This is a genomic window from Sphingobium sp. RSMS (genome assembly GCF_005406185.4).
Taxonomy (GTDB): domain Bacteria; phylum Pseudomonadota; class Alphaproteobacteria; order Sphingomonadales; family Sphingomonadaceae; genus Sphingobium; species Sphingobium fuliginis.
Window position 1 is genome coordinate 3,082,501 of the sequence record NZ_CM191257.1, and the last position, 54,149, is coordinate 3,136,649.

Sequence of the window (54,149 nt, forward strand, 5' to 3'; positions counted from 1 at the left end):
CAAGCACTTGTGGGGGGCACAGGCCAGGGGGTAGCGACTGTTTAGCAAAAACACAGGGCTCTGCTAAGTCGGCTTCAAGACGACGTATAGGGCCTGACGCCTGCCCGGTGCCTGAAGGTTAAGAGGAGGAGTGCAAGCTCTGAATTGAAGCCCAGGTAAACGGCGGCCGTAACTATAACGGTCCTAAGGTAGCGAAATTCCTTGTCGGGTAAGTTCCGACCTGCACGAATGGCGTAACGACTTCCCCACTGTCTCCAGGATATGCTCAGCGAAATTGAATTCTCCGTGAAGATGCGGAGTACCCGCGGTTAGACGGAAAGACCCCGTGCACCTTTACTGCAGCTTCAGAGTGGCATTAGGAAAGAACTGTGTAGCATAGGTGGGAGGCTTTGAAGCCGGGACGCCAGTTCCGGTGGAGCCATAGGTGAAATACCACCCTGTTGTTTTCTGATGTCTAACCTCGCACCGTCATCCGGTGCAGGGACCCTCTGTGGCGGGTAGTTTGACTGGGGCGGTCGCCTCCTAAAGAGTAACGGAGGCGCGCGATGGTGGGCTCAGGACGGTTGGAAACCGTCTGTTAGAGTGCAATGGCATAAGCCCGCCTGACTGCGAGACTGACAAGTCGAGCAGAGACGAAAGTCGGTCATAGTGATCCGGTGGTCCCTCGTGGAAGGGCCATCGCTCAACGGATAAAAGGTACGCCGGGGATAACAGGCTGATGATTCCCAAGAGCTCATATCGACGGAATCGTTTGGCACCTCGATGTCGGCTCATCACATCCTGGGGCTGGAGCAGGTCCCAAGGGTTTGGCTGTTCGCCAATTAAAGTGGTACGTGAGCTGGGTTCAGAACGTCGCGAGACAGTTTGGTCCCTATCTGCCGTGGGCGTCGAAATTTGAGAGGAGTTGACCCTAGTACGAGAGGACCGGGTTGAACATGCCTCTGGTGTACCTGTCGTCCTGCCAAGGGCGCAGCAGGGTAGCTATGCATGGACGGGATAACCGCTGAAAGCATCTAAGCGGGAAGCCTCCCTCAAGATAAGATTTCTTCGAGCGGTCGTAGACCACGACCTTGATAGGCCGGATGTAGAAGTGTGGTAACATATGGAGCTAACCGGTCCTAATTGCTCTGATCGCGCCTGAGAGTCCCACCATCAATGACAACACTGGATACAAACCAGCGTCAGCCATCGAGCGTGGTGATCAACCTCATGCCAGATAAACAAACCAACTCATTTGATGACGCGTTTCTCAACCGAAACGCCCAAGTGCACGGCACCGATTAAAACCCGAAGCGCAAGCTCTATTGCTTGGTGACCATAGCGTCTGTGACCCACCCGATCCCTTCCCGAACTCGGACGTGAAACCAGTCTGCGCCGATGGTACTGTGGCTCAAGCCCCGGAAGAGTAGGGCGTCGCCAGGCATTATAGCTCGCGCTTCACATTAACCCATTCGCAATAAATGCGGCCTCCACAGCGATCTCTAGTGTCGCGGGATGGAGCAGCCCGGTAGCTCGTCAGGCTCATAACCTGAAGGTCGTAGGTTCAAATCCTACTCCCGCAACCAGAGGCCGCAATTCAAATGCCATTTCATCAGCCATGAACATGTCCCATCGATCTTTCGGATCGGTGTTGGACTTTCATTGCGTCGACATGCGTGACCTGTTCCCCAAATAGCGTTCCGCCGCAAAATAGCGCGGAAGGCGTGCGCGGAGGTTTGAATCCCGCCACGGTCCTTTGAGCGGCCGATTCCCGCTCCTAATCCTGCAACGCGATCATCGAAATCTGCCGGCCATAGTCGGCTTCTCCCCGATGGCAGGAACGGCGGTAGCTGTAAAAGCGGTCCGGCTGGCCATAGGTGTCCTCGTCCAGCAGTTCGATCTGGCCGATTCCCGCATCTGCCAGCCGCGCAGCTACATAGGCGGCGATGTCGAATTGGCAATGCCCCTCGCGCCCTGCTGAGAAGAAGCGATCATTTTCCGCATCCGCCGCCGCGAAGCGCTCTGCAAAATCCAGGGTCACTTCATAGGATGAGCGCCCGATGCAGGGCCCTATCGCGCAGGCGATCCGGTCGCGCGCGGCACCCAGCGCCTCCATCGCGTCGATCGTCCGATCCGTGACACCGCCCAAGGCGCCCTTCCACCCTGCATGCGCCGCGCCGACGACTCCGGCGGAAGCATCGGCAAACAGCACTGGCACGCAATCGGCAGTGAGAATCCCCAATATCAAACCAGGCCGATCGGTCACCATCGCATCGGCTGCCGGCCGTTCGTCGGCTTCGACAGGCGCCGTGACCGTGACCACATCGGGCGAATGAACCTGGTGGACCGTCACCAGCGCCGCACCCGGCAGCAGCGCGTCGCGGGCGAGATCCCGGTTGCGCAGAACCGCGTCCCGTTCATCCTCCGAACCCAGTCCGACGTTCAGGCCCGCATGAATTCCGGTCGAAACGCCACCGCGCCGCCCTGCGAAACCGTGCAGGACGTCGCCCAAACCCGCAGCCCGCAGCAACTCGACCACGCTTCACTCCTCAACATCGTCATGGGAACCGCTTTTGCACCATGTCCTGAATGCGCAACATACTTGCGCACGGCGGATTAGGCGATAGTCTCCGTTCCATCACAAAAGGGGAGCGGCCGCAACGGTCGCCTGGGCAAAAGACTTCAAAGATAAAGGGCTCCACCATGATTTTCGGGCGCATAAAGCCATTGGATGCCATATTGGCCACGGCCGAGAAGAAATCTCTCGTCCGTACCCTGGGGCCGGTTCAACTGACGCTGTTGGGTGTCGGCGCGATTATCGGCACCGGTATTTTCGTTCTGACCGCCGCCGCCGCGCAAAAGGCCGGGCCGGGCATGATGTGGAGCTTCGTCATCGCGGGCGCCGTCTGCGCCTTCGCGGCGCTCTGCTATTCCGAGATCGCCTCGATGGTACCCGTATCGGGTTCCGCCTATACCTATACCTATGCGGTCGTCGGGGAATTGCTCGCCTGGATGGTGGGCTGGGCGCTGATCCTGGAATATGCGGTCGCGGCCAGCGCCGTTTCGGTGGGCTGGTCCGGTTATTTCATGGGATTGCTCAAAAGCATAACGGGACTTGAACTGCCACAGGCGCTTTCGGCGGGGCCCGTCTGGACGATGAACGGCCTCATCCCGCATGCCGATTTCTCCCATGGCGTCATCAATATTCCCGCCATCGTCGTTGCGCTCGCCGTCACCGCTCTGCTGGTGATCGGCACCACGGAAAGCGCCCGCGTCAATGCCGTGCTCGTCGCCATCAAGGTGACAGCGCTCACTGCCTTCGTCCTCTTGACGCTGCCCGTGCTGGACACCGGCAATTTCTCGCCCTTCGCGCCCAATGGCTGGTTCGGCCCGGAAGGCACAAGCGGCATGGGCATCGTTGGCGCGGCCGCCTCGATCTTCTTCGCCTATGTCGGTTTCGACGCCGTCTCGACCGCGGCGGAGGAAACCAAGAACCCGCAGCGCAACGTGCCCATCGGCCTGATCGGCAGCCTTGCGCTGTGCACCATCTTCTATCTGCTGGTGGCTGGCGGCGCGATCGGCGCCATCGGCGCGCAGCCGGTGCTCGGCCCGGACGGCGCCGTCGTCGCGCCCGGATCGCAGGGTTTCGCCGCCGCCTGCGCCACCGCGGCCCATGCGAAGGACCTTGTCTGCTCCAACGAAGCGCTCGCCCATGTGCTGCGTGAGATCAACTGGACCGTGGTGGGCAATGCCCTGGGCCTTGCCGCCAATCTGGCGCTGCCCTCGGTCATCCTGATGATGATGTTCGGCCAGACCCGCATCTTCTTCGTGATGGCGCGCGACGGCCTGCTGCCGGAAAAGCTGGCCAGCATCCATCCCCGGTTCAAGACGCCCCATGTCGTCACCATGGTGACGGGCGTCTTCGTCGCCATCGGCGCCGCGCTGCTGCCCGTGGGTCAGCTTGCGGACATCTCCAATTCCGGCACGCTCTTCGCCTTCTTCATGGTGTCGATCGCCGTGCTGGTGTTGCGTGTGAAGGAACCGGGCCGCGCCCGTCCTTTCCGCACGCCGCTGGTGTGGGTGATCGCCCCGATGGCGGCCGTCGGCTGCATCTTCCTCTTCTTCAACCTGCCCTTCGATGCCCAGCTGGTCCTGCCGGTCTGGGGCGGCCTCGGCCTCGTGCTTTATTTCATCTATGGCTATCGCAAGAGCCATGTGGGACGCGGCCTGATCGAAACCCACGAACAGGATGCCGGCATTCCGCCTCAGCCCGTGCCGCCTTTGCCGGGCGCGCATACGCCCGGCGGCCGGGACGCCTGATCGACGAAGGGGGGGCGGCCACACCGCCCCCTTTTCAGTGCAGCGGTTCGAATTCCGGATCGCGCAGCGCGCCATGATGGGGGCGCGTGAACAAATTGCCCCGTTCGGCCCAGGCGACGATCAGGAAGGAGATCGAGCCGAACACTGCCAGCCCCAGCGTCAAAGGCAATGTCGTCCCGTCGAAGGCGCGGCCGATCAGGCTGCCCAGCGCGCTCGACACGGCCGTGGTCAGGAACGCCTGGAAGGAGGAGGCGACGCCCGCGCCCCTTGCGAAGGGTTCCATCGAGATCGCGCTGAAATTCGATGCGGTGAAGGCGATGGTCATCATCGTCGCCGCCTGCAGGATCATGAAGCTGACGATGGTTTCGTACCCCGTCAGGATCACCGCCAGATGCGTGACATTGATCGCCACCAGGCAGAGCAGCGCCGTCTGGCTCAACCGCCGCGCACCGAAGCGCGAGACGAGCCGGCTGTTGAGCAGGCTGCCGATCCCCATGCTGCCGGCGATGGCAGCGAAGGCGAAGGGGAAGATCCTCTGCGCCCCGAATATGTCGAAGAAAATTTGCTGTATCGAAAGGATGAAGCCGATCAGGCCACTCATCACGACGCCGCTCGCCAGCATATAGCCGATCGAGGTGCGGGTGCGCAGGATGGTGCCGACCGTGCGGAAAATCGTGCCCGCGCTCATGCGCAGGCGATTTTCGGGCAGCAGCGTTTCCGGCAGGCGCATGCTCATCCACAGCAGGACGGCCGTCGCCAGGATCGCGAGCGCCCAGAAGATCCAGCGCCAGGGCGCGATCCACAATATCGCCTGGCCGAATGTCGGCGCCATGACCGGGATCAGCATGAAAACGGCGAAGATCAGCGACATCACCCGGGCCATCGCATCGCCCCTGAACCGGTCGCGGACGATGCCGACGGTGATCACCCGGCTGGCCCCCGCGAAGAAGCCGGCGCTGGCCCGGCCGACGAGCATCATGGCGAAGCTGTGCGCGCCCGCGCAGGCGATGGAGGCGAGGATGAACAGCGCCATCGCGCTGCCCAGCACCCGCTTTCGCCCATATCGATCGGACAGCACGCCGAACAATAGCGATCCGACCCCCAATCCCATGAAATAGGCGCTGATGATCAACTGCCGGTCATTGGGGTGCGGGACCGAAAGATCCCGGCCGATGTCGGGCAAGGCGGGCAGCATGGGATCGATCGACAGCGCGTTCATCGCCATCAGGCAGGCGCACAGCATCACGAACTCATGGAACGCTATGTCCTTTTTCGGCTGTGCTGCGGCGACGTCGCGTTGATCGGTCATGCCGGTGGCTATAGGGACAATCGCGCGGACGCGCCACCCCTTTAGTGCCTTCGCGGGGCATTGCCTTTGCCGCCCATGGCATCATCGCGGCTCCGATCTATGGTATCTGCCGCGTTAACCATTTTTTATCCGCTGCCGGTGCAGCCTGTCGCTCGTCGAAAACCATCGCGTCGAAATCCATGAGGGGGATTCGGTTATGGCTAATGGACTGAAGAGTGCGCAGTTTCTGATGGAAAGCCGCTTCGCGGGGGCAGCCGACCGAACGGCGGAGGCCTGTTTCGATCTGGGTGTCGCCTATAGCTGTGGCACGGGCGGTCTGCCCGTCGATCTGATCGAAGCGCATAAATGGTTCAATCTCGCTGCGCTCAAGGGCAGCGAGGAAGGGCAGACGATGCGCGCGGAAGTGGCCGGGGAAATGTCGGCGCGCGAAATCGCCGAAGCGCAGCGGCAGGCGCGTGCGCTGATCGCCGCGACGCAATTGCGGGCTGCCTAGGCATTTCCAGCAGGGGCATCGCCCGATCGCCCGGAAATGGCGACAAGGCAAAAGCCTGGGGCGGCCGCGCCGATGCAAACGGATCGGTGCGATGATCCCACCGGGAAATAACGGGGCTACTCTCCAGCCTTTGCAGGAGTACGGGGCGCCTTTGATCGGACCTGACCGTCTGCCCACAGCGCCTTTGCATCAGTCCGGCCGTGCCTCGCCCTTTCGAAAGGGTGTCCTTTCGGTCAGCCACATCCTGTCGCGCTGCACGCCCTGCCGCTCTGCCGCCAGGAAGTCGGCAACGGCGCGGCGGAAGCTGGCATTGGGTATGAAATGCGCGGAAAAGGTCGGTTCCGGCGCATAGCCGCGCGCCAGCTTGTGGCCACCCTGTGCGCCAGCCTCCACCCGTTTCAGCCGGCGGGCGATGGCGATGTCGATCGCCTGATAATAGCATAGCTCGAAATGCAGATTGGGCACGTCCTCGGTACAGCCCCAATAGCGTCCATAGAGCGTATCCGCGCCGATCAGGTTGAGCGCGCCGGCGATCGGTTGCCCATGCCGCAGCGCCAGCACCAGCAGCACCCGGTCCGCCATGCTTTCCCCCAGCATGGAGAAGAAGGCGCGGGTCAGATAGGGGCGCCCCCATTTGCGCGCGCCGGTATCCTGGTAGAAGGTCCAGAATATGTCCCAATGCGCCTCGGTCAGCGCGGCGCCGGTCAGGTGGACGATCTCCAGCCCCTCGACCGCCCTTTCACGTTCCTTGCGGATATTCTTGCGCTTGGCGCTCGACAGGTCGGCCAGGAAGTCGCCGAAATCGCCATAGCCGCGATTGGTCCAGTGGAACTGGCTGTCTTCCCGGATCAGCCAGCCCGCCGCCTCGAACAGCGGCACCTGCTCCGGCGCGATGAAGGTCGCATGGGCGGAGGACAGCTCATTCTGCTGCACCACCGCCTCGATCCCGGCGATCAGCGCCGGGGCGAGGGTTTCGTCGCGCAGCAGCAGCCGGGGGCCCGGCACCGGCGAAAAGGGCGCGGCGATCTGGATCTTCGGATAATATTGCCCGCCGGCCCGCTCCCAGGCATCGGCCCAGCCATGGTCGAACACATATTCGCCCTGGCTATGGGTCTTGCCATAGAGCGGCGCAGCGCCGGCGATCCGCCCATCCGGCCCGTCGATGACCAGCGGCAGGGGCTGCCAGCCGCTATTTCCGCCGACGCTGCCGGACCGTTCCAGCGCCGTCAGGAAATCCCAGCTCATGAAGGGATTGGCATCCCCCGCGCAGGCATCCCACTCGTCGCGCGGCAATTCGGCCACGCCCTGGGCAAGGCGCGCCACGCACTCAGTCATGCGACCGCTCGAAGATGATCTGGTCCGCGTGCAGCGCCGCGCGGGCACGCTGCTCCTCGCCACGCACCGTCCATGTCAGCACGGGCAGGCCCCTCCGGCGGGCGTCAACGGATAAGGAGGAAGGCAGGTCGCGAATGTCACAGGCGATAAAATCGGGTTTCGCCGCCCAAAGTGCAAGGGCGCGCCCGATTCTATCGCGCCAGCCGCGCTTGCCCTGCTCCGTAATCACCAGCCCGCGCGCGACCATGGGACGGTGACGCCGGAACCAGCGCATCGCCACGGGATTGAAGGACATGACGGCCGCCGGCGTCTTGGGCCGCCGCGCGAGATCGTCGGCAACCGCTACGCAGATCGGTTCGACATGCCGCCCGTCCACCTTGATCTCGATGAGCAGCGGAACGTCCGTCCCGCACAGGTCGAGCAGAGCGCGAAGGCGGGGAACGCCGCCGCCGTCCGGCAGCATCAGCCGGTCTATCGCCCCGGCATCATGATCCTGCACAGCCCCATTCTCGCCCGTCATGCGGCGCAGCACGGCGTCGTGGAAGACAATCGCCACATTATCGCGGCTGAGGCGGACATCGCATTCGATGCCGAAACCGCCGGCGATGGCGGCCGCGAAAGCCGCCATGCCGTTCTCGCTGATCCGGCCCCCATGCAGCCCGCGATGGGCGAAGGGGCGGGCGATCAGGAAGGGGAAGGCGTCAGGCCGGGCGGACAAGGACGATCGCGTCGATCTCGACCACCGCGCCCAGCGGCAGCACCGGCACGCCCACCGCGCTGCGGGCATGCTTGCCCGCGTCCCCGAAGACCTCGACCATCAGTTCGGACGCGCCATTGGCGACCTTGGGCTGGTCGGTGAATTCGGGCGTGCTGCTGATGAAGGCGCCCAGCTTCACGATCCGTTCGACCCGGTCCAGGCTGCCGAGCGCCGCCTTCATCTGGGCGATCAGGTTGAGGCCGCAGGCCCGCGCCGCCTTGACGCCATAGTCGAGGTCGCGATCCTCGCCCAGCCGGCCCGTCATCAACTGGCCGTCGGACAGCGAGATCTGCCCGGAGATATGCAGCAGGCCATTCGCTTCCACCGCCGCAACATAGGCGGCGACCGGCGCGGCGGCAGCGGGCAGGGTGATGCCCAATTCGGTCAGGCGGGCTTCGATGCTCATGCGGATGCTCCTTGAGTGGTCTGTAAGGTTTCGGGCGCCGGACCCTCGGCCAATCGGGCCGTGATCCAGGTTTCGGCGGCCGCCCAGTCGTCGATCCGGGCGTGGGCCCGCGGCGCGGCGGCTATCGTGCTGGCGATCTCCGGCTCACCCACCATGTGCAGGCGCCAGACGCCCGGCGCATGATCCGCCACCGAGCCATGATGCTCGGCCAGGTCGTCGATGAACAGGGCGACGCTGGGCCGGCGCTCCGCGACGATGGCGGCCAGCGGCTGACCCTTGCCGCCCTGGTTCCAATAGACGGTGAAGGGGAGGCCATGGGTCGCGAGCTGCTCCTCCCTCTGCCGGTGATGCCGCTCCGTGATATTGGTGAGGACAACGATGTCCGCGATCCCGCTCAGGCGGCGCATCGCCTCCACCGCCCCGGCGATCGGCGTCTGGCGATGCATTTCCGTATCGAAGAAACCGATCAGCAATTCCCACACCAGCGCGCGCTCCAGCGGCTGGCCGCTGTCCTTGTGCCGCAGCGCCCCGCCAAAGCCGCGCTCACGCATGTCGAAATGGACATTGTGGTTCTCGTCCAGCCATTGCCGGAAGGGCACCACCATATGCAGCAGCACCTCGTCGCAGTCGGTGATGATCAGGGGGCGGGTCATGCGATCAGGGACTCCCTTGCGGCGATCAGCGCCTCCGGCCTGCTGTCGATGCTTTCGGCACAGGCGATCAGATCCGGCTCATGATCGGCCAGGAAGCCCAGCACCGCACTCAATATCGCCGGATCGCCCACGCCGTTCCTCAACGTATCGGCGTCCAGCCCGGTCAGCGCCAGCAGCCGGTCGGCGCGGCGATCGTCCGCCAGTGTCCAGGCCAGCGCCATCAGGGCCAGAACGGATGGCTCCCGGGTCTCGTCTGGGATATGTTGCTTGCCATGGTTAATGTCGGGACGCATGATTGATCTCAACGAAGGGCGGGCCTAGGGGGACGCACTTCCATTATGTTTGCGGATTTCTCCAAACGCGGGTGACTGGTGGCAAAGCGCGTGCTCGTTGTCGAGGACAACGAACTCAATCTCAAACTTTTTTGTGACCTGCTGCGCGCGCACGGGCATGAGGTGCTGCCGCTGCGCGACGGGCGTGACCTGCTGGCGCAGGCGCGCGAATTCCATCCGGACCTGGTGATCACCGACATTCACCTGCCGCATATCAGCGGGCTCGACCTCATCATCTCGCTGAAGCGGGACGCGCAATTGTCGTCGGTGCCGATCATGGCGGTCACCGCCTATGCGGGCCATGGCGATGAGGAACGGATTCGCGGGGCAGGCGCGCAGGCCTATGTGTCCAAGCCGATTTCCGTGCTGCGCTTCATAGAGCAGGTGAACGCTCTGCTCTAGGGCGCGGGTTTGCCCGTTGCGGCCATGAAATCCTCCCTCTCCGCCGCCTGAAGCCGGGATTGTCACCGCCCGGTCATACAGCTTTCATCGATCCGTCTCCCTTTTGCAGCCATGTCGTCACGCGGCTCTGCCATGCCGCCGTCGCCAAGGGCGCGGCGTTCAGCCGACAGCCCGGATTGTACACAGGGGTATTCATCCATGTCTCATCTGACCGACGAGGCGCGCGCGGCTTTCCGCGATGCGCAGCCCAAGATCACTGCCGGCGAAGACAGCCTGGAATCGATCGTTGCCGCCAATCCGGCGCGCCGCACCGTGCTGAAGAACGGCCTGCTCGGCCTTTCCATGCTGCCGATTCTGGGTGCGCTCACGGCCTGCGGCGACGATGACGATTCCGGCTCGCCGACACCCACGCCCACGCCGACGCCAGCCCCGGCGCCCAGCTACGCCATCAACTTCGCACCGGTCGCGATCAACGGCAACGACACGGTCACGGTTCCCGCCGGCTACACCGTCGATGTGCTGCTGAAAGCAGGCGACTCGGTCGAAACCGGCACCGCCTATGCCCCCGGCAGCTTCCCCGGCAGCGCGGCCCAGACCAATTTCTGGGCGGGCGGCAATCATGACGGCATGGAATTTTTCGAACTGTCGGGCGTCGACCCGAACAGCGGCGGCCTGCTGGCGATCAACCATGAACTGCCGGATTACAACATCCTCTTTTCCAGCGGCGCCTATAATGCCGCCACCGCCACGGCCGACCAGAAGGCCATCGCCCTGTCGGCGGTCGGCGTTTCCGTCGTGGAGGTCGCCAAGGGCACGGACGGCAAGTTCGCGGTCAAGGCGGGCTCGCGTTTCAACAAGCGCTATAGCGGCAACACGGACTATCGCGTCGGCGGCCCCGCCGCGGGCCTGCTCTCCCCGACCATCCGCGGCACGCTCAACAACTGCTCCTCGGGCCGCACGCCCTGGGGCACCTATCTGACCTGCGAGGAGACGACCAACAACTATCTCGACCCGACGCAGCCCAACAACAATTATGGCTGGGTGGTAGAGATCGACCCCTATCAGGAACTGGCCGCGCCGACCAAGCGCACCGCCATGGGCCGCTTCTCCCATGAGAATACCACCTATATGGACGATGCCAACAACCGCGTCGCCTTCTATATGGGCGACGATTCGACGCCGGGATGCATCTACAAATTCGTGCCCGACCGCGCCTACAGCACCGGCAACCGCGCGTCGAACATCGACATGCTCGACTATGGCACGCTTTATGTGGCGCGCTTCAACGCGGATGGTACGGGTGAATGGCGGGCGCTGGTGCAGGGGCAGAATGGCCTGGTCGCCAATGCCTCCGACCCGGGCAATGTCAGCCAGTCGACCACCCCGCCGACCCCCACGACGGTCAGCTTCAACAGTACGGCCGATGTGCTCATCAACGCCCAGTCGGCGGCGCGCGTCGCCGGCGGTACGCTGATGGACCGGCCGGAATGGATCACGGTCGCGCCGAACCGCCAAGCGATCTTCGTCACGCTCACCAACAATAGCAGCCGCCGCGTCACCGATAACCCCAATCCGCGCACGACCAACCTGCACGGTCATATCCTGAAGTTCCGCGAAAATGGCGATTCGCCGCTGGCGACCCGCTTCACCTGGGAAGTCTTCCTGCTGGCGGGCAATCCCAATCTGGCCGAAGCGAACCTGAAGGGGAACATCAGCGGCGATTATTTCTCCAGCCCCGATGGCCTCCGCATCGATCCGCAGGGCCGCCTGTGGGTCCAGACCGATCATAATCTCACCGGCAATGCGGGCACGCTGAACGGTGCGGCGGTCAACATGACCCAGGCCTTCGGCAACAATTCGATGTACCATGTCGACCAGACGAGCAAGGCATCCAAGCGCTTCCTGGTCGGTCCCGTGGGTTGCGAGATCACCGGCATCGCCTATACGCCGGACCTCAAGAGCTTCTTCATCAACATCCAGCATCCGACCGGCAACTGGCCGGTATCGGGGCAGCAGCCACGCTCCTCGACCATCGTGGTGCGCCGTACGGATGGCCAGCCGGTCGGTAATTGATCGATCCGGCTTGGCGGATTTTGGCCAAATCCAAGACATTCCCCTCCCGTAAACGGGAGGGGTTAGGGGTGGGCGCGAGCGCAGCGAGCTTCCAGCTTAGGCGTTGAAAATTCACGCAGATGCCGCGCCAGCCCACCCCCTAGCCCCCTCCCGCCTGTGGGAGGGGGGATGTCCTGATTCCACCCCTCCCGCTTACCGCCGCAGCAGAAACACCGCATGTTCCGCGAACAGATTGGCGTTCGCATGGGTGGTTTCCCGGTCGCCCTTCAGGAACCATTGGCCGTCTATGGTCCAGCCGCGATCCTTCACCAGGGCGCGGAAATCGTCGACCGTGACATGGTGGATGTTGAGCGTATCGTACCATGTGTCGGGCAGCAGGCGCGTCACCGGCATGCGCCCGCCCCAGAACAGCGACAGCCGCCCGCGCCAATGGGCGAAATTGGGGAAGGATACGAAGGCCTGACGGCCAATGCGCAGCAGTTCCTCCACCACGCGGTCCGGGCGTCGGGTGGTCTGGAGCGTCTGGCTCAAGATCGCATAGTCGAAGCTGGCTTCGGGATAAGTGACAAGGTCGGTGTCGGCGTCCCCCTGCACCACCGAAAGTCCCCGGCCAACGGCGGCGGCGACATTGTGCGGGTCGATTTCAAGGCCGCGCGCGTCGACCCGTTTGGTGTCGCGCAGCGCCGCCATCAGCGCGCCGTCGCCGCAGCCCACGTCCAGCACCCGCGCGCCGGGGGTCACGGTACGGGCGATCAGGGCGAGGTCGGGACGCAGGCTCATGCGCGGCCGCCCTTCAGGAAGCCGTCCACCACCCGGTTCAGTTCCGGGCATTCCAGCAGGAAGGCGTCATGGCCGAACGGGCTGGAGAGTTCGACGAAGCTCGCCTGCGCGCCGCCGGCATTGAGCGCGTGGACGATCAGGCGGGATTCCGCCGTGGGATAGAGCCAGTCCGTGTCGAAGCTGACGAGGCAGAAACGCGCCCTGGATGCCGTAAAGGCCTTGGCAAGGCTGCCGCCATGATCCTCCGCAATGTCATAATAGTCCATGGCGCGGGTGATGTAGAGATAGCTGTTGGCGTCGAACCGCTCGACGAAGCTCAGCCCCTGGTGGCGCAGATAGGATTCCACCTGGAAATCGGCGTCGAAGCCGAAGGTCTTGGACCCATTCGGGTTTTCCGGGCGCCCCTGAAGACGACGCCCGAATTTCTCCGTGAGGCCCGCTTCGGAAAGATAGGTGATGTGCGCGGCCATGCGCGCCACCGCCAGGCCCGCGCTGGGGATCGCGCCGTCCGCATAATAGTCGCCGCCGCGCCAGTTGGGGTCGGCCATGATCGCCTGCCGCCCGACTTCGTGGAAGGCGATGTTCTGGGCGCTGTGTCGCGCCGTGGAGGCGATGACGACGCAGCTTTCGACACGTTCCGGATAAAGGGTGGGCCAGATCAGCGCCTGCATGCCGCCCATGGAACCGCCGATCACGGCATGAAGCCGGTCCACGCCCAGATGATCGAGCAGCATCGCCTGGGCGCGGACCATGTCGGCGATGGTGATCACCGGAAAGCGCATCGCATGGGGATCGCCGGTCGCGGGGTCCAGGCTGGCAGGCCCGCTGGAGCCCATGCAACTGCCGATGACATTGGCGCAGACGATGAAATGACGGGCGGGGTCGACCGGCTTCCCCTCCCCCACCAGCCGCCACCACCAACCGGGCTTGCCGGTGACGGGATGGTCCGACGCGACATATTGGTCGCCGGTCAGCGCGTGGCAGATGAGGATGACGTTGGAACGGTCCGCGTTCATCCGCCCATAGGTTTCATAGGCGATGTCCACCGGCCCCAGCGCGGCTCCGCTGTCCAGCCGCAGCGGGCCGGGCAGCCGCGCCTGCCGGCGCAGGCCGAAACGGGTGTCATCGGGAAAGGACGCGCTGGCCATATCGGTTCGGGCTAGGACCGGGGCCGGGCTCTGTCAATCGGCCCTTCCTTCGCCTAGATGACTGGCATGACCGACCATTCTGCCATCCCCATCCTGACCTATGGCCCGCTCTATCCCTATCTGGACGACGGGCTGGCACGGCGCTTTGCGGTTCACGCCCTTGCGGCGGATGCCGATCCGGATGCGCTGCCGCCCGAAGCGCGGGAGGCGCGGGCGCTGGTATCCTTCGGATCGGTCGGCGCCTCCGCGGCGATCATGGACGCCCTGCCGAAGCTGGAGATGATCGGGCTGTTTTCGGTTGGCTATGACAAGGTCGATGTCGATCATGCACGGGCAAAGGGCATCCGCGTCACCAATACGCCGGACGTGCTGACCGATGACGTGGCCGACCTGGCGGTGGGGCTGCTCTATGCGACGGTGCGCAATATCGCGGCCAATGACCGGATGGTGCGGGCCGGGGACTGGGCGCGGGGCGTGAAGCCGCCGCTGTGCGGGCGCGTGACGGGCAAGCGGATCGGGATTTTGGGACTGGGCCGGATCGGGCGCGCCATCGCCCGGCGGCTGGAGCCGGTGGCGGGGGAGATTATCTACCACAGCCGGCGGGCGGTGGCGGATACGACCTGTCGCTATGTGGCCGATCCGCTGGATTTCGCGCGGCAGAGCGATGTCGTCATTGTCGCGACCTCCGGCGGGCCGGAGGCGCGCGGGCTGGTCGATGCGGCGATGCTGGATGCGCTGGGCCCCGAGGGCGTGATCATCAACATCAGCCGGGGCAGCGTGATCGATGAGGACGCGCTGGTGGCGGCGCTGGGGGAAAGACGGATCGCGGGCGCGGGTCTCGACGTGTTCGCGAACGAGCCGCATGTGCCGGAAGCGCTGTTGGCGATGGATCATGTGGTGCTGCAACCGCATCAGGGCAGCGCGACCGTCGAGACGCGCAAGGCGATGGCCGATCTGGTGCTGGCCAATCTGGATGCCTGGGCGGCGGGCGAGCCCCTGCTGACCCCCGTGGTGTGAGAAGCGGGCGCCCGCATCCAAGCGCTTTGCGTTTCGCTTCGATGACGCTAAAGCGCGGCGCATGACAAAGCCTGCCCCCAAAGACTGGATCCTCGGCATTTCGCCCTATGTTCCCGGCAAGTCGGCCGCCGATGACGGGCGACCGCTGGTGAAGCTGTCCGCCAATGAAAATCCGCTGGGCACCGGGGAAGCGGCGCGGGCCGCGCTGGTCGCGGCAACGGCGGATCTGGCGACCTATCCCGATCCCGGCGCAGCCAGGCTGCGCGAGGCGATCGCGGCGGCGCATGGGCTGGACCCGGCGCGGGTGATCTACGGCACGGGGTCGGACGAATTGCTGCACATCGCGGCGAGCGCCTATGCCGGGCCGGGGGATGAGGTGCTCTACGTCCGCTACGGCTTTTCGGTGTACGACATCGCGGCGCGGCGCGTGGGGGCGACGCCGGTCATCGCGCCGGACGCCGATTATGCGACCGATGTGGATGCGCTGCTCGCGGCGGTGACGGAGAAGACCAAGGTCGTCTTCCTCGCCAACCCCAACAACCCGACCGGCACCATGACGTCGCGGGAAGAGATTGCGCGGCTGCATGCCGGTCTGCGGCCCGACATATTGTTCGTGCTGGATCAGGCCTATGCCGAATATCTGGACGCGGACGAGGATGATGGCGGGCTGGAACTGGCGAAGAATGCCGCCAATATGTTCGTGACCCGGACATTTTCGAAGATTTACGGGCTTGCCGCCGAGCGGATCGGCTGGGGCTATGCCAGCGCAGAGGTGATCGACGTGCTGCATCGCATCCGCGCGCCGTTCAACGTGACGACGGCCGGGCAGGCCGCTGCGGTGGCGGCGATCGAGGACGCCGCCTGGGTCGAGGCGAGCCGGACACATAACCGGCAATGGCGCGAATGGCTGGCGGGCGAGATCGCCGCGCTGTCCAACCATGGGCTGCGCGCCGTGCCGAGCAAGGCGAATTTCCTGCTCATCCTGTTCGACGGCCGGCTGACGGCCGAGGCGGCGATGAAGGGCCTGTGGGACGAAGGCTTCGCCACCCGCTGGCTGCCGGGGCAGGGTCTGCCCAACGGTCTGCGCATCACCATCGGCACCGAGGATCAGATGCGCAAGGTCGCGGCCAAGCTGCGCGCCATGGCGGAAGCGGCCTGATGCTGCCATTCTCGCGCGTCACGATCATTGGGCTGGGCCTGATCGGCTCCTCGCTGGCGCGGGCGATCCGCGAAGCCATGCCGACCGTTCGGGTGACGGGCCATGATGCCGATGCCGGCGTGCGGGAGATCGCGCGGGCCATCGATCTGTGCGACGACGTGACCGATACGGCGGGCGCTTCGGTGACGGATGCCGATCTGGTCGTGCTGTGCGTGCCGGTGCGGGCCATGGGCGCGGCGGCGGCGGAGATTGCCGACGATCTGCCTGCGGAGGCGATCATCAGCGATGTCGGCTCCTGCAAGGCCGATGTGCTGGCGCAGTTGAACATTGCCTTGCCCGGGCGCACGGTCATTCCCGCCCATCCCGTCGCGGGCACGGAGAATAGCGGGCCGGAAGCGGGCTTCGCCTCCCTGTTCCGGGGCCGCTGGTGCATCGTGACGCCGCCCGCCGACGCCGATCCGGCGGCGGTCGAGCGCGTGTCGGAGCTGTGGCGGCGCGTCGGCGCGGATGTCGAGACGATGGACCCGGCGCATCACGATCTGGTGCTGGCGGTGACCAGCCATTTGCCGCACCTCATCGCCTATACCATCGTCGGCACGGCCAGCGATCTGGAGAATGTGACCCAGTCGGAAGTCATCAAATATTCCGCGGGCGGCTTCCGCGACTTCACCCGCATCGCCGCGTCCGATCCGACCATGTGGCGCGACGTGTTCCTGGCGAACAAGGATGCGGTGCTGGAGATGCTCCAGCGCTTTTCGGAGGATCTGTCGGCCTTGCAGCGGGCGATCCGCTGGAATGACGGGGATGCGCTGTTCAACCTGTTCACCCGCACGCGGGCGATCCGGCGGTCGATCATCGAACAGGGGCAGGACGATCCCAAGCCCGACTTCGGGCGTTCGCATTGATTCGGGCGTTCGCCTGCCTTCGCAGGAGCATATCGGCCTATAAAGGCTCGTTCAGCGCATTGATGGCCGCATGGACGCGAACTTCCGCTTCCCGTCGATCCAGGCCGGGCGGAACGATCTCGCCCACCTTGTAAGTGATCGTGCCGCTGCGCTTCATGAACTTGCCGCGGGGCGAGACGCGGCCGCTGTCGACCGCGACGGGCACGACCGGCAGGCCCAGCAGCACGTAGAGCCCCGCGAAACCGGCGCGCAAGGGCGGGCTTTCGCCATGGGGAACGCGGGTGCCTTCGGGGAAGAGGCAGATGGCGCGGCCCTCCGCCGTGGCGGCCTTGGCGGCGGCGCGCAGGGCGCGCAGCGCGCTCGCCCCGGCGCTGCGTTCGATGGGGATCAGGCCATAGCGGCGGGCGATGCGGCCCCAGAGCGGAATGTCGAACAGCTCACGCTTGGCGGCGATGGCGGGACGATCCAGCAGGCAGAGCAGGTCGATCGTCTCGAACATCGATTCATGCTTGAGGATGTAGAGATAGGGACCGTCCTCCAGCCTTCCCTCGACCCGGACCTTCTGCCCCAGCAGCCAGCGCGCGCAGCCGCGATGAAAGCGGCTCCACGCAGTGGCGACGCGGGGAATGGAGCGGGGCGCGACCAGATTGACCGCCATGGCCGCAAGGACGAACAGCAGCGATCCCGGATAGAAGATCGACATGAAGGCGAGGGATCGCAGCGCGGTCAGCATTCCGGGTGAACCGTTCAGATACCAATAAGCGCCGCCGCCCGGCGCAGCAGATATTTATTATATTCACGCGCCAGCATGGTGAGGCTGGGGCGGCTGGGCACGGCGTCGTAGACCAGCGTGACCCGTTCGGGCAAGGCCTGCCGCAGTTCGAGCGCGGAACGCCGCATGTGCCAGTCGGTGGTGATGAGGCGCACCGTCTTGAAATCCCGCCGTTCCAGCCAGTGCGCTGTCTCTATGGCGTTGGACCGGGTGTCGATGGCTTCGCGGCCAAGCGTGATGCAACAGGAGAAGAGGCGTTCAGGCGCCTTATATTGCGCGGCCAGCTCCGCCGGACGGACCGAGCGGTCGACGCCGGAGATCAGCATCCGCTTGGCCGCGCCGTCCTGAAGCAGGGAAAGGCCGCGGTCGATACGCCCGGCCCCGCCGGTCAGCACGACGATCGCGTCGGTCTGGCGACCGTCCAGCGGCTGGGGCAGGAAGATCGCGAACCAGGCGAAGCCCAGCATCCACCCCAACAGGGTGACGGCGATGAAGCGGACGATCACAGCAGCCGCCCCAGCGACCGCAGCACCGTCCAGCGCGCCGCGATCCGCGCCAGCAGCACGCAGCCCATGGGTATCGCGGCCAGCGCGGCCCAGCTTGTCCACGGCAGCTGGACGCCGCTCAGCAGTTCCGATCCCGTCGCCAGCAGCCGCGCGCCCAGCAGCAGGATCACCAGCAATGCGCAGGCAAAGCCGAGCGCGCCCCCGAACAGCGCGTCGAGGCCGATGCGCCGCTGGAACAGCCGGGCGATCTGCACGTCGGTCGCGCCCATCAGGTGCAGCACGTCGATGGTGCCGCGATGGCTGTCATGCGCGGCGCGGGCGGCGAGGACGACCACCGCGCCGGTCGCCAGCGTCATCAGCACGACGATGCCCGCCGCCAGCCAGCCAAGCGCGGAAAGCAGATCCGCGAGCGGCGCGAGGAAGGCGGCATGGGGTTCGATGCGGGCCTTTGGCGAGAGGGCATGGAGCTGTCGGCGGAGCCGCTCGACCTTCGCGTCCGTCTGGCCCGGCGTGAGTTCGATGTCGATCAGCGCCGGTATCGGCAGGTCGCCGCTGGCCGCGTCCTGCCCAAGCCAGGGACGGATCTGCTCCGCCAGCGCGGCGGACGGGACCGGACGAACGGCGCGGACGGTCGCGTCCTTGCGCAGTGCGGCGGCCATGGCGGCGCTGAGGCGCTCGCGCTGTTCGGCATTGGCTTCCACGATCTGCACCGTCGCGCGCCCGGCAAGGTCGGCGCCCATCGCCTTCACCGCCGCGCCCAGGCCCAGACCGGCAGCGGCCGACAGGACCGTCAGGAACATCATGATGGCAATGATCCAGGGCATGGGCCCGGCCACCCGCCCCTCCGGCAGCAGCCGGTGGCGCGCGGCGGCGGCGGCGCGGCGATTGCCCATGGCGCCGGGGGACGCCATCAACCGGCCGCCTGCGGTCGGGGCGGGTAGCGCAGCGATCCGGTCGGATCGGACAGACGGCCCTTGTCCAGCTTCATCATCTGCGCGCTGCCCACCTGCGCGATCAGCGGCAGGTCGTGGGTGGCGACGACGATGGTGGTGCCCAGCCGGTTGAGCGCTTCGAACAGGGTCATGAGGCGGCGGGCCATGTCGGCGTCGACATTGCCGGTCGGCTCGTCCGCCACCAGTATTTCCGGGCGGCCGATGACGGCGCGGGCGATGGCGACGCGCTGCTGTTCCCCGCCCGACAGGGTGGCGGGGCGGGCCTGGCCGCGATCGCCCAGTCCCACCCAGTTCAGCATCTCGCTGACGGGCAGGTCGATCTCGCTCTCCTCCATGCCCGCGACCCGCAGCGGCAGGGCGATATTGTCATAGACCGAGAGATGCGGGACCAGCCGGAAATCCTGGAACACCACCCCGATGCGTCGGCGGAACCCCGGCAGGCGCTTGCGGGGCAGTGTCACGACATCCTCCCCGAACAGGCGGATGACGCCGCGGCTGGGCCGCTGGGCGAGGTAGAGGAGCTTCAGCAGCGATGTCTTGCCCGCGCCCGACGCGCCGGTCAGGAAATAGAAGCCGCCGCTCGCCAGGGAGAAGCTGACGTCGGACAGCGTCTCGCTATCCAGACCATAGCGCAGGCCGACATTTTCGAACTGTACGATGGCCGACATGCGTCTATTTCAGCGCCCGCGCGCTCCCTGCTTCCCCGATGGCCTAGCCATGGCACAGCGGACGGGCGGCCGTAAAGCCCATCCGGCCTGAGTCCGCGAGTCGCGCCCGGGTGGACGGGCATGTTTGAAGCCGCTTGCCCTCGAATCCAACTCATGCCTATGAAGCGTCATGATCCTGGTGTGTCCCAATTGCGCCACGCGCTATATCGTGCCGGACAGCGCCGTCGGCCCGAACGGCCGCCAGGTTCGCTGCGCCGCCTGCAAACATAGCTGGTTCCAGGAAGGCGCCGCGCTCGCCCCGCGAGAGGAAGCATTGGCGACGGCAGGCGTGCCCGAAGTCGCGGCGCCATCGCCTCCGCCTCCACCGCCCCCCCCGGCGCCGCCCCCCCCACCGCCTCCGGTTGAGGAGCCCGCCCCGCCAGCGGTCGAGCCCGTCGCAGCGCCCGTGGAGCCCGAGCACGTCGCGCAAGCCGCACCCCCGGAAACGGCAAGGCCGGACTATCGGTTCGACGATATTTACGGGCGCGCCGAAGCGGATGCGCGCGACGATTGGGCCGAACCCGCGCCGGTAGCGGCGAAGCCCCGGCGCAACCGGCTGAAGATATGGACCTATGCGGCGCTCGCCTTCTGCCTGGCGATCGGCGCGGCCGGCGGGGCGCTCTGGTATTTCGGAACGCCTGGCTGGGCGGTCAATCTGGGCCTGGTGCCCGAGGAAGGCGACCCGGACCTGCTCTTCTATCTTTCCAAGCCTGCCGAGCGGCGCAAGCTGCCGACCGGGGAGGAATATTTCGCTTTCGGAGCGCGGATCGTGAACAGCGGCAAGCAGGTGCTGCCGGTGCCCCCCGTGCTGGTGCAACTGCGCGACAGGCAGAACCGGCTGGTGTTCAGCTGGACCACCAAGGCGGACCGGACCAGCCTGAAACCGGGTGAGGAAGCGTCGATCAACGAAAGCCGGATCGACATTCCGAAAAATGCCGAGAATCTGTCGCTGACCTTCGTCCAGTGATCCGTTCGTCGTTCCTGCGCAGGCGGGAACCCATCTCCTGAACGTGCCGCCTGGGACGACTTATGGGAGATGGATTCCCGCCTTCGCGGGATGACGATCTCAAAAAATCACGGATAGCTCACCGTCTTCGGCCGCCCCTGGGGGATCGGGATGAATTCCCGGTCGTCGCCGGGGATCAGGGGAAAGCGCATGGCTTCCCAATCCTCGCGGGCCTGCATCAGGCGGTCGGTGGAGGATGACACGAAATTCCACCAGACATGGCGAGGCGTCCGGAACGCCTCTCCCCCGCAAAGTATGACGCGGCCGCCGTCCACGCTCATCAACGTCGCCCTGATGCCGGGCCGCAGGACGTAGAGCGTCTGCGGCTGGAGCATCACCCCGTCCAGCGCCGCGTCGCCGCCGGAGACATATATCGCCCGCTCCTCCGCATCCGCGTCGATGGGGACCGATCCGCCGGGGGCAAGCTGGATGTCGGCATAGATGGTGTTCGCATAGGTGGTGACCGGTGAGGTTGCGCCCCACAGGCTGCCCATGATCACGCGCGCCCGCGCCCCAGCGCCATCGATGACGGGCAGGCCGCCTTCACCGACATGTTCGAAGGCCGGGTCCATCTCCTCATAACGGTCGGGAAGCGCGAGCCAAGTCTGGATGGCGGACAGTTTCGACAGCTTTGCCCGGTCCTCGTCCGGCGACCGCTCGCTGTGGACGATGCCCTTGCCAGCGGTCATCAGGTTGACCGCGCCCGGCTCGATCAACTGCTCCGTGCCCAGGGAATCGCGGTGGAGGAAGCTGCCTTCATACATATAGGTGACGGTGGCGAGGTTGATGTGCGGGTGGGGGCGCACGTCCACCCCCTGCCCCGGTTCGATCCGGGCGGGACCGGCCTGGTCGAAGAAGATGAAGGGGCCGACCATGGTGCGATCCTTCACCGGCAGGGAACGATGGACGCGGAAATCGCCCAGGTCATGGGTGGTGGGCGTGATCGTCTGGATGATCGGATCGTTCTGGATGATGGGTTCGGGCGGGGTCATGCTGCGTCCAGTTCGGGATAGTGGCGGAAGACATCTTCGTCGGTGAACGGCAGGCGCCGTTCGCTTGCCAGATAGTCCTGCAATTCGGGCAGCGCCGCAACCCGGTCATGCAGATCGGCAAGGCGCGGGAAGGACGGCATCAGCGTCGCCATGCGCAGCGGAAAGGCATAGCGCAATCCCGCGATCAGGTGAAAGAGCGAGAGATCGGCATAGCTCCAGCTTCGGCCTGCCAGCCAGTCCCCCGTCTCCGCGCTCAGGGCATGTTCGAAATAGGTCAGGAATTTGGGGATGCGGCCGGCGCGAAACCCCTGGGCGGCGCGCAGGGCCTCGGCCTTCTGATTCTCATAATAGAGATGGGCGCCGACCGGATGGTGGACGTCATGCGCCTCGGCCACCATATCCATGATGGTGAGCTGCACCTGGGCGAGCCAATAGCGCGGCTTGAGGCCGGTGGGGCCGCATTCATGGCGTTCGGCCAGATAGAACAGGATGTTGGCGGTCTGCGCCACGGTGCGGCTGTCCGTCACCAGATAGGGCGGGGCGAAGGCGGGACCGGCGTCGTGACGCTCCATGTCCGCCATCAGCGCTTCGTCGCCGTCGGTGCGGGCGCGGTCGCGATAGGCGATGCCGCACGCCTCCATCGTCAGCCGCACGAACTCGCCGCGCCCGGCTATGGTGGACCAGTACCAGAAATCATAGGCCATGATGCGCGCTTCCTTCGACGGCGGCACAACGTTCGAACAGGCGCTATGGTGTCATTCGCCCGGTGCGCGAGCCTTTATCGCCAAGGCGTGGACCTTTTCGCGCAGCAGGTCGGCCAGCGCGGCATTGACCATCCGCTGGCGAGCGACGCGGTTCTGGCCCATGAAGCGGCCGGAAACGATCTCCACGGTGAAGTGGCTCTCCCCCGATCCGTCATGCCCGGCATGGCCGCGATGCTTCTCGCTGTCATCGATCACGGCGAGCCGTTCGGGGCTGAGGGCGGCCTGCAGCCGGGCTTCGATTTCGGTGGCGACAGGGCCTTTTAGAATCTCGGTCATCGCCCCTATATAGGCCCTTTATTCCCCGTTGCATCAGGACAATCTTGGCTAGCGATCCCTTCTCGACCCGGCGTTTCAACCGTTTCCACGGCCGCGTGGAAAGCGACCGCCCCTGCGCGGTGCCCGGCTGCGAGGAACCGGGGGAATTTCGCGCGCCGCCCCTGGAAGGAGGCCGGCCGAACCAGGAAGGCCCACGCTGGCGCTGGCTGTGCCTCGACCATGTGCGGGAATTCAACCAGGGCTATAATTTCTTCACCGGCATGAGCCCGGAGGAGATCGCCGCCGCCCAGCGCCCCTATGCGGGGTGGGAGCGGGAGACGCGGGCCTTTTCGTCCAACGCCGCCAGCCCGCCGCCCAGATGGTCGGACTTTCAGGACCCGCTGGACGCCATCGGCGCCAAGTTCAGGGAGCGGGTGGCGAAGGCGCGGGCCGACAACCAGACGCGGCAGGACGGAAAATTCCTGTCGCGGGACGACCGGCGGGCGCTGGAGGTGATGGGGTTGCCGATCGACGCCGACCGAAGAGCGCTGCGGCAGCGCTACACCGAATTGCTGCGGCGCTTTCATCCCGATCATAATGGCGGCGACCGGAGCCATGAGGCTTTGTTGCAGGGAGTGATCGAGGCCTATCAATTGTTGAGGAAGGCTGAGGCCTTCGCTTGAACATCGTCGTTCCCGCAGAGGCGGGAATGACTTGTGATCGGTTCATTGCGCTGTCATAGGCGCCGACCCTTCCCCGGAGATTCCTATGACAACCCGCGCCCTGGGCCTCGATTTCGGCACGACCAACAGCGTGGCCGCGCTCGCTGGCGGGGGCGGGTCGGAACTGGTGGAATTTGCCGGCAAGGAAGCAACCGGCGCGGTGTTCCGCTCCGCGCTCTGCTTCTGGCATGACAGCGGCGTGAAGGGCGGCATGGCGCATGAGGCGGGACCATGGGCCATAGCGGAATATCTGGAATTTCCGGAGGACAGCCGCTTCCTGCAAAGCTTCAAGTCGGTGGCGGCCAGCCCGGTCTTCGAAAGCGCGAATGTGTTCGAGAAGCGCTTCCGCTTCGAGGAACTGGGGCAAATGTTCCTCTCCCGCATGGTCGGCCATGCGGGCGGCGCGCTGGACCGGCGGCCGGAGCGGATCGTGGTCGGGCGGCCGGTGGAATATGCCGGATCGCGGCCCGATGAGGCGCTCGCCCGGCGGCGCTATGACGCCATGTTCGCAGGGTTCGGGGACGAGATTCACTATGTCTACGAACCGCTGGGCGCCGCGTTCAGCTATGCCAGCCGCCTGACCGAAGCGGCGACGATATTGGTGGCGGACTTTGGCGGGGGCACCAGCGACTTTTCCATCGTCCGGGTCGAGGCGCCGGGCGCGGCGCGGCGTTGCGTGCCGCTCGGCTCGGCGGGCATCGGCCTGGCCGGGGACCGCTTCGACTATCGGATCGTCGATCATCTGGTGCTGCCGATGCTGGGCAAGGGCGGCAGCTATCACAGCTTCGGCAAGGAACTGGAGATTCCGCGCAGCTATTTTGCCGATTTTGCCGACTGGTCGCGGCTGGCGCTGATGCGCAACCGGCGGACCATGGACGAGCTGGCGCGCTTGCAGAAGGCCGCCCATGATCCCGACGCCATCGGGCGGATGATCACGGTGATCGAGAAGGAACTGGGCTATCCGCTCTACGACGCGGTGGGGTCTTTGAAACGGCGGCTGTCGGAGGCGGAGAGCGCGACCTTCCGCTTCGAAGGCGGCGGGCTCACCATCGAAAAGCAGGTGACGCGCGCCGATTTCGAGGGGTGGATCGCGCCCGACATCGCCCGGATCGAAGCCACGGTGGACAAGGCGCTCGACAAGGCGGGCGTGGCGCCCGATGCCATCGACCGGGTGTTCCTGACCGGCGGCACGTCCCTGATCCCGGCGATCCGGCGCATTTTCGACCGGCGCTTCGGGAAAGACCATATTGCAACCGGCGGAGAATTGACGTCCATCGCCCATGGGCTGGCGCTGGTCGGGCAGGAGGCCAATTTGGCCGAATGGGCCGCTTGATCCCGGCGTGTTAAGGCCCCACTCTATCGACATGCCTGTCCCTGATGGTTAGGGCAGTGCCGACCAGATCGTTCAAAGAGATTAGAAGATGACCGACATCCCGAACGTCCAGCCCGATACCCGCGCCGAAACGCTGTTGGCCTCGCCCGACCGCGAAGTCGACGCGCGCGAAGTGTTCGGCATCGATGTCGACATGAAGATCCCGGCCTTTTCGGAAGCCGACGAGCGGGTGCCTGACCTTGACCCCGCCTATGTGTTCGATCCGGACACCACGCTCGCGATCCTGGCTGGTTTCGCCTATAACCGCCGCGTGATGGTGCAGGGCTATCACGGCACCGGCAAGTCGAGCCATATCGAACAGGTCGCCGCGCGCCTGCGCTGGCCGTGCATCCGCATCAACCTGGACGCGCATATCAGCCGCATCGACCTGGTCGGGCGCGACGCCATCGTCCTGAAGGACGGGCAGCAGGTGACGGAATTCCGCGAAGGCCTGCTCCCCTGGGCGTTGCAGCGACCCGTGGCTTTGGTGTTCGACGAATATGATGCCGGCCGCCCGGACGTGATGTTCGTGATCCAGCGCGTGCTGGAAACCGACGGCAAGATGACGCTGCTCGACCAGAACCGGGTGATCCGGCCCAATCCCTGGTTCCGCCTGTTCGCGACCGCCAACACCGTGGGTCTGGGCGACACCACCGGCCTTTATCACGGCACGCAGCAGATCAACCAGGGCCAGATGGATCGCTGGAACCTGGTGGTGGCGCTCAACTATCTGCCCGCCGCGACCGAGGCGCAGGTGGTGCTGGCCAAGTCTGGCGAATATGACCATGAGGGCGGCCGCAAGGAAGTCGAGAATATGATCAAGGTGGCGGAACTGACGCGTCAGGGCTTCGTCAACGGCGACATATCGACCGTCATGAGCCCGCGCACCGTGATAAGCTGGGCGCAGAATGCGCTGATCTTCAAGAATATCGGCTTCGCCTTCCGCCTGAGCTTCCTCAACAAATGCGATGAGGCGGAGCGGCCGCTGGTGGCCGAATATTATCAGCGCGTCTTCGGCAAGGACCTGCCCGAAAGCGTCGCGCACCGGGCGGCGTGACGTGATCGTCGTCGAACGGATCGATCCGGAGGGCGGGACCGCCCATCGGATCAGCATTCGCGGGCATGAGCTGATCGCGGACATGTCGGCCCCGGACGGCCATGATGCCGGGCCGGACCCGCATGACCTTTACGATTCGGCCTTGGGCGCGTGCAAGGCGATGACGATGCTCTGGTATGCGCAGCGCAACGGCATTCCGGTGGAGGGCATCCATGTCGGCGTGGTGCGCGACGCGAGCCAGGAACGGCAGGGCATCTACAGGCTGACCACGCGCATCGCGCTGTCCGGCCCGCTCACCGAGGAGCAGCATGACAGACTGATCGCCGTCGCCGCGAAATGCCCGGTGCACAAGCTGATGAGCGAGGTCGAAACGCAGATCGAAACCATCGCCGTGCCCATGGTCGGGGAGGGCGAGCGGCCGTGAGCGAGCCTGTCGCCCTGACGCCGGAAAAAGCCCGCCTGCCGCTGGAGAGCGCGTTCAACCTGCGCGACTTCGGTGGTTATGCAACGGCGGACGGGCGCTGCGTGAAGCGCGGCATGCTCTATCGGTCGGGGACGATGGCGCTGCTGACGGACGCGGATGCGGACCATCTCCGCTCGCTCGGCATCAAGGCGATCTGCGATTTCCGCCGCGGCAACGAACGGACCGCCGAACCCACGCTCTGGCATGGGAGCGAGGTCGATTATTTCTGCCGCGACTATGCGGAAAGCAGCGGGCTCCTCGGAGAGATGCTGAAGCGCGACGGCGCGACGGCGGACGATATGCGGCAGACGATGATCGCCCTTTATCGCGTCATCCCGGTCGACCATGCCGAATCCTACCGCGCCATGTTCGCGCGGATCGCGGATGGGCGCGTGCCGTTGCTGATCAACTGCTCGGCGGGCAAGGACCGGACCGGCGTGGGCGCGGCGCTGGTTCTGGCGGCGCTGGGCGTGCCGCGCCCGACAATCGTTCAGGATTATCTGGCGACCAACGCCCATGCCGATTGGGACTGGCTGCTGGCGCAGCGCAACACGCTGGTGGCGCGGATGCGGCTGACCAGAACCGACATGCTCGAACCGCTGCTGAAGGCGGAATCCGTCTATCTGGATACATTGTTCGCGACGCTGGATGAAAGCCATGGCGGCGTGGACGGCTATCTGAACGATGTGCTGGGCGTCGACGCCGCGGCACGGGATTCGATGCGCGGAATGTTGCTCGACTGATGGCCGACCGTTCGCCCCTCGACGCCTTCAAGGACGTGCTGTCCGGCGCGGCGCGATCGATCGCGCGCGACGCGGAAGTGGAGGTGAGCTTCACCACCGATACGCCGCATATGGCGGGCAAGGCGATCAAGGTGCCGACGCCCGGACGCAATCTGCCCGCCGATCAGGTGGCGCTGGCGCGTGGCTTCGCGGACGCCAATGCGCTGCGGCTGCGGCACCATAATGCCCGGATTCACAATGCCGCCGCGCCCGCCGACGCGACGGCGCGGGCCGTCTATGACGCGGTCGAGCAGGCGCGGGTCGAGGCGATCGGTTCGCGGGCGATGGAGGGGGTAAGGGCGAACCTCAACCATGCGCTCGACCTGAAATTGAAGTCCGATCCGATCCGCCGGGCGCGTTCCGCCGATGAGGTGCCCCTGTCGACCGCGCTGGCGCTCAAGGTGCGCGAACGGCTGACCGGGCAGGCCGCGCCCAAGGATGTGCGGGCGGGCCTCGCCATGGTCGACCAGTGGATCGAGGACAAGGCGGGTGCCGATCTCGACGCGCTGGCCATGGCCATCGACGACCAGCGCGCTTTCCAGAAGCTGACCTCGGCCATGCTGGAGCATCTCCAGTTGATCGACGCCGACGTGCCGCCCGAAACCGACGAGTCCGAACCGCAGGAAGAGGGCGAGGACGAAGAGCAGCAACAGGAAGACGGCGACAGCGGCGAGGATCAGGCGGGCGACAGCGACGCCTTTGCCGAGGCGCGCGCCGAGGACCAGGGCGGCGACACCGAGGACGGCGAAACCGAATATAGCGACGAGTTCGACGCCGACAGCGAAGAAGGCGCGGAGGATATGGGCGAGGAGGGCATGATGCCCGTCCGCCCCAACCGGCCGATGGGCGACCTGCCGCCGGGCTTCGACTATAAGCCCTATACGCAGCTTCACGATGAGGTCGTGACCGCCGAGGATCTGTGCGACGAGGATGAATTGCTGCGCCTGCGCGGCTTCCTCGACCAGCAGCTCGTCAGCTTGCAGGGCGCGGTGACGAAGCTTGCCAACCGGCTCCAGCGGCGATTGATGGCGCAGCAGTCGCGGTCCTGGGACTTCGATCAGGAAGAGGGGCTGCTCGACGCGGCGCGCTTGGCGCGGATCGTGATCGATCCGACGCGCTCGCTCTCCTACAAGATCGAGCGTGACACCGAGTTCCGCGATACGGTCGTGACGCTGTTGATCGACAATAGCGGGTCGATGCGCGGGCGGCCGATCTCCATCGCCGCGATCAGCGCCGACATCATGGCCCGCACGCTGGAGCGTTGCGGCGTGAAGACCGAGATATTGGGCTTCACCACCCGCGCCTGGAAGGGCGGGCAGAGCCGCGAGGATTGGCTCGCCGCCGGGCGTCCGCCGATGCCGGGGCGTCTCAACGATCTGCGCCACATCATCTACAAGAAGGCCGATGAACCCTGGCGCCGGGCGCGCAAGAATCTGGGCCTGATGATGCGCGAGGGGCTGCTCAAGGAGAATATCGACGGCGAGGCGTTGCTCTGGGCGCATAACCGGCTGATCGCCCGCAATGAGGAACGCCGCATATTGATGGTGATCTCCGACGGCGCGCCGGTCGACGATTCCACCCTGTCGGTGAACAGCGGCACCTATCTGGAGCGCCATTTGCGGCAGGTGATCGAGTGGATCGAGAACCGCTCGCCCGTGCAGCTCGTCGCCATCGGCATCGGCCATGACGTCACGCGCTATTATCGCCGCGCGGTGACCATCATGGATGCCGAACAGCTCGGCGGGACCATGGTGGAGCAGCTCGCCGGACTGTTCGACGAAGATTAGAAGCCCTGCTCGTTCGGGCTTCCGCGATGTCGAAGCCCGGACCTTCCCTTGAAAAGAAGATCGGCAGTTTCGACCTCGTGTCAGCGCGAACAAGCGTTTTGACAGGAGAGTGCAATGAGTGTCGCCTTTCGTCGCGAGAGTGACGAGGAGCATCTGGAACCCACTTTCGAGATTCCGTTGCCGCCCGGACCCAATTGGGTGACGGCGCGCGGCCTGCGGCTGACGCGGGAGAAGGTGGAAGCGCTGGAGGCGGTCGATACCGAAGCCATGGCTGAGGAGGACGCCAAGAAGCTGAAGCGCGAGTTGCGCTATTGGCGGACGCGCCTGGCGACGGCTGAATTGCGGCCGGTGCCGGATGCGGAGGCTGTGGCCTTCGGCAGCCGCATCACCTATCGGTTGAACGGCGCGGAGAAGCGGATCGCCATCGTCGGGGATGACGAGGCCGACCCGGCGGAAGGGCGTATCGCCTTTTCCGCGCCGCTCGCCCGGGCGATGATGGATGCGGAAGAAGGCGAAAGCGTCGATTTCGGCGGCAAGCCGGGCGCGATCATGATCCTCGCGATCGAAGCGATATTGGAGGAGTAGACCTCGCAATATGCCGGATTGTGTTCCTGCAAAGGCAGGAACCCAGTTCGGAGGGCAGGACTGGGCTCCTGCCTTCGCAGGAGCACGCTGCAAAAAGATCGGTATCGTTCAAACGGATAAATGCTGATCAAAAAAAGAAGCCCTCCAGTTTCGGCTGGAGGGCTTTCATCTATTCAATCAAGCGTTGCGGCCTGCTTCGAACAGGAACCAGGCGCGTTCCTCGGCCTCGTCGGTCCAGTCGTCGATAATGCCCTCGGTCGCATTGTCGCCCGCTTCGGTCGCGGCCGCCTTGGCGGCGCGCAGCGCCTCGACCAGCTTCAGATTGTCCTCGCGCAGTTCATTCAGCATGTCGCCGGGGCTTACATAATCGGCGTCATTGTCGACCAGCGACTGGTGACGCGAAATGTCTCCGATGGAACGCAGCGTCGTGTTGCCGGTCTTGCGCACCCGCTCCGCGATCAGGTCGGTGGTCGCCAGGATCTGCGTCGCCTGCTCGTCGAACATCAGATGATAGTCGCGGAAATGCGGGCCGGAGACGTGCCAGTGGAAATTCTTGGTCTTGAAATACAGCGCATAGCTGTCGGCGAGCACGCCGTTCAGCGCCTCTGCGACCGACTTGGTGGCGTTGCTGCGCAGGTCCGTCGGGGTCTTGAGATCGGGGGCTGTCATGCTTGGCTCCTGCTGGGGGACTTGGTTTCGGACATATAATGGTCTGTCCCCGATAAGGTGCCATGACAAGACAGGAATTTTGCCGGGATAATGCCGGTCAGTGTGATGCAGCCAATCGATCAGGCGAGATGCAGGGCCGACACCGCCGCCGCCATGCCCGCCAGCAGCACCAGCACTCCCCCGCCCAGCCGGATCGCGCGAAGCGGCAGCGCCTTGAATGACGGACCGCGCATCAGAATGGCGGGCACGGTCGCGGCGATGATGCCGATCGCCCCGCCCGTCGCGGCCAGGAAAGGATCGGCAGTCCGCACGGCGATTCCCAGGATCAGGAACTGCGCGCCGTCCCCGAAGTCGAGGATGAAGAGGCCGAGCGCGGTGGTCGGAAAGGGCCCCAGCCGCCAGCTTGCCAGGGGATCAGGCCGTTTCGTCGGCCAGAACATGCCGACCGCCAGGAAGATCAGCGCCAGCGCCAGGAAAAGGAGCCGCCCGTCCGTACCCAGCATCGGCGCGATGAAGGCGCCTGCCGCCGCGCCGATGGCCGCATTGGCGAGCGCCGCCGCCACGATCCCCGCTATCACCGCTCCGTCGCGGTGGAACCGTTCGGCCAGCGCAAGCGCCAGCAACTGCCCCTTGTCGCCCGTCTCCGCCAACAGGCAGCCGAGCAATGCGATCAGCAATGCATCCATTCAGCCGGCCAGGCAGTCAGACGATCAGGTGCGCGCCGGGCCGTGCCGCCGGCTTGGCGGCGACGGGCATGGCTATGACGTCCGCCTCCGGCATTTTGGCCGCGATCGCGTCGCGCATCAGGTCGAGATAGGACATGATGACCGGCCCGGCGCCTTGCAGCGACAGCGCCGATTGCAATGTGCCGGCCAGGTTTTCCACGCTGTCGAGGTGAAAGGCGCGGGCAATATGGCGAATGCGGTCGATCTCGTCGCGCAACCGCACCACCGATACATGGCCCCTTTCCCCCGCAAGCCCGTCGACCCGCCTCAGCAGATCGGCAAGAATGGCCAGCATCGGATCATGTCGCATGGAGAAGACTCCCCCGTCCTGTAACTCCGGCTCCCTGATAGAGCGAAGCGGGTTAAGGCCGCGTAAAGTGTAGCATAACCCCCGCGCCTGGGCCACGAGCCTTGACATGGGGCCGAATCTGCCTCATGGGGCACCGCTGAAACGGGGCGGTCCCTTCCTCGCAAGAGAATTGGGGCCGCTCTTCTTTTTCACGATATTCACGACCAGGGACTAAGGCCATGGCCAAGCCAGCAACCGTCAAGATTCGCCTCGTCAGCTCGGCTGACACCGGCTTCTTCTACGTCACCAAGAAGAATCCGCGCACCAAGACCGAGAAGCTGAGCTTCCGGAAGTACGATCCCGTCGTGCGCAAGCATGTCGAGTTCAAGGAAGCCAAGATCAAGTGATCTGACGGCGGCTGCGGCCGCCCGACGATTGCAGCTTCGCGGCATCATGCCCGAACGAAGAGGCCCGTCCCCCATGGGGAACGGGCCTTTCCTTGTTGGCTGGAAATGCGGGTTGGGGGCGGATTTCGGGTGGATTGCGGACATTCCCCCTCCCGCAGGCGGGAGGGGGCTAGGGGGTGGGCTGGCGCGACATCAGCGTGAATTTTCAACGGCTAAGTCAGAAGCTCGCTACGCTCGCGCCCACCCCTAACCCCTCCCGGTTACGGGAGGGGAAGGTCTTGAATTGGCCAAATTCGGCCGTACCCCGTTCAACGCTCCTTGGTCGCGCTGAACTTGACCTTGGGGTGCCGCTCCTGCTGATAGCCGATGTCCCAGGCGCTCTTCGCCATGAAGACCAGGTTGCCGTCGCGATCCTTGGCCATATTGGCGCCGTTGAACGACACCAGGTCCCTGATCGCGGCGTCGTCCCCCGAAATCCATCGCGCCGTGTCGAAGGGCGAAGCCTCCAGCCCGGCCGCGACCTTATATTCCGCCTCCAGCCGGGAGATCAGCACGTCGAGCTGCAACTGCCCGACCACGCCGACGATCCAGTTCGATCCGATTTCCGGATAGAAGACCTGGATCACGCCTTCTTCGGACAGGTCATCCAGCGCCTTGCGGAGCTGCTTCGTCTTGGTCGGGTCCTTCAGCGCCACGCGCCGCAGGATTTCAGGCGCGAAGTTCGGCAGGCCGGTGAAGCGGACCCCGGCCTTCTCGCTCAGCGTATCGCCGACGCGCAGCGTCCCATGGTTGGGAATGCCGATGATGTCGCCCGGAAAGGCCTCGTCCGCAATCTCGCGGTCCTGCGCGAAGAAGAGGATCGGGGAATGCACGGCGATCGGCTTGCCGCTGCCGCTTGGCGTCAGCTTCATGCCCCGCCGGAACTTGCCCGAACAGAGCCGCATGAAGGCGATTCGGTCGCGATGCTGCGGGTCCATATTGGCCTGGACCTTGAAGATGAAGCCGGTGACTTCGCTATTCTCCGGCTCGACGGGCGCGGGCTCGGCGGGCTGGGCACGCGGCGGCGGCGCATGGGCGGCCAGCGCGTCGATCAGTTCGGTCACGCCGAACAGCTTGAGCGCCGACCCGAAATAGACCGGCGTCAGGTCGCCATGGCGATAGGCGGCAAGGTCGAAATCGGCATAGCCGCCCACCGCCAGTTCCGCCTCCTCCCGCAGCCGCGCCAGCCCCTGTCCGGACAGATGCCCGGCCAGAGCATCATCGTCGATGCCGGAGAAGGAGGCTTCCTTCCCCTCAAATTCCTTGCTCGCGCCCGAAGGCTGGCGCAGGCGGTTCCGGGCGAAGTCGTAAATCCCCTCGAACTCGCCGCCCATGCCGACCGGCCAGCTCATCGGACACACGTCCAGCGCCAGCGCGTCCGCCACTTCATCCAGCAGGGCGAAGGCGTCGCGCCCTTCACGATCCACCTTGTTGACGAAGGTGATGATGGGGACGTTGCGCAGCCGGCACACCTCGAACAGCTTGCGCGTCTGCGGCTCGATGCCCTTGGCGGCGTCGATCACCATCACGGCCGAGTCCACCGCCGTCAGCGTGCGATAGGTGTCCTCGGAAAAATCCTCGTGCCCCGGCGTGTCGAGCAGGTTGAACGTCACCCCGTCGCGTTCGAAGGTCATGACGGAGCTGGTCACGGAAATGCCGCGCTGCTGCTCGATCTTCATCCAGTCGGACCGCGCGCGCCGGTTCGCCCCGCGCGCCTTGACCTCCCCCGCCAGATGGATCGCGCCGCCTTCCAGCAGCAGCTTCTCGGTCAGCGTGGTCTTGCCCGCGTCAGGGTGCGAGATGATGGCGAAGGTACGGCGGGAAGGAATGCTCATGGGCGGCCCATATAGCGATTCTTTGCCGCCGCGCCAGTAAGGCCGTTTTTGGAAGGCAACTCGAATTCAGCCGCCCACCACCGTCACGTCCATCCGGAAGGCCCGTTCCTTCCCCGGCGCCAGCCGCATGATCCCCTGCTTCTCCCAAACATCTCCGGTAAAACCCACCGGATCGGCCATCCCCGCCCAGGGTTCCACGCAAAGATAATGCGCCCCCGGCTTTTGCCACAGCCCCAGCCAGGGCGTATCGGGAAAATCGATCCTCAGCCCCTTGCCGCCCGGCACGCCCCAGAACAGGCTGCGGCTCTCCAGCCGGTCCCAGACCAGCGCGTCGCCCTCAAACATCGCATGGGTGGGCACCAGCACCTGGCCATCCACGGGTGAAGCAATGCTTTCCCGCGCGATCAGGCCCGGCTCGTCCCCCACCTTGCGGATCGGCGCGGGTTCCGCCTTCTCGAACAGCACCCGGTGATCCTCCGCCGCCCCGCCATAGGGCAGCGGCCATGCAAAGGCAGGATGATAGCCGAAGGAGAAGGGCAGGTCGCCCTCGCCGATATTGGCCACCGTCGCCTTCATCCGCAGCGCCGCTCCCTCGACCGCGAAGCGCATGTCCAGCCGGAAGTCGAAGGGATAGACCGCCCGCGTCTCCGCATCCGCCTCCAGCCGGAAGGTCACGGCCTCGCCGCTCCGCTCCACCAGCGCGAAAGCCCTGCGCCGCGCAAAGCCATGCTGCGGCATCGCGTAATCCTGCCCCTCGAAGCGATAGGCATCCCCGCGCGATCGCCCGACGAAGGGGAAGAGCAACGGCGCGTGTCCCGTCCACCAGCGCGGGTCCGCATCGGTCATCAACTCGCGCCCCTGCCGGTCCTTCAGCGACCAGAGCTCCGCCCCCAGCGGGTTGACGACGGCGCTCAGATCGCCTGAACCGATGGTGATGAATTCGTCCGCCATATGCTGCAATCTCCTTGCCGTCCGGCATAGAGCGATTTCCCGGCGACCGGAACCGACCGCCGGTCAGGAAATCGCGGAAAAGAAAGAGTCCGGAGCGGCCAGGCCGGCGCGGAACCACGCCCAGTCTCAAGGGGTTGAAGAAGCAGCAGGGAGAAATCGGATGAAATGGATCGGCGTGGCTGCGCTGCTGCTCTGTTCGACGGGCGCTCTGGCGCAGGAACAGGAGAAGAAGGACGACACGTTGAAGAAGGCGGGCACCATCGCGACCCAGCCCGCGCGGGATGTCGGCATCGACAAGGACAAGATTCCCGATGTGCTCCAGCAGGCGGTCGAAGACCCCTATAAGCGCCCGCCCTTGCGGAGCTGCAAGGCGCTCAAGACCTCGCTCGACGAACTCAACGCGGTGCTTGGCCCCGACTTCACCGTGGGGCAGAAGGCGAATGAGAACCGCACCGGCAAGATAGCCGAAGCCGTCGGCAAGACGATCGTCAATTCGATCATCCCCTTTCGCGGCCTCGTGCGGGAGATCAGCGGCGCCGCCCCTGCCGAGCGTCGTCTGGAAGCCGCCGTCACCGCCGGCATAGCCCGGCGCGGCTATTTGCGCGGCCTGGCCGACGCCAAGGGTTGCAAGATCATGAGTCCGCCGCCGACGGCGCAGGAAAAGGCCGACGAGCCGAAAAAATAAGCCATAGCGCGAAGACAGCCTCCGCCAGCACCGCCGCGATGTCCGCCTGAATCACCGTCGCGTCGGCCAGATCCGGCGCGATCAGCGCCATCAGGCGCGCCACCGCCTGTACCGAGCCGCCGAACATCAGCGCCGCGCCCAATGCGCGGGGAAACCGCCGCGAGCGGAAAGCCAGCAGACCGATCAGCAGCAGATACAGCCCCAGGAAGATGCGTGCGACGTGCTGAACCTGATCCCGCAGCAGCAGCGCCAGTTCCACGAGCGAATAGGTCTGCGCCATGCCGATGCCCGGATGCGGCGCCCAGTCCAGCAGGATGAGCGGCGCGATGGAGAGAAGGCTGCCTGCCCCCAGCGTCGCAATGCCGATGACGGAAAGCAAAGCCGCCATCCGCGCAACATGCCTCCCGCCCGGCGCGAACAGCGCATAAAGCAGTACGGTCGCCCCCAGCATGGCGCAGGCCATCGCCAGATCGGTCGCCTCCGCCGCGCGATAGGCCCAGGGAAAGTCCTTTATGTTCCGCGCCGTTTCCGGCCCGGAACCGGGCACGACCAGAGCGGCGCGGATCATGGCCTCACCCACGCCGCGCGCCGCCATGCCGCCGAGAAGGAAGAGACCGGCAAGCCGCGCTTTCCCCTCGATCCCGGCGAACAGCCTCATCCCCGCAGAGTGCCGCCCAGCTTTTCCGCCGCCTTCACCACGGCCGCGCTGATCGCGTCCAGCTCTTCCTGGGAAAAGCTCTTGTCGCCGGGTTGCAGCGTGATCTCGACGGCAAGGCTCTTCTTGCCCTCATCCACGCCGGGGCCGACGAAGACGTCGAACAGCCGCGCGTCAACGATCGCTTTCTTGTCCGCGTTCCTGACCGCACGGACCAGTGCGTCGGCTTCGACAGTCTGATCGACGAGGAACGCGAAATCGCGTTTCACCGCCTGCAAGGCTGGCGGCGCATAGGGCGGGCGCATGAAGCCGCTGGCCCGTCGGGCGGGGATCGCGTCGAGGAAGATCTCGCCCGCGACCACCGCGCCGGTCAGCCCGAACTGCCTGGCGAGGCTGGGATGCAGCACGCCGAACTCCGCCAGAACCGTTTTCGGCCCCAGCCGCAACGTGCCCGACTGGCCCGGATGATAGGCGCCCGAGGCCTCGCCGAAGCTCTGGAGATTGGCGACGGGCGCGCCCGCGGCGGTGAGCAGCGCGATCGCCTCGCCCTTGGCGTCGAAGGCGGAGAAGGGCTGCGCCTTCCCGGTCTGCCAGCCCCGCGCCACCTTCTCGCCCGCCAGCACGAAGCCGACGGTCGGCCGCTCCTTGTCCGCCAGATAGCGGCGGCCCAGCTCGAACAACCGCACCGAAGCCGCGCCGCGGTCCACATTCCGCCGCGTGGCCGAAAGCAGACCGGGCAGCAGGGAAGGACGCATGACCTTCAGATCCTCCGAAATCGGGTTGGCGAGGGTCCATGCCCCGCCGCCGACCGCGGCGGCCTCCCTCTCCGAAATGAAGGACCAGTTGACCGCTTCGGCCAGCCCACGCGCCGCCGCCGTCCGGCGCACGCGCCGTTCGATGGCCTGTTCCGGCGTGGCGGTCGGCTTGGCGACGCCGGGGGCGCGGGGCAGGGGGGTGGAGGGCACCTGATCCAGCCCGACGATGCGCACCACCTCCTCGACGATGTCGGGCCAGCCGTCGACATCACGCCGCCAGCTCGGCACCGTCACGGTCCATGTGGCAGGGGTCGTGACCGGCACGCCGTCCTGATATTCGAAGGTGGCGTCATTGCCTTCCACCTCGAATCCCAGGCTTTCAAGAATGCGTTTCTGCTCCGAATCCGCGACGTCGACGCCGGCAAGCGCCAGGCATTGCGCCGGATCGTAGGTCACGGTCTTCACGGCCAGCGGCGGACTGCCGGCGCGCGTCGCCTCGCTGGCGCTGCCGCCGCACAGATGCGTCACCAGATAGGTCGCTATCGACAGGCCGTCGTCCAGGAAGGCCGGGTCCACCCCACGCTCGAACCGTCCGCGCGCGTCGCTGGTCAGCCCCAGCTTCTGCCCCGTCACCGCGATCCGTTCCGGCGTGAAATAGGCGCATTCGATCAGGACGTCGGTCGTGGCTTCCGTGGCGCCCGAATGCTCGCCGCCCATGATGCCGCCAATGTCGTGCACCGCTTCGTCGTCGGCGATCACGGTCATGCTCTCATCGACCGTGTAGGTCTTGCCGTTCAGCGCCAGCACCTGCTCGCCCGGCCTGCCGCGCCGCGCCACCAGCCCGCCCTTCAGCGTCGCCATGTCATAGACGTGCAGCGGCCGGCCCAGATCGATCATGATGTAATTGGTGATGTCGACCAGCGTGCTGATCGGCTTCTGCCCGATGGCCTTCAACTGCTTCGCCATCCATTCGGGCGAGCTGCCGTTCTTCACGCCGCGCACCGTCCGGGCGAAGAAGGCGGGGCAGCCCTCCGCATCCTCGATCCGTACGTCCGGTCCGGGGCCCGCCGCCTCGATCGTCGGCACGATCAGCGCGTTCAGCGTGCCCAGCCCCGCCGCCGCCAGGTCGCGCGCGATGCCGCGCACGCCCATGCAGTCCTGCCGGTTGGGCGTGATCGACACGTCGATGACTGGATCGTCCAGCCCCGCCCATTCCGCATAGACCCGTCCCACCGGCGCATCGGCGCTGAGTTCGATGATCCCGTCATGATCCTCGCCCAGTTCCAGCTCCCGGAACGAGCACATCATGCCGTTGGATTCGACGCCGCGAATGGCGGTCTTTTTCAGCACCATGCCGTTGACCGGCACCACCGCGCCCTCGGTCCCGAACACGCCGATCAGGCCGGCGCGTGCATTGGGAGCGCCGCAGACCACCTGCAACGGGCCGTCGCCCGCATCCACGGTCAGCACCTGCAGCTTGTCCGCCTGCGGATGACGCTCCGCCGTCAGCACCTTCGCAATGCGGAAGGCGCCCAGCTTCTCCGCCGGATTCTCCACGCCCTCGACCTCAAGACCGATGTTCGTCAGCCCCTTGAGGATCGTCGGCAGGTCCGCATCGCTATTAAGATGCGTCTTGAGCCAGCTCAGCGTGAACTTCATGCGCCCACTCCCCCGCTCAAAGTGGGCACATCCAGCGCCGAAAAGCCATAATGTTTCAGCCAGCGCAGATCGCCGTCGAAGAAAGCGCGCAAGTCGTTCATCCCATATTTCAACATGGCGAGCCGGTCGACGCCCGTCCCGAAGGCAAAGCCCTGCCATTCATCCGGATCGAGCCCGCAGGCCTCGATCACCCGCCGGTTGACCATGCCGCTGCCTAGCACCTCCAGCCAGCCGCCACCCGGCGCGTCGCCGTCGCCCCCGATCACCCGCTGGCCGTTCACCAGCGTATAGCCGACATCGACCTCCACCGAAGGTTCGGTGAAGGGGAAATAGCTGGGCCGCAGGCGCAGGACGATGTCGTCGCGCTCGAAAAAGGCCTTCAGGAAAGTCTCCAGCGTCCATTTGAGATGACCGAGCGTGATGCCCTTGTCGATCACCAGCCCCTCGATCTGATGGAACATCGGCGTATGCGTCGCGTCGCTGTCCGACCGATAGACGCGGCCCGGCGCGATGATGCGGATCGGCGGTTCGCCGTTCATCATGGTGCGAATCTGCACGGGGGAGGTGTGTGTGCGCAGCAGCATCTTCTTCCCGTCCCCATCCCCATCGGTGGTGTCGGGGAAGTAGAAAGTGTCGTGCATCGCCCGCGCCGGATGCGTCTCCGGAATGTTGAGCGCGGTGAAATTATGCCAGTCGTCCTCGATCTCCGGCCCCGTCGCCACGGAGAAGCCCAGATCGGCGAAAATCTCCGCCAGTTCGTCCATCACCTGACTGACCGGATGCACGGACCCCTGTGGACCGGAGTCGGCGGGCAGGGTCATGTCGATCTTCTCGGCCGCGAGCTTCGCATCGAGCGCCGCCTGCTCCAGCGCCGCCTTCCTTTCCGCCAGCGCCGCCGTCACGCTCTCCCGCAAATCCTGGATCGGGGGGCCTTTCTCCAGCCGCTCCTCCGGGCTCATCGGGCCCAGCGTCTTGAGCAACCCCGTCACCACGCCATTCTTGCCCAAGGCGCCGACCCGCAGCGCCTCCAGCGCGTCGAGCGTGTCGGCGGCGGCAATATCCGCGATCAGGCCGGCTTTCAGATTGGCAATCTCAGTCATCGAACGTCGTTCCACTTTCCCGTCATTCCCGCGAAAGCGGGAACCCATCTCCTGCCCTCTCGCGGAGGGGTTCAAAGCCGAAAGCCAGGGCCAGATCATCCCATTCGGGATTTCCAGCCTCGATCAGCTCGATCTTCCATTGCCTGTTCCATTTCTTGATCCGCTTTTCCCGCAATATCGCGCCATCGATCGCGTCATGCATTTCGAACCAGACAAGGCGCTTGACGCCGTAGTCGCTCGTGAAGCCTTCAATCAAGCCGTTTCGATGTTCGTATAGACGCTTTACAAGGTCGGAGGTAACGCCGGTGTACAGCGTCCCATTTCGGCGGCTCGCCAATATGTAGACCGTTGGGCTGATTTCGCGTTTCATGCATTCCTCGGGAGATGGGTTCCCGCTTTCGCGGGAATGACGAGGTGGAAAAGCGGGGACTTACGCCCGCGCCGCCAGCAACGCCCCGCCGAAGCCGATGAACATCAGCCCCGTTCCCCGGTTGAACAACCGCTGCCGGTTCGCGGGCGCCAGCCAGCGGGCGAGCTTCATGCCACCCAGCGCATAGACGCACTGCCAGCCGAACTCGATGGCGACGAAGCTCGCCACCAATATGCCCAGCTGCACCGCAAAGGGCCGATCGGTATCGATGAACTGCGGAAACAGCGCGGCCGCGAAGATGATGAGCTTGGGATTGCTGAGGCCGGTGAGCAACCCGGTGCCATAGAGCGCCCGCAGCGACCGTGCCCGCGTGGCGCCCACCTCGCCTGCTTCACCCACCGGCGCGCGCCAGGCCTTGACGCCCAGCCAGATCAGATAGGCGACACCTGCATAGCGCAACCCGTCGAACAGGCGCGGAGAGGCTTTCAGCAACGCCCCCAGCCCGAGCGCGGAGGCGATCAGGCACAGCAGGATCGCGCTCATCAGCCCGGCCATGGTGGCAAGCGCCCGACGCGGGCCATGATGAATGCTCTGCGTCATCACATGCAGCATGTTCGGTCCCGGCGTGGCCGAGATCAGGAAAACCGCCGTGACATAAAGCCACCAGACATGCAGCGACATGAGGGATATTCCTTCAATACCGTTCGGGCTGAGCGAAGCCGAAGCAGCGCTTGAGCCTGGCGAAACCGTTCGCCTGCGGCTCAGCAGAACCTTCGACTTCGCCCAGGGTGAGCGGAGATGGGGGGCACGCCAATCAAAAAGGGCGCCGAAGGCATCTGCCCCGGCGCCCCTTTGGACGATCTTGCGACCGTTCTAAGCTCAGGCCGCGGGCAGCGCAGCCTTCGCCTGGGCGATGATGGCGCTAAACGCCTCGCCTTCGTGCATCGCAATGTCGGCCAGGACCTTGCGGTCCAGATCCACGCCGGCCAGCTTCAGGCCGTGCATGAACTGCGAATAGGTCAGGCCCTCGGCGCGGACACCGGCGTTGATGCGCTGGATCCACAGGCCGCGGAAGGTCCGCTTCTTGACCTTGCGGTCGCGATAGGCGTACTGGCCGGCCTTTTCGACGGCCTGACGGGCGATGCGGATCGTGTTCTTGCGACGGCCATAATAGCCCTTCGCCTGATCCAATATCCTCTTATGCTTCGCCTTGGTGGTCGTACCACGCTTGACACGTGCCATTGGTCAGCCCTCCCTTACTTCAGGCCATAGGGCGCCCAGAGGCGCACATGAGCCACGTCGGCGTCGGACATGACCGAGGTGCCGCGATTCTGGCGGATATATTTCGCATTGTGGCTGATCAGGCGGTGACGCTTGCCAGCGACGCCGTGCTTGACCTTGCCGGAAGCGGTGAACTTGAAGCGCTTCTTCACACCGCTCTTGGTCTTGAGCTTGGGCATTTTCGTCTCCTTTTCAAAGCGCGACGATTACGGACAGCCACGGCAGCCCTAGTTAGCCGGGCGGTCCTTCCAAATATCGCGAAGGGCGGCCCATAGTCGGAAGCATCCCCGAACGCAAGCGATTCGGACCCAAAAAGGCGGATCGGCGTTGAACCGCCATGGCCGACGCCGATCCCCTCCGGCCGGACATGCCGGCAAGCCCCGATCGGCCGGATAGGCCGACAAGCGAAATGCCGCGCCCCCGCGGCACGGGCCATTATGTCCAGCGCGCCAGAGGGGGCTGGCGAAGGCTCCCCCTGCCGGTGCGCATCCTGCTCTGGATCGTCGGCATTCTCTTCGCGCTCTGGCTCATGCTCTTCATCACCAAGGGCCGCTTCCTCAAGCATCCCTTCGAACGGATGCTCGGCAACCGCCTTGAACGCCCCGTGCGCGTCGGCGGCGACTTCCAGCTCTATTTCGACCCCATCACGATCAAGTTCCGCGCCGAGCATATGGCCGTCGCCAATACGCCCTGGGCCAGCCGGCCCGCCTTTTTCCGCGCCGATCTGATCGATAGCCGGATCGCGCCCCTCAGCCTTCTCTTCGGGGACAAGTACAAGGTCCGCTGGCTCGAACTGCGCAATGCCGCCGCCGATCTGGAATGGTCGCGCGACGGCAGGAGCAACACATGGACCTTCGGCGATCCCGGCAGGAAGGGCGAACCGCTCAACCTGCCGTTGATCCGCCGCGCCCTCCTGGCCGGTACGACGCTGCGCTATCGCGACCCCCGCATGCAGCTTGACGCCGACATCGGATTCGAGACGGTGAAGGCGCAGGACACCCGCTTTGCCAGCGACGTGCGCTTTTCCGGCACCGGCACGATGCGGGGCCGCCCCTTCAGGCTGCGCGGCGGCCTGCTCTCGCCCAACCAGACGGTGACGGGCGGCCGGAACAGGCTTGCCCTCCGGGCCGAGGCTGGCGCGACCGTGCTGGAGGTCAGCGGCACGCTTCCCGGCGCGACCGAGATCGAGGGGGCGGACCTGCGCCTGCTCACCCATGGCCCCAATCTTGCGCGGCTGTTCGACTTCCTGGGCGTCGCCATTCCCGAAACGCGCGCCTATCGCTTCACCTCCGCGCTGACCAAGGCTGGCGAGGAGTGGCGGTTCACCCATCTCAAGGGCCGTTTCGGCGACAGCGACCTGGCGGGGCGCATGACCGTGTCTCTGCCCGACGATCGCCTGCTGCTGAAGGCCGACCTCGCCACCCAAAGCCTCGACATCGTCGATGTCGGCCCCTTCATCGGCTATGACCCCCAGCGGCTGGAGAGGCAAGGCAAGGCGGGCGCGATCCAGACGGTGGGCGGCACGCCGCGCGTCCTGCCCGACGCGCCGCTGCGAGTGGAGGCGCTGCGCAATTTCGATGCGCGCGTCCGCTATGACGTCCGCCGGGTCCGCGCCGACAATCTGCCGGTGTCCAATATCGGCCTGACGCTCTCGCTCGACCGCAGCCTGCTCAGGCTGTCGCCGCTGACATTCGACATGTCGGGCGGTCATGTCAGTTCCGACATCAGCATCAATGCCCGGACAGAACCCGTTCGCACCAGCTACGACATCCGACTGTCGCCCACGCCTATGGGCAAGCTGCTTTCCCGCTGGGGCGTGGAGGAATCCGGCACCACCGGCACGATCAAGGCGCGCGTCCAGATGACCGGCCTCGGCAACACGCTGCACGATTCGCTCAGCACGTCCAACGGTCGCATCGCCGTGATCCTACCGGCGGGCTCCATGTGGGCGCGCAACGTCCAACTGGCGGAACTCGACATCGGCACCTTCATCACCAAGATGTTCCAGAAGAAGCTGAAGGACCCGGTGGAGATCAATTGCGGCCTGATCGCCTTCACCGTGCGCAACGGCGTGGCCGCCGCCGATCCGATCATCATCGACACGCGCAAGAATGTGATGCTGGGCCGGGGCGGCTTCTCCTTCCGCAACGAAAGCCTGGACCTCGCCTTCCGCGCCGACGGCAAGAAGTTCAGCCTCTTCTCGGGTCAGTCGCCTGTCGGCATCACCGGATATTTCGCCAGGCCGGGCATCGACGTGATCAGCCCCGAACTGGTCGCGCGCGGCGGCGCGGCTGCGGCGCTCGGCATAGCCGCAACGCCGCTTGCCTCGGTGCTTGCCTTCGTCGATGTCGGGGATGCGAAGAGCGCCGCCTGCGGTCCGGTCCTTGCCGGCGCGACGGCCGCCGCCCAGCGCACCAAGGGCGGCAAGCCCCGCGACGATGTCGGCCGCGGCACCACGGCCAAGGATGAAGCCGGCAAGGGCAATGCCCGCGGAAATAAGAGCCAGAAGAAGAAATTCCTGGGCATCTTCTGATGCACTGGCGCCCTGCACCAATCGCGGGGTGCTGAGCGGCGACAGGCTAATTTCCCAGCTAACAGATCGCCGTCTGGGCTGGACGAGTAATACACCCTGCTGAAATAATTAGCGCCCTAATGACCCTCATGCCCTTCGGCCAACGCCTCCAGCACGTCATCCAGCCGCGCGGCGTCGCCCAGCGCTATCACCTGACCGTCGCTGTCATGCGTGAGCGGTTCGCCGGTCCAGTCGCACATCCGCCCGCCCGCGCCCTCCACCACCGGCACCAGTGCCGCCAGATCGTGCAACTTGAGACCCGCCTCGACCACGATGTCGACATGACCCGACGCGACCAGCCCATAATTATAGCAGTCCCCGCCCCAGACGGTGTCGCGGCACTGCCCCGCAAGGCGTGAGAAATGCTCGCCGCTGCAGCCCGGGAAAAGCTGCGGCGCGGTGGAGGCCAGGATCGCCTCGTCCAGGGCGCGGCAGGCGCGGGTGGTCACCGGCTTTCCGTTGAAGGTCGTCGGCTGCCCCATCATTCCCGCCCAGCGTTCCTCCGCAATGGGCTGGTCGATGATCCCGACGGTCGGCCAACCCGCCTGGGTCAGCGCGATCAGCGTGCCGAAGATCGGCCGCCCGGCGATGAAGCTGCGCGTGCCGTCGATGGGATCGAGGATCCATACCCGTTCCGCATCCTCGCGGCTCGCGCCATATTCCTCCCCGATGATGCCGTCCTGCGGCCGTTCCTTCTCCAGGATCGCGCGGATCGCTGCTTCCGCGGCCCTGTCCGCCTCCGTCACGGGGGACTTGTCGGATTTGAATTCCATGTCGTAGCGCGCGCGGAAAAAGGGGCGGATCGCCGCGCGGGCGGCGTCGGCAAGGCGGTTGGCAAGGGCCAGATCGTCGCGGGTCGTCATGCCATGGGCCTAGAGCATTTTCCCGCCTGGCGGAACGGTCGACCGCCGTGAAAATGCAAAGGGCTGTCGCGACGGGCGGAGTTAAAGGATAGGCTGGGCCTCTCCGATTCCCTGAAGGAGGGATGTGATGCCCGGTTCCCCCGTCATCCCCGGCCTGCGCTATGCCGATGCGCCCGCCGCCATCCGGTTTCTCTGCCGGGCTTTTGGTTTCGAAGTGCAGGCCAGCTACGAAGATGCGGACGACCCGCACATCGTCCATCATGCCCAGCTGGTGCTGGGGGAGGGCATGGTCATGCTGGGCAGCGTCCGCGACGGAGCGACGGAATCGCTCTATAGCTGGAGCACGCCCAGGGAACTGGGCGGCGTCACCACCTGCATCTATGTGGTCGTGCCCGACGCCGACGCCCACTGCCTTCACGCACGGAATGAAGGCGCCGTCGTGGTCAGCGAGCCGCACGACAATGACGGCTATCCCGGTCGCGGCTATGAAGCGCTCGATCCGGAAGGCAATGTCTGGAGCTTCGGCACTTACGACCCCTGGGCGCATTCCGCCTAAACTTCTGCCGGTTCGCGCCGTCCTATCCTTCGACATGTCTCGAAGGAGTTGCTGGTGGCGCTGGTCGGCTGGATTGTAAGTTTCATGGCCCTGTTCGGAGGGCTGGCGCTGTGGCAGGATCTGCCGGTCGACGGCTCGCCCGCATTGGCCAACATCCTGTTCATGCTGGCCCTGCTGACCTGCCCCTGGTTGTGGCGCGACAAGCCGCTCGGCATTTCACTCAGCCAGCGCATCTTCCTGGCGATGGCGCTGGTTTGCAGCCTGCCGTTGCTGTTGTTTCCGCGCAACTGAGCAAAGTCGCGCCGCGCGACTTTGCCGAACGGACATGAAAAAGGCTGCCGATGGGATCATCGGCAGCCTTTTTTCGACTTCCTCGCGGCGATCTCAGTCGAACAGGCTGGAAACGGAGCTTTCGTCCGCGATGCGCTTGATCGCCTCGCCCAACAGGGGAGCGATCGGCAGATGGCGGATGCTCTTCGCGCCGCAGACCGCATCCGTACCCTGGATCGAGTCGGTGATGACCAGTTCCTTGAGTTCCGACGCCTCGACCCGCGCCACCGCGCCGCCCGACAGCACGCCATGGCTGACATAGGCGGCCACCTCCTCAGCCCCCGCCGCCTTGAGCGCGGCTGCGGCGTTGCAGAGCGTGCCCGCCGAATCGACGATGTCGTCGATCAGCACGCAGAAGCGGCCCTTCACGTCGCCGATGATGTTCATGACCTCCGATTCGCCCGCGCGCTCGCGCCGCTTGTCGACGATGGCGAGGGGGGCGTTGTCCAGCCGCTTGGCAAGGGCGCGGGCGCGCACCACGCCGCCCACGTCCGGCGACACGACCATCAGGTTGCGGTCGCCGAAGCGCGCCTGGATGTCGGCCGACATGACCGGCGCGCCGAACAGATTGTCGGTCGGAATGTCGAAGAAGCCCTGGATCTGCCCGGCGTGCAGGTCCACCGACAGCACGCGGTTGGCGCCTGCGGTGGTGATGAGATTGGCGACCAGCTTGGCTGAGATCGGCGTGCGGGGGCCGGGCTTCCGATCCTGCCGGGCATAGCCGAAATAGGGGACCACCGCCGTGATTCGCTTGGCCGACGCGCGCTTCAGCGCGTCGATCATGATCAGCAGCTCCATCAGATTGTCGTTCGTCGGATAGCTGGTCGACTGGATCACGAACACGTCCTCGCCGCGGACATTCTCGTGAATTTCCACGAAAACCTCTTCGTCGGCGAAGCGGCGGACGCTCGCGTCGGTCAGGGGAATCTCGATATAGTCGGCGATGGCGGCCGCGAGCGGCTTGTTGGAATTGCCGGTCATGAGCTTCATGGCCAAACCCCTAGAACTAAATGGCGTGACAAATTGGTGACGCTGTCGGAACGCGGCCCCTTTAGCGGCGGAGGCCCCTCCTGAAAAGGCGCTTTTGCGCGCTGCTGCAAAATGCTCTAGGGGCGCGGACCATGACCGACAAACTCGTGATAGCCCTGGCCCAGATGACGCAGTCGGTGGGCGACTTGTCCGCCAATGCCGACGCGATGCTGGAATGGCGTGGGCGGGCGATGGAAGCGGACCTCATCGTCTATCCCGAACTGCAACTGATCGGCTATCCGCCCGAGGATCTGGTGCTGAAGCCCGCGCTGGTGGACCGGGCCAATCATGAGCTGGACCGGCTGGCGCAGGCGACCGCCGACGGCGGCCCCGCCATGCTGGTGGGCACGGTCGTGGCGTCGCAAGGCGTCCTGTTCAACGTCGTCGCCCTGCTGGAGAATGGCGCGGTCACCGCCATCCGGCAGAAGCGGGAACTGCCCAATTACGGCACCTTCGACGAAAAGCGCCTGTTCGCCCCCGGTCCGCTGCCCGCGCCCCTCGACTTCCGGGGCGTTCGCATCGGCGTCCCGATCTGCGAGGACATCTGGTTTCCCTTCGTCACCGCCCATTTGCGGGCGGAAGGCGCGGAAATCCTGATCAGCCCCAACGGCTCCCCGTTCGAGGTCGACAAGGACGACCGCCGCATCAACGCCGTCGCCGGGACCCGGGTTCGTGAAACCGGCCTGCCGCTCGTCTATCTGAACCGCGTTGGCGGGCAGGACGAACTGGTGTTCGACGGCGCCTCCTTCGTCATGAACGGCGACCTCAGCCTGGCGCACCAGCTTCCCGACTGGGAAGAGGCGCTGGTCCTGACGCACTGGGAAAAATGGGAAGGCCAGTGGGTCTGCCTTCCCGGCGAGCGTCACGCGCTCGATGATCGCCCCGCCGACATCTACAACGCCATGGTCCTGGGCCTGCGCGACTATGTGAATGGGAACCGCTTTCCCGGAGTCGTGCTTGGCCTGTCGGGCGGCATCGACTCGGCCCTTTCCGCTGCCGTCGCGGTGGACGCGTTGGGCGCCGACCGGGTGTGGTGCGTGATGATGCCATCGCGCTTCACCAGCCGGGAAAGCCTGGACGATGCCATCGAATGCGCCCGCCTGCTGGGCGTCCGCTACGACAGCATCCCCATCGAACCCGCGGTGGAGGCTTTCGATGCGATGCTGGCCGACGTCTTCGCCGGCCGCCAGCGCGACCTGACGGAGGAGAATATCCAGTCCCGCATCCGGGGCGTGACGCTGATGGGCCTGTCCAACAAATTCGGCCATATGCTGCTCACCACCGGCAACAAGAGCGAGATGTCGGTCGGCTATGCCACCATCTATGGCGACATGGCGGGCGGCTATTCGGTGCTGAAGGACGCCTATAAGACGACGGTGTTCGACCTTTGCCGCTGGCGCAACGAGAATGTCCCGTCGCTGGGCGAGGGGTTCGGCCCCCATGGCCCCGTCATGCCCGAGCGCGTCATCACCAAGCCGCCCAGCGCCGAATTGCGCGACAACCAGAAGGACGAGGACAGCCTGCCCCCCTATGAGGTGCTGGACCCCATCCTCTACGGTTTGGTGGAGGAGGAACTGTCGGTCGAGCAACTGGTCGCCCGCGGATTCGAACGCGACACGGTCGCCCGTATCGAACGGCTGCTCTATGTCGCGGAATATAAGCGCCGCCAGTCGCCCCCGGGCGTCAAGCTTGGCATCCGCAATTTCGGCCGCGACCGCCGCTACCCGATCACCAACGCCTTCCGCACGCTGTAAACCGCATGACAGTCATCACCCGCTTCGCTCCGTCGCCCACCGGCAACCTCCATGTCGGCAATATCCGCGCCGCGCTGCACAACTGGCTGTTCGCGCGCAAATATGGCGGCCAGTTCCTGCTGCGCCTCGACGACACCGATCTCGAACGCTCGCGCCCCGAATATGCCGACGGCATCAAGGCGGACCTGATCTGGCTCGGCCTGCATTGGGACGGGGAGGAGAAGCAGTCCGACCGCTTCGCCCTCTATGAGGAAAAGTTCGAAGCGCTCAAGGCGTCGGGCCATGTCTATCCGGCCTATGAAACCGCGCAGGAACTGGACCTGCGCCGCAAGGTGCTGCTGGGTCGTGGCCTGCCGCCGGTCTATGACCGGGCGGCGCTGGCCCTGAGCGCGGACCAGATTGCGGCCTATGAAGCCGAAGGGCGTCGGCCGCACTGGCGCTTCAGACTGGATCATGACCTGCCCATCGGCTGGACCGACCTGATCCGCGGCGACCAGCGCTTCGACCCGAAACTATTGTCCGATCCCGTGATCCGCCGCGCCGATGGAAGCTGGCTCTATATGCTGCCGTCGGTGATCGACGACATCGCCATGGGCGTCACCCATGTTCTGCGCGGGGAAGACCATGTGTCCAACACCGCGACGCAGATCCAGATGTTCGCGGCGCTGGGCGCGACACTGCCCGCCTTTGCCCATGAAGCGCTGCTGACCGGGAGCGAGGGCAAGCTTTCCAAGCGTCTGGGATCGCTTGGCGTCGCGCATTTTCGCGAGAGCGGTCTTGAACCGATGGCCATCGCCTCCCTGCTGGCGCGGCTGGGCAGTTCCATGCCGGTGGAACCCTTTACGGACCTGCAACCGCTGATCGACAGCTTCGACTTCGCCCATTTCGGCCGTGCGCCAGCGCGCTTCGATGAAGGGGAACTGGCGAGCCTCAACCAGAAGATCGTCCACCTGCTGCCCTATGCGGCTGTTGCCGATCGTTTGCCCCAGGGCATGGACGAAGCGGCCTGGGACGCCATCCGCCCGAATCTGGAAACCGTGGCGGGGGCGGCTGACTGGTGGCGGATCGTCACCGGCCCGATCGACGCGCCACTCCCGACGGACGAAGATCGCGACTTCCTGGCCCTGGCGCATGCCCGGCTGGCGGAGGCGAGCTTCGATGCCGCCATCTGGCGAACCCTGACCGAAGCGCTGAAGACGGAAACCGGCCGCAAGGGCAAGGCGCTGTTCCTGCCGCTACGCCGGGCACTGACCGGACTGGACCATGGACCGGACATGGGCCAGCTCCTGCCGCTGATCGGGCGGGAAGAAGCCTTGGCGCGTCTGTCGGTCTGATCGGGAGATTTGGCGAGGAGCGGACCAGAAGACCGTTCGGGCCGAGCTTGTCGAAGCCCTTTATGCCTGTTTTTGCGCCACAGTCCCAAGCAAGACCGGTGGGAGAAAGCAGGCCTGTCAGCTCTCCACCCGGGCCACTATCCCGGCGCTCCGAAAGCCCTACCGCCGCATAAGCTCCAGCGCCCGGCCCACGGCCAAAATTCCTTCCGGCGCGGCTGCGAAGCCCATGTGTGTGCAGTCGACCTCGATTGCCCGATCCCGCTCGCCGACGCGCCCCTTGGCGCATTGGGGCAGTATCACGCCATCCCGACGCGACCAGAGCGCCACGGTCGGCACCGGCGGTTTTTCCTCGCGCCGGCAGGTGAAGGGCGGTCGGTCGACGGGAAATCCGGAAACGAGCTGGTAGAGCCGCCACGCATGATTGGCGCGGGGATCGCCGGAAAAGGGCGTACCCATCGTCACGACGCCGCCGACCTTATGCGTGGCGAATTTGGCATATTCCCGCGCGAACAGCCCGCCCAGGCTCCAGCCCACCAGAGTGACGGGCGCTCCGGTCTCACGCCTTATGGCATCCACCCGGCGGTCGATCTGTTCCAGACTGTCCGGCTTGGGTCCGAAATTGCGGCCCATGCCCCAGCCATGCGCCTCATAACCCGCCGCGTTCAGCGCGGCGCGTAAAGGCTCCATACGCTGCTCGCTTGCGAGCAGGCCCGGGATCAGCAGGACCTGCCGTCCGTCGCCATGGATGGCCCGCGCCAGTTGGGCGGCCTGCGCCCGTGTCCGCGCCAGATCGAAAGGCACCGATGCATTGCCCAACAGGTGCTGGAGCGACGGCCGCTCGGCCGCGCGAGGTCCGCTGGCCAGGCGGCTCTTCCAGAAACTGGCAATGGCGTCGGCATAGGGCGGCACGAAAATGTCTTTCCTTCTTCCAACAGGAAAAATGACATTCTCATGACACAGGCTCCCGAGTCCATGGAGATTTGTCCACGGGCATGAACGGTTCGCCGTTTGTGACAGTGGCTTATGGAAGGATCAGGGCGCCAATGGAGAGGTCTGCGCCACCGGCGCGCCGTCGGCCGCCCGCAACTGGCGCGGCTCCAATATCGCGGCCGTTTCGATCAGGTCCAGCGCCCGCCGCGCTTCCATGTAGCGCCGCGCATATTGCATCCAGCGGTCGGCCGCCGCGCGCCCCGGCATCTGCTCCACCTCGGCCAGAGCCGCGCCGACCTGCGATCCGTCCAGATAGCGCAGCGCCCGGTCCAGCGCTGCCTGCGGCCGGGGAGAGGGGGTGGACGCCCGGTGAATGGTGATGATCTCCCGCGCCTCATGTTCCAGCGCTTCCCACCAGCTCGCGTCGGCGGGCGGGACGGTGACCCGGTCGGCCAGGGCCGTCAGCCCGGCGCGCAGGTCGGCCAGCGTCACCGGTTCCCGCGCGGCGTTGATGATGGTCGCCACCGCGCGCGGCTGCGCCTGTCCGAAACGAAGGCGCAACTGGCCTTCGATATAGCCGAGCGGCGTCCCGCTATCGAGCGCCCGCCGCGCCGCGAAGGCGACCAGCAGGCCCTCCGCGCGGGCCGCATTGCCCGACGCCGCCTGCGCCTCCACCGTGATGCGGTTGAGCCGTTCCTCCAGTTGCACGACGCGCGCGTCCAGCATCTGCCCGGCATCGGCGGACAGTGGCCGCATCGGCACGCCCGGCGCGGCGGCATTCAGCAACGGATCGCTCAGCACCGACGGCCGTTGCGGTGCATTCCACCGCTGGATGCGCGGCAGGGCGAGGACGGTCAGCACGACCCCGACCGCAAAGGCGAGCAAGACCAGCAGCACCAGCAGCCAGGATCCGCGTCGCGCCGGGGGCGGCGCCGCTACGCCGCCGGACGGGCCATCCGTGTCGCTCATCAAGGGCTTTTCTTCCATATGAGGCGAATCATTCGCATAATCGGACGGCAAGGGCCAGCATCCTCTCATCATCGGGCTTATCGGGCGCCTGAGCGCTGGCCCATCCGGTGCCGCAGGCGACCAGCGCCGCAGGGCTGATGGCGATCAGGTGGAGTGATCTGCGCAGCCCCGGACCCACATGGCGCGCCAGCAATTCGCCGGCACGCGGGGAGTGGACCAGAAGGACGCTGCCAGCCTCCAGCCGCTTCGCCCATCCCTCATCGCCGGTCCGCAGCATTTCATAGACGACGACCCGCTCGATCCGCAGCGCGCCCGCGTCGATCGGCGCCACCGTCCGCCCCGCCAGATGCAGCACATCGCCATGCCCGTCCGCCGCGATCCGCCGCGCAATGGCGGTGCCGTCGCCATCCCCGGCGACGACATCTGCGAATCCGGCTTCCTCCAGCGCCTTCGCCGTCGCCTGTCCGACCGCATAGACGGGCAACTTCCGATAGCGGGCCAGCCCTTCCCCTGCCAGCCGGGCCGCATTGGCACTGGTCAGCAACAGGGCGTCGAATTTTTCCGGGGCAGGGGCCTCCCATTGCAGCGCCCGGGGCGCGAATAGCGGAAAGACCCGCGTTTTCAGCCCTAGTTCCGCCGCCCGCGCCGCGGTCTTGCCCGCCCCCGGTTCAGGCCGCAGGATGACGAGGGGCCTCACGTCTCGAACAAAGCCCGCAGCGTCGGACCGGCCCTGTCCAGCAAAGCGCGTCCCATCCTTTCCGCGGCGGCGGCATCGTCCCGCCCGATCCGCAGCGCATCGCTGACCGTCTCCTGCCCGTCGGGGCTGATGATCTCGGCCCGCAGATGGACCCGCCCATGCTCCAGCCGGGCCAGCGCCGCAATGGGCGAATGGCAGGTGCCGCCGAGCCCGGCCAGCACCGCGCGCTCCGCCATCACGCAATCGAAGGTGTCGGCGTCGCTGATCGACGCCAGCAGATCGAGCACCGCTTCATTGTCGCTCAGCGTCTCGATGCCCACGGCGCCCTGGGACGGCGCGGGCAGCATGACCTCGACGGGGATGGTGACGCCCACATCGCCCTGGCCCAGCCGGTCGAGCCCGGCCGCCGCCAGCAGGGTGGCATGCGCCTCCCCCCTTTCCAGCTTGGCGAGCCGCGTCGCGACATTGCCGCGGAACAGGATGACCTCCGCGTCGGGCCGAAGCCGCCTGACCTGCGCCGCCCGGCGCGGCGAGCTGGTGCCCACCAGCGGCCTTTCGGGGAGCGCCGCGAAACTGTCCGCGCCCACAAGGCGGTCGCGCACATCGGCGCGGGGCAGCATGGCGGCGATGCGGATTTCGGCGGGCCGGATCGTCTCCACATCCTTCATCGAATGGACGGCGAAATCGATTTCGCCACTGGCCAGCGCGCGGTCCAGCTCCTTGGTCCAAAGCGCCTTGCCGCCGATTTCCGCGAGCGCCCGGTCCTGAATGCGGTCGCCGCTGGTCTGCACCACGACGATCTCGACCGCGCCCTCGTCCCAGCCGTGGCGCGCCCGCAGCGCCGCCACCGTCATATGGGCCTGCGCCAGCGCGAGCGGGGAGCCACGCGTGCCAAGGCGAAGGGGCGTGTGGGGCGGACGGGAAGGCTTTTGCATGATCCCGCTTGCTCTAATGATCGCGGGCATTAGATGGAAGCGGCAATGACGATCATCCTCGGCCTGGAATCAAGCTGCGACGAAACCGCGGCGGCGCTGGTGACGGCGGAGGGCAAGATCCTGGCCCACCGCCTCGCCACGCAGGAGGAGGCGCATCGCCCCTATGGCGGCGTCGTCCCGGAAATCGCCGCCCGCGCCCATGTCGAGGCGCTTTCGCCCTTGATAGAGGCGGCGCTGAAGGACGCCGACCTTACGCTTGGCGATGTGGACGTGATCGCCGCCACCGCCGGCCCCGGCCTGATCGGCGGCGTGATGGTCGGCCTCGTCACCGGCAAGGCGCTTGCCCATGCCGCGAACAAGCCCCTGATCGCGGTCAACCATCTGGAAGGCCATGCCCTTTCGCCGCGCCTGGCCGATCCGACGCTGCAATTCCCCTATCTGCTGCTGCTGGTGTCGGGCGGCCATTGCCAGTTGCTGCATGTGCGGGGGCCGGGCGACTATGCCCGCCTGGCCACCACCATCGATGACGCCAGCGGCGAGGCCTTCGACAAGACCGCCAAGCTGCTCGGACTGGGCTATCCCGGTGGACCGGCGGTGGAGAAGGCCGCCGCCGATGGCAATTCGAGGGCCGTTCCCCTGCCACGCCCGCTGGTCGGCACCGCCGAGCCGCATTTCTCCTTCGCCGGCCTCAAGAGCGCGGTCATGCGCGCGGCCCAGTCCGGCCGATATTCGACCGAGGACATCGCCGCCAGCTTCCAGCAGGCCGTCATCGACTGCCTGATCGACCGCACCGAGCGGCAGTTGGCGGGCCTTCAGGACATCACCGCCCTCGTCGTCGCGGGGGGCGTCGCCGCCAACCAGTCGATCCGCGCCGCGTTGGAAGCGCTCGCCGCAAAGCACGATCTGCCCTTTGTCGCGCCGCCGCTCTGGCTCTGCACGGACAATGCGGCGATGATCGCATGGGCCGGG

58 protein-coding genes, 1 tRNA gene and 2 rRNA genes (2 of these 61 only partly in view) are annotated in these 54,149 nt (G+C 65.7%); 26 read left to right on the forward strand and 35 right to left on the reverse strand.

The window, feature by feature from the left end:
* The 3 genes from EGM87_RS14980 to EGM87_RS14990 form a co-directional block, all read left to right on the forward strand.
* A 23S ribosomal RNA gene (locus tag EGM87_RS14980) occupies window positions 1–1,142 on the forward strand (it extends 1,653 nt beyond the left edge of the window).
* Window positions 1,143–1,307: 165 nt separating this feature from the next.
* Window positions 1,308–1,422 (forward strand): 5S ribosomal RNA (gene rrf, locus EGM87_RS14985).
* Between the two features lie 66 nt (window positions 1,423–1,488).
* A tRNA-Met gene (locus EGM87_RS14990) sits at window positions 1,489–1,565 on the forward strand.
* Window positions 1,566–1,756: 191 nt separating this feature from the next.
* Here EGM87_RS14990 and pgeF read toward each other — a convergent pair.
* On the reverse strand, window positions 1,757–2,518 hold the full coding sequence (gene pgeF / locus EGM87_RS14995; protein ID WP_137709677.1) for a peptidoglycan editing factor PgeF: 762 nt from the start codon (window positions 2,516–2,518) through the stop codon (window positions 1,757–1,759).
* A 164-nt stretch (window positions 2,519–2,682) separates the two neighbouring features.
* Between pgeF and EGM87_RS15000 the strand changes: the two genes are divergently transcribed.
* Complete coding sequence (locus EGM87_RS15000; RefSeq protein WP_137709676.1) at window positions 2,683–4,299, forward strand: amino acid permease; 1,617 nt, start codon at window positions 2,683–2,685, stop codon at window positions 4,297–4,299.
* Between the two features lie 34 nt (window positions 4,300–4,333).
* On the opposite strand, the gene EGM87_RS15005 is transcribed toward EGM87_RS15000, so the two are convergent.
* Window positions 4,334–5,608, reverse strand: coding sequence for a multidrug effflux MFS transporter (locus EGM87_RS15005; protein WP_137709675.1), 1,275 nt, complete (start codon window positions 5,606–5,608; stop codon window positions 4,334–4,336).
* Between the two features lie 196 nt (window positions 5,609–5,804).
* Here EGM87_RS15005 and EGM87_RS15010 point away from each other — a divergent pair, with 196 nt between their 5' ends.
* Window positions 5,805–6,101: an SEL1-like repeat protein gene (locus tag EGM87_RS15010; protein WP_044661147.1), complete on the forward strand. Its 297-nt coding sequence runs from the start codon at window positions 5,805–5,807 to the stop codon at window positions 6,099–6,101.
* Between the two features lie 189 nt (window positions 6,102–6,290).
* On the opposite strand, the gene EGM87_RS15015 is transcribed toward EGM87_RS15010, so the two are convergent.
* From EGM87_RS15015 to EGM87_RS15035, 5 genes are read right to left on the reverse strand one after another with little or no spacing between them, the layout of a single operon-like run.
* Entirely contained in the window at window positions 6,291–7,436 is a 1,146-nt protein-coding gene (locus EGM87_RS15015; RefSeq protein WP_137709674.1) for a GNAT family N-acetyltransferase, read from the reverse strand.
* On the reverse strand, window positions 7,429–8,154 hold the full coding sequence (locus EGM87_RS15020; protein ID WP_044661149.1) for a glycerophosphodiester phosphodiesterase family protein: 726 nt from the start codon (window positions 8,152–8,154) through the stop codon (window positions 7,429–7,431). Before EGM87_RS15020 ends, EGM87_RS15015 begins: the two co-directional genes overlap by 8 nt.
* The gene (locus EGM87_RS15025; RefSeq protein ID WP_066552904.1) at window positions 8,138–8,599 is read right to left on the reverse strand and encodes a RidA family protein; all 462 of its coding nucleotides are present in this window, start codon (window positions 8,597–8,599) and stop codon (window positions 8,138–8,140) included. The genes EGM87_RS15020 and EGM87_RS15025 overlap by 17 nt, the downstream gene beginning before the upstream one ends.
* A complete protein-coding gene (locus tag EGM87_RS15030) occupies window positions 8,596–9,252 on the reverse strand; it encodes an HAD family hydrolase (RefSeq protein WP_137709673.1) in 657 nt (218 codons plus the stop codon). Before EGM87_RS15030 ends, EGM87_RS15025 begins: the two co-directional genes overlap by 4 nt.
* Window positions 9,249–9,545 carry a DUF3572 domain-containing protein gene (locus tag EGM87_RS15035; RefSeq protein WP_044661152.1) on the reverse strand — a complete coding sequence of 99 codons (297 nt, stop codon included), beginning with the start codon at window positions 9,543–9,545 and terminating at the stop codon, window positions 9,249–9,251. The genes EGM87_RS15030 and EGM87_RS15035 overlap by 4 nt, the downstream gene beginning before the upstream one ends.
* Before the next feature lie 78 nt (window positions 9,546–9,623).
* On the opposite strand from EGM87_RS15035, the gene EGM87_RS15040 reads away from it, so the two are divergent.
* Window positions 9,624–9,986 (forward strand): response regulator, encoded by a 363-nt coding sequence (locus EGM87_RS15040; RefSeq protein WP_170825584.1) that lies wholly within the window; start codon window positions 9,624–9,626, stop codon window positions 9,984–9,986.
* Window positions 9,987–10,059: 73 nt separating this feature from the next.
* Here EGM87_RS15040 and EGM87_RS15045 read toward each other — a convergent pair whose 3' ends face one another.
* A complete protein-coding gene (locus EGM87_RS15045; RefSeq protein WP_255308956.1) occupies window positions 10,060–10,182 on the reverse strand; it encodes a hypothetical protein in 123 nt (40 codons plus the stop codon).
* 2 nt (window positions 10,183–10,184) lie between these two features.
* Between EGM87_RS15045 and EGM87_RS15050 the strand changes: the two genes are divergently transcribed.
* The gene (locus EGM87_RS15050) at window positions 10,185–12,059 is read left to right on the forward strand and encodes a PhoX family protein (RefSeq protein WP_137709672.1); all 1,875 of its coding nucleotides are present in this window, start codon (window positions 10,185–10,187) and stop codon (window positions 12,057–12,059) included.
* A gap of 192 nt (window positions 12,060–12,251) precedes the next feature.
* On the opposite strand, the gene metW is transcribed toward EGM87_RS15050, so the two are convergent.
* Window positions 12,252–12,839, reverse strand: a complete 588-nt coding sequence (gene metW / locus EGM87_RS15055; protein ID WP_044661176.1) for a methionine biosynthesis protein MetW — start codon at window positions 12,837–12,839, stop codon at window positions 12,252–12,254.
* Window positions 12,836–13,987 carry a homoserine O-acetyltransferase MetX gene (gene metX / locus EGM87_RS15060; protein ID WP_044661175.1) on the reverse strand — a complete coding sequence of 384 codons (1,152 nt, stop codon included), beginning with the start codon at window positions 13,985–13,987 and terminating at the stop codon, window positions 12,836–12,838. The genes metW and metX overlap by 4 nt, the downstream gene beginning before the upstream one ends.
* A 57-nt stretch (window positions 13,988–14,044) precedes the next feature.
* On the opposite strand from metX, the gene EGM87_RS15065 reads away from it, so the two are divergent.
* The 3 genes from EGM87_RS15065 (at window position 14,045) to EGM87_RS15075 (ending at window position 17,068) form a co-directional block, all read left to right on the forward strand.
* Window positions 14,045–15,004 carry a 2-hydroxyacid dehydrogenase gene (locus EGM87_RS15065; protein ID WP_137709671.1) on the forward strand — a complete coding sequence of 320 codons (960 nt, stop codon included), beginning with the start codon at window positions 14,045–14,047 and terminating at the stop codon, window positions 15,002–15,004.
* Window positions 15,005–15,065: 61 nt separating this feature from the next.
* The gene (hisC, locus tag EGM87_RS15070; protein WP_137709670.1) at window positions 15,066–16,163 is read left to right on the forward strand and encodes a histidinol-phosphate transaminase; all 1,098 of its coding nucleotides are present in this window, start codon (window positions 15,066–15,068) and stop codon (window positions 16,161–16,163) included.
* Window positions 16,163–17,068, forward strand: coding sequence for a prephenate/arogenate dehydrogenase family protein (locus EGM87_RS15075; protein ID WP_137709669.1), 906 nt, complete (start codon window positions 16,163–16,165; stop codon window positions 17,066–17,068). The genes hisC and EGM87_RS15075 overlap by 1 nt, the downstream gene beginning before the upstream one ends.
* 37 nt (window positions 17,069–17,105) lie before the next feature.
* On the opposite strand, the gene EGM87_RS15080 is transcribed toward EGM87_RS15075, so the two are convergent.
* From EGM87_RS15080 to ftsE, 4 genes are read right to left on the reverse strand one after another with little or no spacing between them, the layout of a single operon-like run.
* A complete protein-coding gene (locus EGM87_RS15080; RefSeq protein ID WP_137709668.1) occupies window positions 17,106–17,801 on the reverse strand; it encodes a lysophospholipid acyltransferase family protein in 696 nt (231 codons plus the stop codon).
* A gap of 14 nt (window positions 17,802–17,815) precedes the next feature.
* Window positions 17,816–18,346 (reverse strand): YdcF family protein, encoded by a 531-nt coding sequence (locus EGM87_RS15085; RefSeq protein ID WP_044661170.1) that lies wholly within the window; start codon window positions 18,344–18,346, stop codon window positions 17,816–17,818.
* A complete protein-coding gene (locus EGM87_RS15090; protein WP_044661169.1) occupies window positions 18,343–19,257 on the reverse strand; it encodes a cell division protein FtsX in 915 nt (304 codons plus the stop codon). Before EGM87_RS15090 ends, EGM87_RS15085 begins: the two co-directional genes overlap by 4 nt.
* The gene (ftsE, locus tag EGM87_RS15095) at window positions 19,257–19,967 is read right to left on the reverse strand and encodes a cell division ATP-binding protein FtsE (protein ID WP_044661168.1); all 711 of its coding nucleotides are present in this window, start codon (window positions 19,965–19,967) and stop codon (window positions 19,257–19,259) included. Before ftsE ends, EGM87_RS15090 begins: the two co-directional genes overlap by 1 nt.
* A 169-nt stretch (window positions 19,968–20,136) precedes the next feature.
* Between ftsE and EGM87_RS15100 the strand changes: the two genes are divergently transcribed.
* A complete protein-coding gene (locus tag EGM87_RS15100) occupies window positions 20,137–20,973 on the forward strand; it encodes an MJ0042-type zinc finger domain-containing protein (protein ID WP_171407201.1) in 837 nt (278 codons plus the stop codon).
* A gap of 107 nt (window positions 20,974–21,080) precedes the next feature.
* On the opposite strand, the gene EGM87_RS15105 is transcribed toward EGM87_RS15100, so the two are convergent.
* From EGM87_RS15105 to EGM87_RS15115, 3 genes are read right to left on the reverse strand one after another with little or no spacing between them, the layout of a single operon-like run.
* Entirely contained in the window at window positions 21,081–22,004 is a 924-nt protein-coding gene (locus tag EGM87_RS15105) for a pirin family protein (RefSeq protein WP_137709667.1), read from the reverse strand.
* Window positions 22,001–22,708: a glutathione S-transferase gene (locus tag EGM87_RS15110; RefSeq protein WP_137709666.1), complete on the reverse strand. Its 708-nt coding sequence runs from the start codon at window positions 22,706–22,708 to the stop codon at window positions 22,001–22,003. The genes EGM87_RS15105 and EGM87_RS15110 overlap by 4 nt, the downstream gene beginning before the upstream one ends.
* Window positions 22,709–22,759: 51 nt before the next feature.
* On the reverse strand, window positions 22,760–23,044 hold the full coding sequence (locus EGM87_RS15115) for a BolA family protein (RefSeq protein WP_048577874.1): 285 nt from the start codon (window positions 23,042–23,044) through the stop codon (window positions 22,760–22,762).
* Between the two features lie 44 nt (window positions 23,045–23,088).
* Between EGM87_RS15115 and EGM87_RS15120 the strand changes: the two genes are divergently transcribed.
* From EGM87_RS15120 to EGM87_RS15150, 7 genes are all read left to right on the forward strand, one after another.
* Window positions 23,089–23,706 carry a J domain-containing protein gene (locus tag EGM87_RS15120; protein ID WP_061940861.1) on the forward strand — a complete coding sequence of 206 codons (618 nt, stop codon included), beginning with the start codon at window positions 23,089–23,091 and terminating at the stop codon, window positions 23,704–23,706.
* 85 nt (window positions 23,707–23,791) lie between these two features.
* Window positions 23,792–25,078 carry an Hsp70 family protein gene (locus tag EGM87_RS15125; RefSeq protein ID WP_061940864.1) on the forward strand — a complete coding sequence of 429 codons (1,287 nt, stop codon included), beginning with the start codon at window positions 23,792–23,794 and terminating at the stop codon, window positions 25,076–25,078.
* A gap of 88 nt (window positions 25,079–25,166) precedes the next feature.
* Window positions 25,167–26,174 (forward strand): cobaltochelatase subunit CobS, encoded by a 1,008-nt coding sequence (cobS, locus tag EGM87_RS15130; protein WP_044661162.1) that lies wholly within the window; start codon window positions 25,167–25,169, stop codon window positions 26,172–26,174.
* 1 nt (window position 26,175) lies between these two features.
* Window positions 26,176–26,598, forward strand: a complete 423-nt coding sequence (locus tag EGM87_RS15135; RefSeq protein ID WP_044661161.1) for an OsmC family protein — start codon at window positions 26,176–26,178, stop codon at window positions 26,596–26,598.
* Complete coding sequence (locus EGM87_RS15140; RefSeq protein WP_044661160.1) at window positions 26,595–27,380, forward strand: tyrosine-protein phosphatase; 786 nt, start codon at window positions 26,595–26,597, stop codon at window positions 27,378–27,380. The genes EGM87_RS15135 and EGM87_RS15140 overlap by 4 nt, the downstream gene beginning before the upstream one ends.
* The gene (cobT, locus tag EGM87_RS15145; RefSeq protein WP_137709665.1) at window positions 27,380–29,206 is read left to right on the forward strand and encodes a cobaltochelatase subunit CobT; all 1,827 of its coding nucleotides are present in this window, start codon (window positions 27,380–27,382) and stop codon (window positions 29,204–29,206) included. The genes EGM87_RS15140 and cobT overlap by 1 nt, the downstream gene beginning before the upstream one ends.
* Window positions 29,207–29,320: 114 nt before the next feature.
* Window positions 29,321–29,791: a GreA/GreB family elongation factor gene (locus EGM87_RS15150; protein WP_061940875.1), complete on the forward strand. Its 471-nt coding sequence runs from the start codon at window positions 29,321–29,323 to the stop codon at window positions 29,789–29,791.
* A 177-nt stretch (window positions 29,792–29,968) separates the two neighbouring features.
* On the opposite strand, the gene EGM87_RS15155 is transcribed toward EGM87_RS15150, so the two are convergent.
* The 3 genes from EGM87_RS15155 to EGM87_RS15165 all read right to left on the reverse strand — a co-directional run bounded on the left by EGM87_RS15155 (window position 29,969) and on the right by EGM87_RS15165 (window position 31,495).
* Window positions 29,969–30,460 carry a Dps family protein gene (locus EGM87_RS15155; RefSeq protein WP_048577868.1) on the reverse strand — a complete coding sequence of 164 codons (492 nt, stop codon included), beginning with the start codon at window positions 30,458–30,460 and terminating at the stop codon, window positions 29,969–29,971.
* Window positions 30,461–30,579: 119 nt separating this feature from the next.
* Entirely contained in the window at window positions 30,580–31,146 is a 567-nt protein-coding gene (locus tag EGM87_RS15160; RefSeq protein WP_137709664.1) for a TMEM165/GDT1 family protein, read from the reverse strand.
* 16 nt (window positions 31,147–31,162) lie between these two features.
* A complete protein-coding gene (locus EGM87_RS15165; RefSeq protein ID WP_137709663.1) occupies window positions 31,163–31,495 on the reverse strand; it encodes a hypothetical protein in 333 nt (110 codons plus the stop codon).
* Between the two features lie 218 nt (window positions 31,496–31,713).
* On the opposite strand from EGM87_RS15165, the gene rpmG reads away from it, so the two are divergent.
* Window positions 31,714–31,881: a 50S ribosomal protein L33 gene (rpmG, locus tag EGM87_RS15170; protein WP_007687342.1), complete on the forward strand. Its 168-nt coding sequence runs from the start codon at window positions 31,714–31,716 to the stop codon at window positions 31,879–31,881.
* A gap of 308 nt (window positions 31,882–32,189) precedes the next feature.
* Here the strand turns inward: rpmG and EGM87_RS15175 are convergent, their stop codons facing one another.
* Entirely contained in the window at window positions 32,190–33,755 is a 1,566-nt protein-coding gene (locus EGM87_RS15175) for a peptide chain release factor 3 (protein WP_044661177.1), read from the reverse strand.
* Between the two features lie 66 nt (window positions 33,756–33,821).
* Window positions 33,822–34,706 (reverse strand): aldose 1-epimerase family protein, encoded by an 885-nt coding sequence (locus EGM87_RS15180; protein ID WP_137709662.1) that lies wholly within the window; start codon window positions 34,704–34,706, stop codon window positions 33,822–33,824.
* A gap of 160 nt (window positions 34,707–34,866) precedes the next feature.
* Here EGM87_RS15180 and EGM87_RS15185 point away from each other — a divergent pair, with 160 nt between their 5' ends.
* Window positions 34,867–35,391: a hypothetical protein gene (locus EGM87_RS15185; RefSeq protein ID WP_025548227.1), complete on the forward strand. Its 525-nt coding sequence runs from the start codon at window positions 34,867–34,869 to the stop codon at window positions 35,389–35,391.
* On the opposite strand, the gene EGM87_RS15190 is transcribed toward EGM87_RS15185, so the two are convergent.
* The 7 genes from EGM87_RS15190 to rpmI form a co-directional block, all read right to left on the reverse strand.
* On the reverse strand, window positions 35,339–36,049 hold the full coding sequence (locus tag EGM87_RS15190) for a DUF4386 domain-containing protein (protein WP_137709661.1): 711 nt from the start codon (window positions 36,047–36,049) through the stop codon (window positions 35,339–35,341). The two genes, EGM87_RS15185 and EGM87_RS15190, sit on opposite strands and share 53 nt — an antisense overlap.
* Complete coding sequence (pheT, locus tag EGM87_RS15195) at window positions 36,046–38,460, reverse strand: phenylalanine--tRNA ligase subunit beta (RefSeq protein WP_137709660.1); 2,415 nt, start codon at window positions 38,458–38,460, stop codon at window positions 36,046–36,048. The genes EGM87_RS15190 and pheT overlap by 4 nt, the downstream gene beginning before the upstream one ends.
* Window positions 38,457–39,560 carry a phenylalanine--tRNA ligase subunit alpha gene (gene pheS, locus EGM87_RS15200; RefSeq protein ID WP_137709659.1) on the reverse strand — a complete coding sequence of 368 codons (1,104 nt, stop codon included), beginning with the start codon at window positions 39,558–39,560 and terminating at the stop codon, window positions 38,457–38,459. The genes pheT and pheS overlap by 4 nt, the downstream gene beginning before the upstream one ends.
* 22 nt (window positions 39,561–39,582) lie before the next feature.
* Window positions 39,583–39,930: a GIY-YIG nuclease family protein gene (locus tag EGM87_RS15205; RefSeq protein ID WP_007689499.1), complete on the reverse strand. Its 348-nt coding sequence runs from the start codon at window positions 39,928–39,930 to the stop codon at window positions 39,583–39,585.
* Between the two features lie 60 nt (window positions 39,931–39,990).
* A complete protein-coding gene (locus EGM87_RS15210; RefSeq protein ID WP_137709658.1) occupies window positions 39,991–40,611 on the reverse strand; it encodes a LysE family translocator in 621 nt (206 codons plus the stop codon).
* A gap of 198 nt (window positions 40,612–40,809) precedes the next feature.
* Window positions 40,810–41,172 (reverse strand): 50S ribosomal protein L20, encoded by a 363-nt coding sequence (gene rplT, locus EGM87_RS15215; protein ID WP_022682430.1) that lies wholly within the window; start codon window positions 41,170–41,172, stop codon window positions 40,810–40,812.
* A gap of 14 nt (window positions 41,173–41,186) precedes the next feature.
* Window positions 41,187–41,390, reverse strand: a complete 204-nt coding sequence (rpmI, locus tag EGM87_RS15220; protein WP_007689506.1) for a 50S ribosomal protein L35 — start codon at window positions 41,388–41,390, stop codon at window positions 41,187–41,189.
* A gap of 158 nt (window positions 41,391–41,548) precedes the next feature.
* Here rpmI and EGM87_RS15225 point away from each other — a divergent pair, with 158 nt between their 5' ends.
* Entirely contained in the window at window positions 41,549–43,744 is a 2,196-nt protein-coding gene (locus tag EGM87_RS15225) for an AsmA family protein (protein ID WP_137709657.1), read from the forward strand.
* A gap of 116 nt (window positions 43,745–43,860) precedes the next feature.
* Here the strand turns inward: EGM87_RS15225 and hisN are convergent, their stop codons facing one another.
* Window positions 43,861–44,646 carry a histidinol-phosphatase gene (hisN, locus tag EGM87_RS15230; RefSeq protein ID WP_025548235.1) on the reverse strand — a complete coding sequence of 262 codons (786 nt, stop codon included), beginning with the start codon at window positions 44,644–44,646 and terminating at the stop codon, window positions 43,861–43,863.
* 127 nt (window positions 44,647–44,773) lie between these two features.
* Between hisN and EGM87_RS15235 the strand changes: the two genes are divergently transcribed.
* Both EGM87_RS15235 and EGM87_RS15240 read left to right on the forward strand, forming a co-directional pair.
* Complete coding sequence (locus tag EGM87_RS15235; RefSeq protein ID WP_061939878.1) at window positions 44,774–45,202, forward strand: VOC family protein; 429 nt, start codon at window positions 44,774–44,776, stop codon at window positions 45,200–45,202.
* A gap of 54 nt (window positions 45,203–45,256) precedes the next feature.
* Window positions 45,257–45,493, forward strand: coding sequence for a hypothetical protein (locus tag EGM87_RS15240; RefSeq protein ID WP_048576373.1), 237 nt, complete (start codon window positions 45,257–45,259; stop codon window positions 45,491–45,493).
* 93 nt (window positions 45,494–45,586) lie between these two features.
* On the opposite strand, the gene EGM87_RS15245 is transcribed toward EGM87_RS15240, so the two are convergent.
* The gene (locus EGM87_RS15245) at window positions 45,587–46,522 is read right to left on the reverse strand and encodes a ribose-phosphate pyrophosphokinase (RefSeq protein WP_025548240.1); all 936 of its coding nucleotides are present in this window, start codon (window positions 46,520–46,522) and stop codon (window positions 45,587–45,589) included.
* Between the two features lie 131 nt (window positions 46,523–46,653).
* Between EGM87_RS15245 and EGM87_RS15250 the strand changes: the two genes are divergently transcribed.
* Window positions 46,654–48,315, forward strand: coding sequence for an NAD+ synthase (locus EGM87_RS15250; RefSeq protein WP_137709656.1), 1,662 nt, complete (start codon window positions 46,654–46,656; stop codon window positions 48,313–48,315).
* A gap of 5 nt (window positions 48,316–48,320) precedes the next feature.
* Window positions 48,321–49,649 (forward strand): glutamate--tRNA ligase, encoded by a 1,329-nt coding sequence (gene gltX, locus EGM87_RS15255; protein WP_137709655.1) that lies wholly within the window; start codon window positions 48,321–48,323, stop codon window positions 49,647–49,649.
* 159 nt (window positions 49,650–49,808) lie between these two features.
* Here gltX and EGM87_RS15260 read toward each other — a convergent pair whose 3' ends face one another.
* The 4 genes from EGM87_RS15260 to hemC form a co-directional block, all read right to left on the reverse strand.
* Window positions 49,809–50,558, reverse strand: a complete 750-nt coding sequence (locus EGM87_RS15260; protein ID WP_137709654.1) for an esterase/lipase family protein — start codon at window positions 50,556–50,558, stop codon at window positions 49,809–49,811.
* A 123-nt stretch (window positions 50,559–50,681) separates the two neighbouring features.
* On the reverse strand, window positions 50,682–51,566 hold the full coding sequence (locus tag EGM87_RS15265) for a hypothetical protein (protein ID WP_025548244.1): 885 nt from the start codon (window positions 51,564–51,566) through the stop codon (window positions 50,682–50,684).
* Between the two features lie 10 nt (window positions 51,567–51,576).
* Window positions 51,577–52,245, reverse strand: a complete 669-nt coding sequence (locus tag EGM87_RS15270; protein WP_137709653.1) for a uroporphyrinogen-III synthase — start codon at window positions 52,243–52,245, stop codon at window positions 51,577–51,579.
* Window positions 52,242–53,180 (reverse strand): hydroxymethylbilane synthase, encoded by a 939-nt coding sequence (hemC, locus tag EGM87_RS15275; protein ID WP_137709652.1) that lies wholly within the window; start codon window positions 53,178–53,180, stop codon window positions 52,242–52,244. The genes EGM87_RS15270 and hemC overlap by 4 nt, the downstream gene beginning before the upstream one ends.
* Before the next feature lie 45 nt (window positions 53,181–53,225).
* Here hemC and tsaD point away from each other — a divergent pair, with 45 nt between their 5' ends.
* On the forward strand, window positions 53,226–54,149 hold the 5' portion of the coding sequence (gene tsaD, locus EGM87_RS15280; RefSeq protein WP_025548249.1) for a tRNA (adenosine(37)-N6)-threonylcarbamoyltransferase complex transferase subunit TsaD. The gene runs 111 nt beyond the window's last position; 924 of the gene's 1,035 nt are visible here — the first part of the coding sequence; the start codon lies at window positions 53,226–53,228; the stop codon falls past the right edge of the window.

What these genes read in the sequence shown, in the direction of transcription:
- EGM87_RS15175 (WP_044661177.1), bottom strand. Translation starts at nt 33,755, where the DNA reads ATGAGCATTCCTTCCCGCCGTACCTTCGCCATCATCTCGCACCCTGAC.
- EGM87_RS15150 (WP_061940875.1), top strand. Translation starts at nt 29,321, where the DNA reads ATGAGTGTCGCCTTTCGTCGCGAGAGTGACGAGGAGCATCTGGAACCC.
- hisN (WP_025548235.1), bottom strand. Translation starts at nt 44,646, where the DNA reads ATGACGACCCGCGACGATCTGGCCCTTGCCAACCGCCTTGCCGACGCC.
- EGM87_RS15000 (WP_137709676.1), top strand. Translation starts at nt 2,683, where the DNA reads ATGATTTTCGGGCGCATAAAGCCATTGGATGCCATATTGGCCACGGCC.
- EGM87_RS15065 (WP_137709671.1), top strand. Translation starts at nt 14,045, where the DNA reads ATGACTGGCATGACCGACCATTCTGCCATCCCCATCCTGACCTATGGC.
- EGM87_RS15090 (WP_044661169.1), bottom strand. Translation starts at nt 19,257, where the DNA reads ATGGCGTCCCCCGGCGCCATGGGCAATCGCCGCGCCGCCGCCGCCGCG.
- EGM87_RS15045 (WP_255308956.1), bottom strand. Translation starts at nt 10,182, where the DNA reads ATGAATACCCCTGTGTACAATCCGGGCTGTCGGCTGAACGCCGCGCCC.
- EGM87_RS15100 (WP_171407201.1), top strand. Translation starts at nt 20,137, where the DNA reads ATGATCCTGGTGTGTCCCAATTGCGCCACGCGCTATATCGTGCCGGAC.
- EGM87_RS15180 (WP_137709662.1), bottom strand. Translation starts at nt 34,706, where the DNA reads ATGGCGGACGAATTCATCACCATCGGTTCAGGCGATCTGAGCGCCGTC.
- EGM87_RS15010 (WP_044661147.1), top strand. Translation starts at nt 5,805, where the DNA reads ATGGCTAATGGACTGAAGAGTGCGCAGTTTCTGATGGAAAGCCGCTTC.
- hisC (WP_137709670.1), top strand. Translation starts at nt 15,066, where the DNA reads ATGACAAAGCCTGCCCCCAAAGACTGGATCCTCGGCATTTCGCCCTAT.
- EGM87_RS15190 (WP_137709661.1), bottom strand. Translation starts at nt 36,049, where the DNA reads ATGAGGCTGTTCGCCGGGATCGAGGGGAAAGCGCGGCTTGCCGGTCTC.
- rpmI (WP_007689506.1), bottom strand. Translation starts at nt 41,390, where the DNA reads ATGCCCAAGCTCAAGACCAAGAGCGGTGTGAAGAAGCGCTTCAAGTTC.
- rpmG (WP_007687342.1), top strand. Translation starts at nt 31,714, where the DNA reads ATGGCCAAGCCAGCAACCGTCAAGATTCGCCTCGTCAGCTCGGCTGAC.
- EGM87_RS15160 (WP_137709664.1), bottom strand. Translation starts at nt 31,146, where the DNA reads ATGGATGCATTGCTGATCGCATTGCTCGGCTGCCTGTTGGCGGAGACG.
- EGM87_RS15225 (WP_137709657.1), top strand. Translation starts at nt 41,549, where the DNA reads ATGGCCGACGCCGATCCCCTCCGGCCGGACATGCCGGCAAGCCCCGAT.
- gltX (WP_137709655.1), top strand. Translation starts at nt 48,321, where the DNA reads ATGACAGTCATCACCCGCTTCGCTCCGTCGCCCACCGGCAACCTCCAT.
- ftsE (WP_044661168.1), bottom strand. Translation starts at nt 19,967, where the DNA reads ATGTCGGCCATCGTACAGTTCGAAAATGTCGGCCTGCGCTATGGTCTG.
- EGM87_RS15250 (WP_137709656.1), top strand. Translation starts at nt 46,654, where the DNA reads ATGACCGACAAACTCGTGATAGCCCTGGCCCAGATGACGCAGTCGGTG.
- metX (WP_044661175.1), bottom strand. Translation starts at nt 13,987, where the DNA reads ATGGCCAGCGCGTCCTTTCCCGATGACACCCGTTTCGGCCTGCGCCGG.
- EGM87_RS15245 (WP_025548240.1), bottom strand. Translation starts at nt 46,522, where the DNA reads ATGAAGCTCATGACCGGCAATTCCAACAAGCCGCTCGCGGCCGCCATC.
- EGM87_RS15005 (WP_137709675.1), bottom strand. Translation starts at nt 5,608, where the DNA reads ATGACCGATCAACGCGACGTCGCCGCAGCACAGCCGAAAAAGGACATA.
- hemC (WP_137709652.1), bottom strand. Translation starts at nt 53,180, where the DNA reads ATGCAAAAGCCTTCCCGTCCGCCCCACACGCCCCTTCGCCTTGGCACG.
- EGM87_RS15025 (WP_066552904.1), bottom strand. Translation starts at nt 8,599, where the DNA reads ATGAGCATCGAAGCCCGCCTGACCGAATTGGGCATCACCCTGCCCGCT.
- EGM87_RS15165 (WP_137709663.1), bottom strand. Translation starts at nt 31,495, where the DNA reads ATGCGACATGATCCGATGCTGGCCATTCTTGCCGATCTGCTGAGGCGG.
- EGM87_RS15110 (WP_137709666.1), bottom strand. Translation starts at nt 22,708, where the DNA reads ATGGCCTATGATTTCTGGTACTGGTCCACCATAGCCGGGCGCGGCGAG.
- EGM87_RS15210 (WP_137709658.1), bottom strand. Translation starts at nt 40,611, where the DNA reads ATGTCGCTGCATGTCTGGTGGCTTTATGTCACGGCGGTTTTCCTGATC.
- cobT (WP_137709665.1), top strand. Translation starts at nt 27,380, where the DNA reads ATGGCCGACCGTTCGCCCCTCGACGCCTTCAAGGACGTGCTGTCCGGC.
- EGM87_RS15035 (WP_044661152.1), bottom strand. Translation starts at nt 9,545, where the DNA reads ATGCGTCCCGACATTAACCATGGCAAGCAACATATCCCAGACGAGACC.
- EGM87_RS15235 (WP_061939878.1), top strand. Translation starts at nt 44,774, where the DNA reads ATGCCCGGTTCCCCCGTCATCCCCGGCCTGCGCTATGCCGATGCGCCC.
- EGM87_RS15155 (WP_048577868.1), bottom strand. Translation starts at nt 30,460, where the DNA reads ATGACAGCCCCCGATCTCAAGACCCCGACGGACCTGCGCAGCAACGCC.
- EGM87_RS15075 (WP_137709669.1), top strand. Translation starts at nt 16,163, where the DNA reads ATGCTGCCATTCTCGCGCGTCACGATCATTGGGCTGGGCCTGATCGGC.
- EGM87_RS15185 (WP_025548227.1), top strand. Translation starts at nt 34,867, where the DNA reads ATGAAATGGATCGGCGTGGCTGCGCTGCTGCTCTGTTCGACGGGCGCT.
- pheT (WP_137709660.1), bottom strand. Translation starts at nt 38,460, where the DNA reads ATGAAGTTCACGCTGAGCTGGCTCAAGACGCATCTTAATAGCGATGCG.
- EGM87_RS15050 (WP_137709672.1), top strand. Translation starts at nt 10,185, where the DNA reads ATGTCTCATCTGACCGACGAGGCGCGCGCGGCTTTCCGCGATGCGCAG.
- cobS (WP_044661162.1), top strand. Translation starts at nt 25,167, where the DNA reads ATGACCGACATCCCGAACGTCCAGCCCGATACCCGCGCCGAAACGCTG.
- metW (WP_044661176.1), bottom strand. Translation starts at nt 12,839, where the DNA reads ATGAGCCTGCGTCCCGACCTCGCCCTGATCGCCCGTACCGTGACCCCC.
- rplT (WP_022682430.1), bottom strand. Translation starts at nt 41,172, where the DNA reads ATGGCACGTGTCAAGCGTGGTACGACCACCAAGGCGAAGCATAAGAGG.
- EGM87_RS15080 (WP_137709668.1), bottom strand. Translation starts at nt 17,801, where the DNA reads ATGCTGACCGCGCTGCGATCCCTCGCCTTCATGTCGATCTTCTATCCG.
- EGM87_RS15030 (WP_137709673.1), bottom strand. Translation starts at nt 9,252, where the DNA reads ATGACCCGCCCCCTGATCATCACCGACTGCGACGAGGTGCTGCTGCAT.
- pheS (WP_137709659.1), bottom strand. Translation starts at nt 39,560, where the DNA reads ATGACTGAGATTGCCAATCTGAAAGCCGGCCTGATCGCGGATATTGCC.
- EGM87_RS15205 (WP_007689499.1), bottom strand. Translation starts at nt 39,930, where the DNA reads ATGAAACGCGAAATCAGCCCAACGGTCTACATATTGGCGAGCCGCCGA.
- EGM87_RS15265 (WP_025548244.1), bottom strand. Translation starts at nt 51,566, where the DNA reads ATGGAAGAAAAGCCCTTGATGAGCGACACGGATGGCCCGTCCGGCGGC.
- EGM87_RS15015 (WP_137709674.1), bottom strand. Translation starts at nt 7,436, where the DNA reads ATGACTGAGTGCGTGGCGCGCCTTGCCCAGGGCGTGGCCGAATTGCCG.
- EGM87_RS15105 (WP_137709667.1), bottom strand. Translation starts at nt 22,004, where the DNA reads ATGACCCCGCCCGAACCCATCATCCAGAACGATCCGATCATCCAGACG.
- EGM87_RS15115 (WP_048577874.1), bottom strand. Translation starts at nt 23,044, where the DNA reads ATGACCGAGATTCTAAAAGGCCCTGTCGCCACCGAAATCGAAGCCCGG.
- EGM87_RS15125 (WP_061940864.1), top strand. Translation starts at nt 23,792, where the DNA reads ATGACAACCCGCGCCCTGGGCCTCGATTTCGGCACGACCAACAGCGTG.